The sequence below is a fragment of the Nostoc sp. genome, from assembly GCF_036916575.1.
Lineage (GTDB): Bacteria > Cyanobacteriota > Cyanobacteriia > Cyanobacteriales > Nostocaceae > Nostoc.
This window is the reverse complement of the sequence record NZ_JBALGC010000077.1, coordinates 1-57,671: the sequence shown is the minus strand read 5'-3', so window position 1 is coordinate 57,671 and position 57,671 is coordinate 1. Positions and strand designations below refer to the sequence as shown.

The 57,671-nt window shown below is 42.0% G+C and carries 56 protein-coding genes and 1 pseudogene; 29 read left to right on the top strand and 28 right to left on the bottom strand.

Annotated elements, in window-relative coordinates; genetic code table 11:
* Positions 1-178 precede the first annotated feature (178 nt).
* From V7L29_RS16180 to V7L29_RS16140, 9 genes are all read left to right on the top strand, one after another.
* Complete coding sequence (locus V7L29_RS16180; protein ID WP_334736121.1) at positions 179-433, top strand: Asr1405/Asl0597 family protein; 255 nt, start codon at positions 179-181, stop codon at positions 431-433.
* A gap of 293 nt (positions 434-726) precedes the next feature.
* A complete protein-coding gene (locus V7L29_RS16175) occupies positions 727-924 on the top strand; it encodes a DUF2949 domain-containing protein (protein ID WP_334690424.1) in 198 nt (65 codons plus the stop codon).
* Positions 925-1,291: 367 nt separating this feature from the next.
* Positions 1,292-2,425, top strand: coding sequence for a homocitrate synthase (nifV, locus tag V7L29_RS16170; RefSeq protein WP_334690425.1), 1,134 nt, complete (start codon positions 1,292-1,294; stop codon positions 2,423-2,425).
* Positions 2,412-2,699: a nitrogen fixation protein NifZ gene (locus V7L29_RS16165; RefSeq protein ID WP_094327372.1), complete on the top strand. Its 288-nt coding sequence runs from the start codon at positions 2,412-2,414 to the stop codon at positions 2,697-2,699. Before nifV ends, V7L29_RS16165 begins: the two co-directional genes overlap by 14 nt.
* On the top strand, positions 2,674-2,877 hold the full coding sequence (gene nifT, locus V7L29_RS16160; protein WP_334690426.1) for a putative nitrogen fixation protein NifT: 204 nt from the start codon (positions 2,674-2,676) through the stop codon (positions 2,875-2,877). The genes V7L29_RS16165 and nifT overlap by 26 nt, the downstream gene beginning before the upstream one ends.
* A 134-nt stretch (positions 2,878-3,011) precedes the next feature.
* Positions 3,012-3,557, top strand: a complete 546-nt coding sequence (locus V7L29_RS16155; protein WP_334690427.1) for a (2Fe-2S) ferredoxin domain-containing protein — start codon at positions 3,012-3,014, stop codon at positions 3,555-3,557.
* A 429-nt stretch (positions 3,558-3,986) separates the two neighbouring features.
* Complete coding sequence (locus V7L29_RS16150; protein ID WP_334736120.1) at positions 3,987-5,252, top strand: IS701 family transposase; 1,266 nt, start codon at positions 3,987-3,989, stop codon at positions 5,250-5,252.
* Positions 5,203-5,577: a PD-(D/E)XK nuclease family protein gene (locus tag V7L29_RS16145; protein WP_334736119.1), complete on the top strand. Its 375-nt coding sequence runs from the start codon at positions 5,203-5,205 to the stop codon at positions 5,575-5,577. The genes V7L29_RS16150 and V7L29_RS16145 overlap by 50 nt, the downstream gene beginning before the upstream one ends.
* A 33-nt stretch (positions 5,578-5,610) precedes the next feature.
* Positions 5,611-6,345 (top strand): hypothetical protein, encoded by a 735-nt coding sequence (locus V7L29_RS16140; RefSeq protein WP_334736118.1) that lies wholly within the window; start codon positions 5,611-5,613, stop codon positions 6,343-6,345.
* Positions 6,346-6,505: 160 nt separating this feature from the next.
* On the opposite strand, the gene V7L29_RS16135 is transcribed toward V7L29_RS16140, so the two are convergent.
* The 5 genes and pseudogenes from V7L29_RS16135 to V7L29_RS16115 form a co-directional block, all read right to left on the bottom strand.
* Positions 6,506-6,799: a protochlorophyllide oxidoreductase gene (locus tag V7L29_RS16135; protein WP_334736117.1), complete on the bottom strand. Its 294-nt coding sequence runs from the start codon at positions 6,797-6,799 to the stop codon at positions 6,506-6,508.
* Positions 6,789-7,358, bottom strand: a complete 570-nt coding sequence (locus V7L29_RS16130; protein WP_334736116.1) for a hypothetical protein — start codon at positions 7,356-7,358, stop codon at positions 6,789-6,791. Before V7L29_RS16130 ends, V7L29_RS16135 begins: the two co-directional genes overlap by 11 nt.
* Before the next feature lie 219 nt (positions 7,359-7,577).
* Positions 7,578-7,742 (bottom strand): annotated as a pseudogene (locus tag V7L29_RS16125) (1-acyl-sn-glycerol-3-phosphate acyltransferase); the annotation flags it as partial.
* A gap of 517 nt (positions 7,743-8,259) precedes the next feature.
* Positions 8,260-9,201: an XDD3 family exosortase-dependent surface protein gene (locus V7L29_RS16120; protein ID WP_334690430.1), complete on the bottom strand. Its 942-nt coding sequence runs from the start codon at positions 9,199-9,201 to the stop codon at positions 8,260-8,262.
* Between the two features lie 528 nt (positions 9,202-9,729).
* Entirely contained in the window at positions 9,730-11,121 is a 1,392-nt protein-coding gene (locus tag V7L29_RS16115; RefSeq protein ID WP_334736115.1) for a 1-acyl-sn-glycerol-3-phosphate acyltransferase, read from the bottom strand.
* A gap of 304 nt (positions 11,122-11,425) precedes the next feature.
* Between V7L29_RS16115 and V7L29_RS16110 the strand changes: the two genes are divergently transcribed.
* From V7L29_RS16110 to V7L29_RS16100, 3 genes are all read left to right on the top strand, one after another.
* A complete protein-coding gene (locus V7L29_RS16110) occupies positions 11,426-11,596 on the top strand; it encodes a hypothetical protein (protein WP_334736114.1) in 171 nt (56 codons plus the stop codon).
* 360 nt (positions 11,597-11,956) lie between these two features.
* Positions 11,957-13,771: a proline--tRNA ligase gene (locus V7L29_RS16105; RefSeq protein WP_334736113.1), complete on the top strand. Its 1,815-nt coding sequence runs from the start codon at positions 11,957-11,959 to the stop codon at positions 13,769-13,771.
* Positions 13,772-14,101: 330 nt separating this feature from the next.
* A complete protein-coding gene (locus V7L29_RS16100; protein WP_334736112.1) occupies positions 14,102-14,716 on the top strand; it encodes a GerMN domain-containing protein in 615 nt (204 codons plus the stop codon).
* An 82-nt stretch (positions 14,717-14,798) separates the two neighbouring features.
* Here the strand turns inward: V7L29_RS16100 and V7L29_RS16095 are convergent, their stop codons facing one another.
* From V7L29_RS16095 to efp, 3 genes are all read right to left on the bottom strand, one after another.
* On the bottom strand, positions 14,799-15,146 hold the full coding sequence (locus V7L29_RS16095) for an ArsR/SmtB family transcription factor (RefSeq protein ID WP_334692053.1): 348 nt from the start codon (positions 15,144-15,146) through the stop codon (positions 14,799-14,801).
* 76 nt (positions 15,147-15,222) lie between these two features.
* The gene (accB, locus tag V7L29_RS16090; RefSeq protein ID WP_334692052.1) at positions 15,223-15,780 is read right to left on the bottom strand and encodes an acetyl-CoA carboxylase biotin carboxyl carrier protein; all 558 of its coding nucleotides are present in this window, start codon (positions 15,778-15,780) and stop codon (positions 15,223-15,225) included.
* 109 nt (positions 15,781-15,889) lie between these two features.
* Positions 15,890-16,447, bottom strand: coding sequence for an elongation factor P (efp, locus tag V7L29_RS16085; protein ID WP_334692051.1), 558 nt, complete (start codon positions 16,445-16,447; stop codon positions 15,890-15,892).
* Positions 16,448-16,634: 187 nt separating this feature from the next.
* On the opposite strand from efp, the gene V7L29_RS16080 reads away from it, so the two are divergent.
* Positions 16,635-17,741, top strand: coding sequence for a peptidylprolyl isomerase (locus tag V7L29_RS16080; protein ID WP_334736111.1), 1,107 nt, complete (start codon positions 16,635-16,637; stop codon positions 17,739-17,741).
* A gap of 87 nt (positions 17,742-17,828) precedes the next feature.
* On the opposite strand, the gene V7L29_RS16075 is transcribed toward V7L29_RS16080, so the two are convergent.
* Positions 17,829-18,416, bottom strand: a complete 588-nt coding sequence (locus V7L29_RS16075) for a Uma2 family endonuclease (RefSeq protein ID WP_334692049.1) — start codon at positions 18,414-18,416, stop codon at positions 17,829-17,831.
* 85 nt (positions 18,417-18,501) lie between these two features.
* On the opposite strand from V7L29_RS16075, the gene V7L29_RS16070 reads away from it, so the two are divergent.
* Complete coding sequence (locus tag V7L29_RS16070; protein WP_334688914.1) at positions 18,502-18,954, top strand: AIR synthase related protein; 453 nt, start codon at positions 18,502-18,504, stop codon at positions 18,952-18,954.
* A 43-nt stretch (positions 18,955-18,997) separates the two neighbouring features.
* Here V7L29_RS16070 and V7L29_RS16065 read toward each other — a convergent pair whose 3' ends face one another.
* Positions 18,998-19,585 carry a Uma2 family endonuclease gene (locus V7L29_RS16065; RefSeq protein WP_334736110.1) on the bottom strand — a complete coding sequence of 196 codons (588 nt, stop codon included), beginning with the start codon at positions 19,583-19,585 and terminating at the stop codon, positions 18,998-19,000.
* An 89-nt stretch (positions 19,586-19,674) separates the two neighbouring features.
* On the opposite strand from V7L29_RS16065, the gene thiL reads away from it, so the two are divergent.
* A complete protein-coding gene (gene thiL, locus V7L29_RS16060) occupies positions 19,675-20,736 on the top strand; it encodes a thiamine-phosphate kinase (RefSeq protein WP_334736109.1) in 1,062 nt (353 codons plus the stop codon).
* 115 nt (positions 20,737-20,851) lie between these two features.
* Here thiL and V7L29_RS16055 read toward each other — a convergent pair whose 3' ends face one another.
* Both V7L29_RS16055 and nadD read right to left on the bottom strand, forming a co-directional pair.
* Entirely contained in the window at positions 20,852-21,865 is a 1,014-nt protein-coding gene (locus V7L29_RS16055) for a type I glyceraldehyde-3-phosphate dehydrogenase (RefSeq protein WP_334690747.1), read from the bottom strand.
* Between the two features lie 126 nt (positions 21,866-21,991).
* Entirely contained in the window at positions 21,992-22,609 is a 618-nt protein-coding gene (gene nadD / locus V7L29_RS16050; RefSeq protein WP_334736124.1) for a nicotinate (nicotinamide) nucleotide adenylyltransferase, read from the bottom strand.
* 403 nt (positions 22,610-23,012) lie between these two features.
* Here nadD and murC point away from each other — a divergent pair, with 403 nt between their 5' ends.
* The 4 genes from murC (at position 23,013) to V7L29_RS16030 (ending at position 26,841) form a co-directional block, all read left to right on the top strand.
* Complete coding sequence (murC, locus tag V7L29_RS16045) at positions 23,013-24,476, top strand: UDP-N-acetylmuramate--L-alanine ligase (protein WP_334690745.1); 1,464 nt, start codon at positions 23,013-23,015, stop codon at positions 24,474-24,476.
* Positions 24,477-24,598: 122 nt separating this feature from the next.
* Complete coding sequence (gene murB / locus V7L29_RS16040; RefSeq protein ID WP_334736108.1) at positions 24,599-25,600, top strand: UDP-N-acetylmuramate dehydrogenase; 1,002 nt, start codon at positions 24,599-24,601, stop codon at positions 25,598-25,600.
* A 204-nt stretch (positions 25,601-25,804) separates the two neighbouring features.
* Positions 25,805-26,152: a YbaB/EbfC family nucleoid-associated protein gene (locus tag V7L29_RS16035; RefSeq protein ID WP_334690743.1), complete on the top strand. Its 348-nt coding sequence runs from the start codon at positions 25,805-25,807 to the stop codon at positions 26,150-26,152.
* 179 nt (positions 26,153-26,331) lie between these two features.
* Entirely contained in the window at positions 26,332-26,841 is a 510-nt protein-coding gene (locus tag V7L29_RS16030; protein WP_334690742.1) for a low molecular weight protein-tyrosine-phosphatase, read from the top strand.
* 75 nt (positions 26,842-26,916) lie between these two features.
* Here V7L29_RS16030 and V7L29_RS16025 read toward each other — a convergent pair whose 3' ends face one another.
* Entirely contained in the window at positions 26,917-27,600 is a 684-nt protein-coding gene (locus tag V7L29_RS16025; RefSeq protein ID WP_334690741.1) for a response regulator transcription factor, read from the bottom strand.
* Positions 27,601-28,620: 1,020 nt separating this feature from the next.
* Here V7L29_RS16025 and smpB point away from each other — a divergent pair.
* Both smpB and V7L29_RS16015 read left to right on the top strand, forming a co-directional pair.
* Complete coding sequence (gene smpB / locus V7L29_RS16020; protein ID WP_334690740.1) at positions 28,621-29,088, top strand: SsrA-binding protein SmpB; 468 nt, start codon at positions 28,621-28,623, stop codon at positions 29,086-29,088.
* A gap of 179 nt (positions 29,089-29,267) precedes the next feature.
* Complete coding sequence (locus V7L29_RS16015; RefSeq protein ID WP_334736107.1) at positions 29,268-29,549, top strand: WGxxGxxG family protein; 282 nt, start codon at positions 29,268-29,270, stop codon at positions 29,547-29,549.
* 268 nt (positions 29,550-29,817) lie between these two features.
* On the opposite strand, the gene V7L29_RS16010 is transcribed toward V7L29_RS16015, so the two are convergent.
* Both V7L29_RS16010 and V7L29_RS16005 read right to left on the bottom strand, forming a co-directional pair.
* The gene (locus V7L29_RS16010) at positions 29,818-31,236 is read right to left on the bottom strand and encodes an IctB family putative bicarbonate transporter (protein WP_334736106.1); all 1,419 of its coding nucleotides are present in this window, start codon (positions 31,234-31,236) and stop codon (positions 29,818-29,820) included.
* 271 nt (positions 31,237-31,507) lie between these two features.
* On the bottom strand, positions 31,508-33,061 hold the full coding sequence (locus tag V7L29_RS16005) for a GAF domain-containing sensor histidine kinase (RefSeq protein WP_334690750.1): 1,554 nt from the start codon (positions 33,059-33,061) through the stop codon (positions 31,508-31,510).
* 555 nt (positions 33,062-33,616) lie between these two features.
* Between V7L29_RS16005 and V7L29_RS16000 the strand changes: the two genes are divergently transcribed.
* From V7L29_RS16000 to V7L29_RS15980, 5 genes are all read left to right on the top strand, one after another.
* The gene (locus V7L29_RS16000; RefSeq protein WP_334690737.1) at positions 33,617-34,810 is read left to right on the top strand and encodes a DegT/DnrJ/EryC1/StrS family aminotransferase; all 1,194 of its coding nucleotides are present in this window, start codon (positions 33,617-33,619) and stop codon (positions 34,808-34,810) included.
* Between the two features lie 128 nt (positions 34,811-34,938).
* Positions 34,939-35,832: a cyanoexosortase B gene (gene crtB, locus V7L29_RS15995; protein WP_334736123.1), complete on the top strand. Its 894-nt coding sequence runs from the start codon at positions 34,939-34,941 to the stop codon at positions 35,830-35,832.
* A gap of 200 nt (positions 35,833-36,032) precedes the next feature.
* Positions 36,033-36,752: a cyanoexosortase B system-associated protein gene (locus V7L29_RS15990; RefSeq protein WP_334690056.1), complete on the top strand. Its 720-nt coding sequence runs from the start codon at positions 36,033-36,035 to the stop codon at positions 36,750-36,752.
* A 229-nt stretch (positions 36,753-36,981) separates the two neighbouring features.
* Entirely contained in the window at positions 36,982-38,334 is a 1,353-nt protein-coding gene (locus V7L29_RS15985) for a polysaccharide biosynthesis/export family protein (protein WP_334736105.1), read from the top strand.
* Between the two features lie 251 nt (positions 38,335-38,585).
* Positions 38,586-40,760 carry a GumC family protein gene (locus V7L29_RS15980; RefSeq protein ID WP_334690054.1) on the top strand — a complete coding sequence of 725 codons (2,175 nt, stop codon included), beginning with the start codon at positions 38,586-38,588 and terminating at the stop codon, positions 40,758-40,760.
* 86 nt (positions 40,761-40,846) lie between these two features.
* Here V7L29_RS15980 and V7L29_RS15975 read toward each other — a convergent pair whose 3' ends face one another.
* The 3 genes from V7L29_RS15975 to V7L29_RS15965 all read right to left on the bottom strand — a co-directional run bounded on the left by V7L29_RS15975 (position 40,847) and on the right by V7L29_RS15965 (position 42,841).
* Complete coding sequence (locus tag V7L29_RS15975; RefSeq protein ID WP_334736104.1) at positions 40,847-41,518, bottom strand: rhomboid family intramembrane serine protease; 672 nt, start codon at positions 41,516-41,518, stop codon at positions 40,847-40,849.
* Between the two features lie 126 nt (positions 41,519-41,644).
* Complete coding sequence (locus tag V7L29_RS15970; RefSeq protein ID WP_334690052.1) at positions 41,645-42,364, bottom strand: rhomboid family intramembrane serine protease; 720 nt, start codon at positions 42,362-42,364, stop codon at positions 41,645-41,647.
* A 207-nt stretch (positions 42,365-42,571) separates the two neighbouring features.
* Positions 42,572-42,841: a hypothetical protein gene (locus V7L29_RS15965; RefSeq protein WP_334736103.1), complete on the bottom strand. Its 270-nt coding sequence runs from the start codon at positions 42,839-42,841 to the stop codon at positions 42,572-42,574.
* A 175-nt stretch (positions 42,842-43,016) separates the two neighbouring features.
* On the opposite strand from V7L29_RS15965, the gene V7L29_RS15960 reads away from it, so the two are divergent.
* Positions 43,017-43,637 (top strand): tetratricopeptide repeat protein, encoded by a 621-nt coding sequence (locus V7L29_RS15960; RefSeq protein ID WP_334690050.1) that lies wholly within the window; start codon positions 43,017-43,019, stop codon positions 43,635-43,637.
* A 503-nt stretch (positions 43,638-44,140) separates the two neighbouring features.
* On the opposite strand, the gene V7L29_RS15955 is transcribed toward V7L29_RS15960, so the two are convergent.
* The 5 genes from V7L29_RS15955 to V7L29_RS15935 form a co-directional block, all read right to left on the bottom strand.
* Positions 44,141-44,488 (bottom strand): DUF5615 family PIN-like protein, encoded by a 348-nt coding sequence (locus V7L29_RS15955; protein ID WP_334736102.1) that lies wholly within the window; start codon positions 44,486-44,488, stop codon positions 44,141-44,143.
* Entirely contained in the window at positions 44,478-44,660 is a 183-nt protein-coding gene (locus tag V7L29_RS15950; protein WP_334736101.1) for a hypothetical protein, read from the bottom strand. Before V7L29_RS15950 ends, V7L29_RS15955 begins: the two co-directional genes overlap by 11 nt.
* Positions 44,657-44,860: a hypothetical protein gene (locus V7L29_RS15945; protein WP_334736100.1), complete on the bottom strand. Its 204-nt coding sequence runs from the start codon at positions 44,858-44,860 to the stop codon at positions 44,657-44,659. Before V7L29_RS15945 ends, V7L29_RS15950 begins: the two co-directional genes overlap by 4 nt.
* A 219-nt stretch (positions 44,861-45,079) precedes the next feature.
* The gene (locus V7L29_RS15940) at positions 45,080-49,582 is read right to left on the bottom strand and encodes a translation initiation factor IF-2 N-terminal domain-containing protein (protein ID WP_334736099.1); all 4,503 of its coding nucleotides are present in this window, start codon (positions 49,580-49,582) and stop codon (positions 45,080-45,082) included.
* 71 nt (positions 49,583-49,653) lie between these two features.
* Complete coding sequence (locus tag V7L29_RS15935) at positions 49,654-50,571, bottom strand: histone deacetylase family protein (RefSeq protein WP_334690046.1); 918 nt, start codon at positions 50,569-50,571, stop codon at positions 49,654-49,656.
* A 111-nt stretch (positions 50,572-50,682) separates the two neighbouring features.
* Between V7L29_RS15935 and V7L29_RS15930 the strand changes: the two genes are divergently transcribed.
* Complete coding sequence (locus V7L29_RS15930) at positions 50,683-51,720, top strand: mechanosensitive ion channel family protein (protein WP_334736098.1); 1,038 nt, start codon at positions 50,683-50,685, stop codon at positions 51,718-51,720.
* A gap of 217 nt (positions 51,721-51,937) precedes the next feature.
* Here the strand turns inward: V7L29_RS15930 and V7L29_RS15925 are convergent, their stop codons facing one another.
* The 4 genes from V7L29_RS15925 to V7L29_RS15910 all read right to left on the bottom strand — a co-directional run bounded on the left by V7L29_RS15925 (position 51,938) and on the right by V7L29_RS15910 (position 55,909).
* Positions 51,938-52,792 carry a metal ABC transporter permease gene (locus V7L29_RS15925; protein WP_334736097.1) on the bottom strand — a complete coding sequence of 285 codons (855 nt, stop codon included), beginning with the start codon at positions 52,790-52,792 and terminating at the stop codon, positions 51,938-51,940.
* 160 nt (positions 52,793-52,952) lie between these two features.
* Positions 52,953-53,723, bottom strand: a complete 771-nt coding sequence (locus V7L29_RS15920; RefSeq protein ID WP_334736096.1) for an SDR family oxidoreductase — start codon at positions 53,721-53,723, stop codon at positions 52,953-52,955.
* A gap of 329 nt (positions 53,724-54,052) precedes the next feature.
* Entirely contained in the window at positions 54,053-54,802 is a 750-nt protein-coding gene (locus tag V7L29_RS15915) for an SDR family NAD(P)-dependent oxidoreductase (RefSeq protein ID WP_334690042.1), read from the bottom strand.
* 288 nt (positions 54,803-55,090) lie between these two features.
* The gene (locus tag V7L29_RS15910; RefSeq protein WP_334690041.1) at positions 55,091-55,909 is read right to left on the bottom strand and encodes a metal ABC transporter ATP-binding protein; all 819 of its coding nucleotides are present in this window, start codon (positions 55,907-55,909) and stop codon (positions 55,091-55,093) included.
* Between the two features lie 42 nt (positions 55,910-55,951).
* Between V7L29_RS15910 and V7L29_RS15905 the strand changes: the two genes are divergently transcribed.
* Positions 55,952-56,155, top strand: a complete 204-nt coding sequence (locus V7L29_RS15905) for a hypothetical protein (protein ID WP_334736095.1) — start codon at positions 55,952-55,954, stop codon at positions 56,153-56,155.
* A gap of 64 nt (positions 56,156-56,219) precedes the next feature.
* Here V7L29_RS15905 and V7L29_RS15900 read toward each other — a convergent pair whose 3' ends face one another.
* Positions 56,220-57,275: a metal ABC transporter substrate-binding protein gene (locus V7L29_RS15900; protein WP_334690039.1), complete on the bottom strand. Its 1,056-nt coding sequence runs from the start codon at positions 57,273-57,275 to the stop codon at positions 56,220-56,222.
* Between the last annotated feature and the right edge of the window lie 396 nt (positions 57,276-57,671).

Here is a 57,671-nt window from a genome sequence, read left to right as displayed (position 1 = left end):
ACATAGACGCGCCAGCGGTGAAGCAGCGCGGTCTTGGGGGTTTCCCCCATGAGCGACTGCTGTTAGCGCAGCGTTAGCGTTCGCGCAGCGTCTCGTAGAGAGGACCGAGCGTCACCCGAAGGGCTTCCCGCAGGGTAGGACAAAGCACAACCGACAAATGACAAAGGATAAAGGACAAATGACAAATCACACTTTAAGCGATCAAGTTTTGCAAATTCCTTTGAGCGATCGCTGGCGAATCTATTACCGTTTGCAAGAGTTAAAAATTAACAGTTCTTGTCCCCCCGATGGTTCTTTACGAGTGCAAGTGAACAATTTGCTAGAAGCAATTTTAATTCGCAGTACAGTTATGCAATTTCTTGCTTCTCGTCACGAATTACTGGAGTGGCTAGAGCGTTGCTGGAATTACAGTGAGCGGTACAGACACGATTAATCGCGTCTGTTCAAGACACTATTAATCTTGAATTCATGACGCAAGCACTACACTTCATACTTTTTGTTCATAGATGCACAAAGCTCGAATAGGTTTAGAAGTTGAAGTTACTGTACGCTAGCAGATTTTGTTGCAGACTGAGATAGATTAGCCGAGTTTTAGATTTTGTTTAATCTACTAAATCTGAAGTTTTCCTGACATCTAGCGACAATTAAGAAGACGAAATTACCAAATAAAAATTGGAATTTCTGATTTTTAATTATTTCCCAAATTAAGAAATTGAAAGTTCGATTATGGCGACTCGTAACAGAGATATAAAATTCCTCAATTTTTTGCACAATGAACTTGAACTTTCAAATGCCGATATTGCTGTAGCTCTGCGACACCGTGAATTAGAAAATGGTCCACTACCGATGCTCCTCTGGCAGTATGGTTTAGTTGACTTGGAGCAGCTAGAAAAGATTTTTGACTGGCTAGCAGAACAAAGTTAGCTAATTTCCATTACTTTTGAGTAGCATTACCAACCTAAATTATACCCGAATGCTCTAGAAAATCTGAGGTAACCAAGATGATTACATCCTTAATTGCTGGATTTTGTGTATTACTTTGTTCCGGATTTGCTAATAGTTATATTAGTTCATTGCTACTCGAAGAAAATTCAACTGACATCGGTAAAAACGGTTAGTAAATTATACCTGGTTTTAGTTCCCTGCCATACAGATGTAATGCTACTAATAGGGCAATAATTAAGGATCATATATCCTGCATTATGAATTGTGATATTTTTAGCATTTACTGTAACTAGGGATTGTAGAGAGAAGGGATATTAAGAATACTTCCAAGAGAGGGATATTTGCAATGAATCAAATCATAATTAATGACACTACATTACGTGATGGCGAACAAGCAGCAGGTGTTGCCTTTAATCTAGAAGAAAAAGTAGCGATCGCTAAATTTCTCGATGCCATTAATATTCCTGAATTAGAAGTCGGTATACCGGCAATGGGTGACGAAGAAACACGAGCGATCGCAGCAATTTCTAACTTAGGTTTGCAAGCAAAACTCCTGGGCTGGAACCGCGCTGTCATGTCAGATATTAAGGCTTCTATCGCCTGCGGTCTGAACAGGGTGCATATTGCCATTCCCGTCTCTGGTATCCAAATCGCTGCCAAATTTCACGGTCAATGGCGGGTAAGTTTGCAAAAACTCAAAGACTGTATCAGCTTCGCAGTCGATCAAGGTCTTTGGGTAGCAGTCGGCGGAGAAGATTCTTCCAGAGCCGATGAAAACTTCCTATTAGATGTAGCGCTTTATGCTCAAGAATGGGGTGCATCCCGCTTCCGATTCTGCGACACCGTAGGAGTTCTCGACCCTTTCAGCACTTATACAAAGGTCAAAAGGCTGGTTTCAGCTTTGATGATTCCCCTAGAAATCCACACCCACAATGATTTTGGTCTAGCAACTGCCAACGCCCTTGCTGGTATCAAAGCCGGAGCATCATCAGTGAATACCACAGTTAATGGATTGGGTGAAAGGGCAGGAAATGCAGCTCTAGAAGAAGTTGTCATGGCTATCAAACGCATCTACGGCGTTGATTTGGGCATTGACACACCGAGTTTGCTGGAACTGTCTCAACTAGTTGCAGCTGCATCAGGTGCCGATGTACCACCCTGGAAAGCGATCGTCGGCGAAAATACCTTTGCTCACGAATCTGGCATTCATGCTCACGGAGTACTGCAAAACCCCATTACCTACGAACCATTTGCTCCCGAAGAAGTTGGTTGGGAACGGCGTTTAGTAATTGGCAAACATTCTGGACGACATTTAGTTTCAAACTTGCTACAGCAGCATGGCATTTTCTTAAACTCACAAGAAACCCAGTCTGTTTTAGACGCAGTGCGCCATCAATCAGTACAGAAAAAACGTAGCCTGACGACAGAAGAACTATTGAATTTGGTCAGAGAACAGAGGTACTCTCATGCAACGCGATGAATTAGAGCTAAACTTGCCACCTGCTTTTGAAATTGGTGAAAAAGTCAGAGTTCGGAAACTGCTCAAAAACGATGGTACTTTTCCTGGTAAGGAAGTCGGCCAAGTTTTAGTAAACAAAGGAGATATCGGCTACATAGCAAGTATAGGCACATATTTGCAGACTTCCTATATTTATGCTGTGCATTTCTTAGAAACAGGGTTCGTCGTCGGCTGTATGAAAAAAGAACTAGAATCTGTTGAGGAATCTCATGAAAGTAATGCTACGCATGAATGACGCCGGCACCTTAGTAGTCTACGTTGCTAAAAAAGACCTTGAAGAAGAAGTCGTCAAACAAACCGATGGAAATGATGGCAAGATTCTCACCCTAGCAAATGGTTGGGAATTGGAATTTCATGATTTGCCAGACATAGCAAATTTACCTCAAACTGTAGAAGCTAAACGCCTCGCGTAAGGGGACTGGGTACTGAGTACTGGGGACTAGGGACTAGGAAATAAATAATATTTAGGAATACTTTCTCAGTACCCAATCCCCAATCCCCAATCCCCAATCCCCAATCTCCAATCCCCAATAACTTTTTATCAATCATGGGTAACAAGTATTTGACGTTATCAGAATTAAACCTTGAGGGACAGTTACTAGGTTTTGTTGGTGGTGAACCAGGAAAATATAAATACTTGCAATTGGCAGTTCCATCTGGAAATGTGGAAATTAAATTGCCTAAAGAGTTACGCCGTTCTCTAAGTTTATCCTTAGTTCCTGGCCAGCAAATTCGCGTTTGTGGTCATAGTAAGGTAGACTCACGCACAAGTAAAATTAAAATCAAAGCCTATCGGGTGACACCAATTGATGCGTGTCCAAATCAAGATTTACCGCCTGAAACCAAAGCGAGGATTATGGTATGTCAAAAGTCAGGTTGTCTCAAACGTGGTGGTAAAGGGTTTTTATCAGAATTAGAAAAAACTTTGGGCGATCGCGATTTATTAGACAAAGTTACCATTGAACATACTAGTTGCCAAAAATGCTGTAGCAGCGCCCCCAACTGTGTTTTAGAACTTGGTAAAAAGAAATACAAGAATATTCAACCTGAAGCGATCGCATCTTTGCTAGAAAGTCACTTAACTCAAGAGTAATAAACTTCTCTAGCGATTCTTAAAAGAATACACAACTTTGTAGGGGTAAAATTTTACCCCTATTTTTTGTTGGTATCGTCTGTGTAGCACTCTTGTCAAACTGCGATCAACTAAGTTATAACTGCTGCACTGCTAGTAATACTCAATACAAGCAGCACGTATAAAAATTTTCTGTAGTCTTGTTCAAGCTGGACTACAAGCTTAGTCATTGTGTATAACTTTTTTGGAATTACCTTAAATACTTAAAAATAAATGTCTTTGTTTAGCAATTTACTCAATCTGCATTCAGCAACCAAACCACGTGAAGATTTTTTTACTGAGATTATTGCCTATTTTTTATCTCTGAATAATGGGACTTAAACAAAAAAGTGAACAAAAAGACAGTATAATGCTTTACTAGTATAGCTTTCACGTTAAAGTAACTTTAACATGAAACAGACAACCCCCGCAGCCATGCCTCCGTGTTTTGAAAAATGGTGTAAACGGTTTGATGACGTGTTTACTCATAAAGCTCAAAAAAGAGAGTTTAGACATTATTTAGGGGGATTATTGGGAGAAAGTGAGAGAAAAAACCTCTTTCAAATGGCAGAGGATGCTATAGGGGTGACTTACCATCGTTTACACCACTTTTTAACCGAAGCACCTTGGTCTGGGTTAAAGATCAATGAACGTCGCTTAGAGATCATGGACAGGTGTAGTCAAACCAAAATCAGTAGAGGCTTTAGTTTAATAATTGATGATTCGGGTCATAGGAAAAGTGGTAATTTTACTGCTGGGGTAGGAAGGCAATATATTGGAGAAATTGGCAAGACGGATAATGGGATAGTAGTGGTAACAACTCATTTATATGATGGGAGGAAAAGCTTACCACTAGATATAGAGTTATATCAGCACTCCAGTTCTTTAAGAGAAGGTAAACAAGACTCAGAATTTGAAAAAAAACCGGAATTAGCGCTCAAGTTAATAGACAAAACTATAGAGAGAAAATATCAACCAGGGATAGTAATTGTAGATGCGGGATATGGCAACAATACATCTTTTTTATTAGAGTTAGAGAATCGGCGATTAAAATACTTAGGAGGATTAGCGAAAAACCGAAAAGTAACTATTACTTATAAAGATAATATTCAGCAAACAATTAGGTTGGATGAGCTAGCACAGTCTTTACCCCAAGAAGATTTTAGCGAAGTTGAACTACACTTAGATAAGCCGAAACAACTATGGGTAGTAGCTAAAGAAATAGAGATATCACAACTTGTTGGAAAGCGTATGATTGCTATCGTTATGAATGCTGCAACTTTCTCTCAAGCCACTGATATTGACTATTTTATCACCAATGTTCCCTCATCAATTACCACACCAAAATGGATAGTTGATACTTATGGCTCAAGAAATTGGGTAGAAGTTTTTTATAGAGAAGCCAAGGGGTGGTTAGGGCTAAAAGAATATCAAGTCCGAGATAAAAGAAGTCTAATTCGGCATTTTATCTTGGTTTTTTGTGCCTATACTTTTATTCTTTGGCATCAGATGACTGGGGGGTTAAGACGAAGGTGGGCAAATAAAACTTTGAACACTTTTCCTGAAGCGTTAGAAGCTTTTAGAACAGCTATATCTTTTCGATTTTTCGATTGGTTGACCTTCAATCGTGACGTATTTGCTGCCTATAAAGCCAGTTTGGGCTTTATTTGGGCTTAATTTTTGTCTAAGTCCCGATAATCATATTTTAATTAATTGGTTAAAATATCACTCAATTCTTACTGATGAGAATTATTCCAGCATCAATATTTCAATCCAACAAGAACACAAACGACTTGAAACCCATACTGAAGATAGTAGATTGGACATTGTAGTTGAACTGTCGAATGGTTTAAATACAGATGTAATATTTATTGAATCAAAAATTGGCTCTACAGAAAGATGGCGACAATTAGAAAAATATGCTGAGATTCTGAGTAAATTACCAAATGTTAGACATCGAATTTTCATTTACATCACCCGTGATTATGACCCAAAAGAATAAATCAAAACTCCAGGATTTAATCTAGAGCCAAAGGTGAATTTTTATCAATTGAGGTGGCATCAATTTTATGCTCACTTACAACAACATGCGACTGATATATTAGCTCAAGAAATATTAATTTTCATGAGGAAAAATGGAATGTCTACCATAAATCAATTTTCATCAGTTGACTTATTGACAATGGTTAATTTTAACAAAACTCTCAATCTTATGGAATCGACTCTCAGCGAAGAAGTACAGGAAAAATTTAAGTTAGCTTTTGGAGGTGTTATTAAAGGCGCAGCAAGTAGGACTCAATGGAAATGGTATGAAAGATATATTATCTACACCCACCTTTCTTCTTCCACATGGGACTTCTGGTGTGGTCTTGGATACTTCAATTTAAATCCAAGTAATGTAACTGATTATCCATATTTAGGTATACTTTTGCACGTTTCTCCTGGTTTTAGAGAACGTCCAAAAATTATTGAATCTATGCAGAAAGTAATTAACGATAAACCTAATATTTGGACTCATGTTAATTTAAAAGTTTTGCCAGCCTGGTCAGGTATATTTTATCGAAAAAGCTTACAAGAGTTTTTATCTCAAGAAAACCAGCTATCTGCTATTAAAAATTTCTTTTTGGAATCTATTCATGAACTCAAAAATATTCGGACAGAGTTTAACTTCCCTTGGAAGGGTGTAAGTATAGAAGAAGCTACAAAAATAGAGAACGAAGAAGACATAGATAACTTATCATCTTCATCGTGTGAGTTAAATCACTCATAACTCAATTAAAATAAAAATAACCTTGCAATCCTGTAGCCGTTATGAGTCTCGCCACTCCTAAATAATTGATAGCAGTTTTATGAATATAGCACCAAATTACATATCATCCTGGAAATCTTCTAACGCTTTTAAAGGTATTTCCAGGATGAAGCACCAAGGACTATTGAGCTAAATTTCCTTTGAGAGGCCAAATCAAGGCGTAGTAAAATTTACCGAAATAGGAATGGGAGATTTTAAGAACATTTTGTAGAAATGTTTTTTCACTAACTGATAATATAATCTCTACTTTTGCATTAGTTCCCTGAGCACACTCTATGTTTGTAGCTTCTTCGACTTTAGGGAGTAAATGTGCAACACCAAATAGTTTTCCTAAAAGAGATGTTTTTAGAAAAGCTTGCCTTTGAGCGTGAGTCATCATCTCACTTGACCCTACTTTTATTTCATCACTGCTCATATAGCTTTGCTTCTCCCCATTGACTTTCGTGTAGCTGACAGAATTCTGCTGCTGCTGTTCGTGAAAATCTGAAACCATATAAATCTTTTCCAGGAGTGCTACGTGCGAACCCAAGATACTCCATCTGTACTTTATCTCTATAGTATGACACAGCTGTATCTAGAGCTTGCAGAATAACTAGCGGCTCGTCTGCTTGTGTTTGACAAAATTCTAGACCCACCTTGGTTGCATACCAGATTAACCATTTGCCGATTGGTTCAATTAACCGTTCAGCTACATCTCCTCGACTTGTACGATGAGCTTCTATATGTTCTATTTCTAGAAAACTGGGATATCCAGGATGGGGATAAAGACGATATTGCACTAATCCCCAAACTTTGCCACCATAAACGAGTTTGACTATGTTTTGACACTCAAAACTGGTATTTTTCCAGAAATTTAACCAGTTACAAGACCAATCGTTTGGCATATCATTTTCTCTAGCTGGGGAAAGACAAGCTATTTCCTCAGCCGTAGATTGGATTTGGACTTTTACCTGATAGGAGCCAATGCTAGTCAATTAAGTTTTACAACCTTTTAAGGGGAAGATTTCACGTCCAAGCATTATAAAACAACGTAAGGAATATAAGCTAATAAGCATTTAAATTGCCCAAAAAGACGGCTAGAGTCGCTTACTACAAACGAACTATTTTGAAAAATTAATGACGATTAGCTGAGCAATTAATAGGTAAAGCTAATTTTTACACCCTAATGGTGAGGTTTACCCTGATCTTCCTTTTCAAATCAATCCTTCCAACGCGTGTTGCAAATCATTCGTCACATTAGCAACAGCTTGCCTAGCACCCAAACGATTTTCTTTATACGCTGGGTAAGGCTCAGAAATAGATATGGGTTTACACATAGTAATTTTGACTTTTTGTTTACCCAATTGTAGACGCTGTAACGACAGTAACGACAATTAGCCGAAAACTTTTGCAGCGTTATCGGAAACTTTTTGGTGAATTACCCGATTGATGCTTTGTCGGATAAAAAGTTAAAGTAAATTAATTATGTATTATCCAGAACCCTTGTATAAACGTAGCACTGCTACGTTTATACATTCTTTTTCGGATATGTCTATAGTTTGACAGAAGTGTATCTAGAGCTTGCAGAATAACTAGTGGCTCGTCTGCTTGTGTTTAACGAATATTATGAGCTTTACCAAGATTGTTTGGAAAATTGCCTGAGTAATTTTTGTATTTGATAACTATCTTAGAGAGAAAATGCCCTTACTTTCTAGTAAGAGCATTGAAATTTACTTATTTAATGTTTAGTAGGAAAATCTATACAGCTTAGGATACTTTTCGCTTAAACTTTATCCAAAGTTCCATTACTCCAGCTATTATTTTATTGAGGAGAATGTAGTCTTTTCTCGTGTCCATAATCACTGAAGATAAATCAAGCTGTATTGCGAATAGTCCCTACCCAATTGCTACAATAGACCTCTTGCGCCGTTTGCTGCCAGCTAAGGCCAGACCAACGATTCCTAAACCAGTGAGACTAGCAGGCTCAGGAGTAGATTTGACAATAGCAGATTTCTTGAATTCAAATGCAATGGTTTGTGTGCCGTTGAATTTGTTGGCATCATAGCCAGTGGTTAGCAACTGCTGCGTTACATCACCCTGTGCTAGAAACGAGATCCCACTAAGATATTTTCCAGAGTCAATCACATTGAGATTAAATGTTTTGTCCTTGCCGTTATTGGTAAAATAACTACTGGTCAAATCACCATAACTGACAACACCACCACCTTGTTTTACCTGAGTTTCGTAAGAAATCCATCCATCTCCTGCCAAACCACCATATCCAACACTGTAGCCTTCTTTGCTATCAGTAACTGTCTTTGCCTGAACACCACTATAAACACCTAGTTGTTGTACCCCGGAAGCATTCACTGAGGAAAAATGAATACCAAACAAATCTCCGCCGCTCATAGCATCTTCAAAGGTCTTACCTGCCATGTTGAAGAACAAATCACCATATCCAATCTGACCACCTGCTGCACCCCCTTCAGCCTCTCCTGTCAACTTCATATTGCCATTGATTGCCACAATGACGCTGGTAGCAGTCTCTTTGATAGCCATACCAGAGATATCGTAAGGATTTACTTTCCCTGGCTCGGCCCCAATCCAATAGTTCCCGTTCATTCCATCTGTGTTTGAATCAAATGCATACTGCCAGCCGCTAGCATCAGTGGAGTTTTTACCCATAAAAAGACCAGTAGTGTCGTTCAGACACTCCAAAGATATGTTAAATGCTGTTCCCTTTAAGTCGGAGGCATATGCTCCTTGACCAGCCACAAAGAAGATTCCAAAAGTGGTAATGCCAATCTTCAGTAAATTGAGTAAGCTATGAGTTTTCATTATTTATAACTTGATTGATTTAGGGAATCACAATTTCCTGGACTTCTCTATTTGTAAGTGGAATTACAAAAACAAAAAAGCGTGATTCTGCTGAAAATATAATTTGGATAACTTAACGGTAATTTTATAAAACTCAAATAACCAATTACATATTTAGTTGAAATTATTTTTATTTTACCTAATTGTCTTCAATGTAAAATAGGAGTAAAGCCAAGTAGGCCTAGTAGCCTAAGGTTTTTTGCACCCTTTTACTTAGATAGTTTTGAAAAATTTTTGGGTTTGTATAAGTTTAATAAACCATATCCCGCTAGCATCTCCGTACAGGGCATCTAAACCTGCGATCGCTGGAAGTTTTTTGTCTGCATTGATCTACTTTAGAAAGTAATATCCGATTCGGATGAACACTTGGGCATTTACATTGCACTCTTGCTAGTTAAGGGAGCCAGGAGCCAAGGGGTCGAAATCAATAAGCCTCCTGACGACTGACACCTTTCTTCTGCTTTTTAGCTAAAGATGCGACCCTCCTAATCAAATCAATCCTTCCAACGCGTGTTGTAAATCATTCGTTACTTCAGCAACAGCTTGCCTAGCACCCAAACGATTTTCTTTATACGCTGGGTAGCGCTCAGAAACAGATATCGGTTCACCCACAGTAATTTTGACTTTTTGCTTACCCAATTGTGGACGCTGTACAGCTTTGTTGCCTTTGATTTTGGCAATCATCTGCCATAAAATTAAAGTTGTCTCAGCAAACCTTTCTACTGTTGGATTTTCACGAATATAATTACCAGAAACTGCTACAAAACTTTCTACTAAACGCATATGCCACATCCGTGCATTGGCTTCTTCAGCAACGCGATCGCCTAAAGCTTTTTCGACAGCAGACACTCCTTTAACATCTTTAAATTCTTCTCTAAATATATAATTCCAGCCAGCTTGTTCTACTCGCCGACAGCGGTCAGTTAAATTACCTTTTGGCTGCAAGTCAAAATACTGTTCTGATATTTGTAGCGCTGCATTTAATAAAGCTTGCAAACGAACTGCTAACGCTTCATTTCTATCTTTGATTTCTCCTGCTACTATTTTGGCATCCGGCAGCTTTTGATGATAAAACCGCGTGTAAAATTGTTCCATCAGCGAAAGTAAATGCTCTGCCAAAGTTAACAACCGGGGATAAAGCGAATCCACAGAAGCATGATTACCTTGTTCTGATGGATTCACAGGTAAACCACTAGCCGCTTCCAATTCAGTTAAAAGATTGGTGATCGCATCCCAAGGAGCATCAACGTAACTATATTTAATCCCAACTGGTACAATTAGAACCTGTTGGTCGCGTCCAGCTTTGTGCAAATCTTCAGCACACCAAAAGCCTAATTGGGCGATACCAGGTTCTAGGGGGCTGATATTCTCTGATAAACCATTGGTAGCACCTTCTGGCGCAGCAGCCATCGGGAATTTACCATTGGCAAACAACTCACGCGCCGAACGTAACCCCGTCCAGTCAGCTTTACCCCGCTGAATCGGAGTACCACCTAAATGAGAAGCAATCCAACCTACATAGGAACCTGCCCATAGAGGAATACCGCGATCGTAGATAAAATGAGCGTGAATTGGAAATTGTAGCGTTGTGCCTTGCGATCGCGCTACCTTTGGCACGAGTTGAGACAGCAAGTAACCTAAACAAAGTGGATCATCTGTTTTAGGATGGCGAAATGCCAGCATAAAACGAATTTTACCCTCCTGAAACTGGCGATAGAGATCCACCAGAGCCTTTACGTTGTCTGCTTCAATTTGGGTAATAGCTGTTTGCCAGTTTATCCAACTGGGTAGCAACAGATGGACAACTCGTAGAAATAAGGGGTTAAACGCTGGAGGAATAAATTCTAAGGGCGCCTGTGCTTGATAAATTACATCTGCCAAGGTAGTTTCTCCTAAAAATGCCGCGATTTCTAATCACCCGGTAGTTATTTCTTTTAAGATATCTTAACGGCTGTAAAATGCCCTGACGCCTGAAGTCGCGGCGACACACAAAACCTGCTTACAGTTATTTTCAGGTAAATAGACCACGCTCTACGGAACATTGCTGTGCCCCTACGACAGATGTGGTTTTAATACATGAAAACTGCTGTAAGCAGCTTATTTTAATGAAGTGTACCTACGCAGACTTACTAATGAAGAGATAAAAAACTTAGTACAGCATTTCATTAATTCGTAGCGATTAATTTTGGCAATACCCAGCAATGCCAATACGTCGGCTTACAATACTAATGCGTCGGCTCACAATGCCAATGCGTCGGCTTACAATGGCAATGCGTCGGCTTACAATGCCAATGCGTTCCCCTGCATTAAAAACGCTACGCTTTTATGCAAAACTGTACTTAGTTTTGGTAATTAAAAATGAAAAATTTGCTTAACATGACAATTTAAGCATTTATGCAAGAAGTCTATTACACAATACGGTTCAGTTAAGGATTTTTGGTAAGCTAAACCACATCTAGTTTGCATAATCTGAAATTGTACATTTCTTGTGGGGTGGGCGTCTCACCCGCCCAATATATACAAGGTTATTGGAACAGCTTACTGGTTTTTGACCTGTAGAAACGCGAAATTGAACTTCGTACAGAAGAATATAGGGCAATGTTCTCTGTTGAAGAGCTTTTCTTAGTCCGCCTGGGCGGACTTTGTTTGCGTGGCCGCGATTTCTAGTCGTCTGTGGTTTATAAACAAATTAGAGATTCTGGAAAGGAAATAAACGATGCGACTTTCACAAATGTTATTTGTTACACTGCGGGATGATCCGGCTGATGCTGAGATTCCTAGCCATAAATTATTACTGCGTGCAGGCTACATTCGTCGCATCGGTAGTGGTATCTATGCTTATCTCCCGCTGATGTGGCGGGTACTGCAAAAAGTTTCCCAGATTGTGCGGGAAGAAATGAACGCTACAGGCGCACAAGAATGTCTTTTACCACAATTACAACCTGCGGATTTATGGAAGGAATCGGGACGCTGGGACACTTACACCAAAGCTGAAGGGATTATGTTTTCCCTAATCGATCGCCGTGAGCAACAATTAGGATTAGGCCCAACTCATGAGGAAGTAATCACGATGATCGCTCGTGATATGATTCGCTCATATCGCCAACTACCACTGCACCTCTACCAAATTCAAACCAAGTTCCGTGATGAAATTCGTCCCCGCTTTGGTTTGATGCGCGGACGGGAGTTTATCATGAAAGATGGCTATTCATTCCATGCCGATGAAGCCAGCCTCAAAGAAACTTACCAAGATATGTATAAAGCCTACAGCAATATCCTGCGGCGTTCTGGTTTAGCTTTTCGGGCAGTAGAGGCTGATTCTGGTGCAATTGGTGGTTCTGGTTCCACAGAATTTATGGTGCTGGCAGAAGCTGGTGAAGACGAAGTTCTCTACACTGAAGATGGCAAATACGCTGCTAACGTAGAAAAGGCTGTTTCTTTACCAATTGATGCCGAAACCTCACGGTTTACAACCTATGAGAAACGCGATACACCTGGAACAGAAACGATTGAAAAGGTGTGTCAACTTCTCAACTGTTCTCCCACTCAATTAGTGAAAAACGTCCTTTATCAGACAGTTTATGATAATGGTATAACGGTGTTGGTTCTGGTGAACATCCGAGGCGATCAGGAAGTTAATGAAGTCAAGTTGCAAAATGAATTGACCAAATTAGCTCCTGAATATGGTGCTAAAACTATTATTAGTTTGAATGTACCAAATGTTGAAGCGCAGCAAACATGGACAGCGAAATCTCTACCTTTAGGTTACATTGCACCAGACATCGCAGATGAGTATATTACCGCTAATAAACAGATTCATCCCAAGTTTTTACGCTTGGTGGATCAAACAGCCGTTGATTTAAAAAACTTTGTTACAGGTGCGAATGAATCTGGTTATCACGTAGTTGGTGCTAATTGGGGTGAGCAATTTAAGTTACCAGAACTAGTAGTAGATATCCGTAAGGCAAGACCAGGCGATCGCGCCATCCACAACCCGGAACAAGTCTTACAAAGCACCCGTGGAGTTGAAGCAGGTCACATCTTCCAATTAGGTACTAAATATTCCCAAGTCATGGGAGCAACTTATACCAATGAACAGGGTGAAGAAAAGCCACTAATTATGGGTTGTTTTGGTGTTGGTGTGTCACGACTAGCACAAGCTGCCGTAGAGCAATCTTACGATAAAGATGGGATTATTTGGCCAGTTGCGATCGCACCTTATCACGCGATTGTCACAATTCCTAACATTAAGGATGCTCAACAAATCGAAATCGCCCAAAAACTCTACACAGAACTTAATCAAGCGGGAATTGAAACTTTACTAGATGACCGCGATGAACGGGCGGGAGTGAAATTTAAAGATGCTGACTTGATTGGCATCCCTTATCGGATTGTAACCGGGCGAGCGATCGCTAATGGCAAAGTCGAAGTTGTAGAAAGAGCCACCCGTAAATCTCAAGAAATCGTCATTGATGAAGTTACAACAACACTTCATAAGTGGATTACCGCCGCAATAGAGGGTAAAGATTAAACGCTCCAAGGGCGCAAAGGTAAGCGTAGAGATTCGCAGAGGGTTCTTCACTCAGGACTTTTGTGAGGAATACTCAGCGTTCCTCTGCGTTGTAAATTTAATTTTCAATCATCTCTAAAAACAATGAGATTTACATAATTTGGTAGGTGACGGACTAGAAGTAAAAATTCTAAAATTGAATTACGGACTTGCAGAATTAAAAATAATCGCATTTTGAGGGATAAAGTCTTCTCCAGGTTGTGGGAAACTCTCCACTTGTAAGTATCGTCTTTAACCAGGCTGCTCCTCACATAACTACCATATCAGCCCTCAGTTAGGAAGGTTTTGAACATGAAAGACCAACAAGGATCTAATCGTATTTCTTCAAGCGTAATTGCAGCCGTCTCAGCAGCGGTTGTGGCGGTGGGTGGCGGTGTGGCTTGGTTTACTTCACACTCCAGCAATACTCCCACACCCTCAAACCCCTCTGCACGCATCGCTCAACCACCACAGCCATCAACTAGGCAGCCAGGTAATGAGAAAACGCCTAATGTTTATTGGCTAAAACCAAAGGAGAAAAATGTTGCTTTGGTTCCCCAGCCTGTTAAAGTAGCTTCTGTACAACCCAACCAGGCTTTAGAAGCAGCTTTCCAAAATTTGTTAGCAGGCCCACCAAAAGAAGGGACAAATTCGACAACTATCCCCAAAGGAACCAAGCTGTTGGGGCTGAAGGCGGAAAATGATGAGGTTCACGTTAATTTATCCAAAGATTTTACCAGTGGTGGTGGTAGCACCTCAATGATGGGCCGTGTAGGACAAGTTGTTTATACTGCGACAACTTTAAATCCTAAAGCCAAGGTGTACATTGACGTTAACGGCAAACCATTGGATGTTTTAGGCGGTGAGGGTTTAGAGTTACAACAGCCATTAACTCGTGAAAGCTTTCAACAAAATTATCCGCTTTAGAAAAGTTAGGAGTAGAGACGCGATTAATCGCGTCTGTGCAGGAGTGAAGAGTTTTAACTCATAACTCATAACTCTCTTAAACTTACCGTTTGCTATTTAACACACGAAAGTTACGGGCTTGCTGTTCTAACCTTGTGGCGAGGCGATCGCAAACCCGATTACACAAATCAAAAATCATTTGATCTTCCACCTGGTAATAGGCGCAAGTTCCTTCACTGCGGCGGCTAAGGATACCTGCTTGCCACATTACCTTCAGGTGTTTTGACACATTTGCCTGAGAAGTCTGTGTTGCCTCTACCAACTCTTGCACGCATTTTTCTTCATCCCGTAGTAAGTGTAGTAGCTGAAGGCGCATTGGCTCACTTAACAGGCTGAAGTATTCAGCTACTTGTTGCACCACTTCTGGTGGTAAAGGCAACGTTTGTTTCATCAGGATTAACCCGCAAGGACTGAAAGTTTTAACGATGACTCATTTGCGATGACTCATTTCATATATAGATTAATACTTAATCAGGGTTAATTCGCATCAAAGGTTGACCATATTCTACGGCGTCACCATTTTGGAGAAGAATTTCCATCACCTGTCCGGAGACTTCGGCTTCGATTTCATTCATCAGCTTCATGGCTTCAATGATACAGACTGTTTGACCCTTACGGATGCGATCGCCCACTTCCACAAATGCCGCTTCACCCGGCGCAGAAGCGCGATAAAACGTTCCCACCATTGGGGAAGGCACCTCTACTAATCTTTGGTCAATGGTTGAGGGAGGATTTATTGACAACTGCAATTGTGTGCCAGTCCCAGTATTCTCAAACACGCGACCTGTGGACACATCCGTTACCTGACTTACGGCCACCTGGTTTCCCAAAGATGAACCCGATGTCAAGCCCGAACCTACCACACCGCCTAAGGTCGCTTGACCTCCCGACAACACCTGATTGCTGATGCTCACAGCCTTACGGACTGTTAGTTCAAAGTCATCGCTTTTGAGCGTAACTTCTGCAATATCTGTTTGTGCGATAGTTGCCAGTAGTTGGCGGATTTCATTAAAGTCCAATGGCACAGTTTTTATTACCTCGACCTATCCGTAAATTAGCATCTTAAGTGTGGCAGGGATTTAATCCCTATGTAGGGATTTCAATCGGGAGCAAGCATCTCCGGAGATATGAAAGTTATTCCCTGCTGATATATTTATCTTCCTGAGTATCAACTCGGATGCGTTCTCCTTGGGAAATAAACAAAGGAACCATTACAATTGCACCAGTTTCCAGAGTTGCTGGTTTTGAGCCACCTGTGGCAGTATCACCTTTTAAACCTGGATCTGTTTGGATAATTTCCAGAACCACAGATTTAGGCAATTCTACTCCCAGCACCTGGTCGCCCCACCGGATCACTTCCGCTTCCATACCTTCCTTGAGGTATTTGACGCGATCGCCAATTTGTGCTCGTGTCAATCTGCCTTCTTCGTAGGTTTCCATATCCATAAAGACGAACTCATCGCCCTCTTTATAGGTATGCTGCATCGTGCTTTTTTCTAGGGTAGCTTGCGGCACTGTTTCTCCGGCTCGGAACGTTTTTTCCATCACGCTCCCACTCTGGACATTTTTTAACTTAGTTCGTACAAAGGCGGAACCTTTGCCTGGCTTGACGTGCAAGAATTCGAGCACTCGCCATACAGACCCATCTAATACAATTGAAACACCGGGTCGAAAGTCGTTACTGGAGATCATGAAACTTTCAAATTTTGGAAGACAATCGGCATTTATTGTACCCTTCTAGGGTCGTCATTGGGCATTTGTCATTAGTCATTAGTCATTTGTCATTAGTCATTAGTCATTTATCCTCCGCCCTTAACGTGGGAAGATTATTGATGGGTTACGTCCAGTCAACAATTTAATGCTGCATTTGAGTTATCCCATGCTTAACTTATTAAAATCCTGGCTGAAGAACAGCCTAATGGCAATATTGCTGGTAACAATATTTTTAGGCATAACTACAGCTGGGTGGACTCCCTCCAGTAGCGCCGCACTGCCAGCCGGCAACGCAATTACCGACGGCAACGCTCTGTTGCGGTATGCACTCCCGATTGATAACAAACCTGTGCGTCAACTACAAGCCAGTTTAGAGGACATCTCTGCCCAACTGCGGGCGAATCGGCGGTGGGGTGCTATTTCCAAAGACATCAGCCAAGCATCCCGCATTCTCGATAAACCTTCCCAAATCTTAACAAGCGTTCCCAAAGAACGCCAACCCCAAGCTGAAGCTTGGATTACCGAGTTAAAATCGGGGGTGGGTAAACTGCAAGAATTGTCAAACAGCAAAGATAAAGAACAAATTCTGCAAGAGAGAACTAAACTGCTGAATCTCGTCACTCAGCTAGAAGAGTCAATGGTGAAGAAATTCCCCTTTGAAGTGCCTGCCCAGTACAGTAACCTGCCACAACTTAAAGGTCGTGCCACTGTAGAATTCAAAACTAATAAAGGCGATTTGACCCTGGTAGTAGACGGTTACAGCGCCCCTGTCACTGCTGGTAATTTTGTAGATTTGGTACAGAGGGGTTTTTATAATGGTTTAGAATTTACCCGTTCTGAAGAATCTTACTTTCTGCAAACTGGAGATCCCGCTGGAAAAGAGGTGGGTTTCATTGACCCAACAACGGGCAAATATCGCGCCATACCTTTAGAAATCTTAGTTCAGGGCGATAAAGCACCTACTTATGGCATTACTCTCGAAGAAGCTGGTCGTTACGTTGATATGCCAGTTCTGCCTTTCTCTGCCTTTGGTGCAGTGGTGATGGCTCGTCCCGAAAGTGAAGTGAATGGAGGTTCTTCGCAATTTTTCTTCTTCCTCTTTGAACCAGAACTCACCCCCGCCGGACGCAACCTCTTGGATGGTCGTTATACCGTTTTTGGCTATCTCAGCGAAGGCAGAGAAGTTTTGGATAAACTGAAGGCGGGTGACAAAATTGAATCGGCAACTGTGGTTCAGGGAATAGAAAATCTAGTTGAGCCGCAAGCAGCATAAAAAGAGAGCAGGGGGAGCAGGGGAAGCAGGGGGAGATGAGGAAGAATAATTAGTAACTCCTAACTCCTAACTCCTGTACAGACGCGATTAATCGCGTCTCCCCTGACTCAAATTTCCGGCAGTGAACACTTGATCAACGGCAATTACTAATTCGGGAAAAGTCCGTGATATAATTTGCTGAGTAGCTGTAAAAACTGTTTCTTCGTAAAATCCATCTTCCAGTAATAACACCGAAATTTTTGCTTTCAATGGGTCTACAATCCAATATTCAGGAACCTCTAAAGCTGCATATTCAGATCGCTTATAGCGATAGTCCCGTTTCACCGATTCTGGACTGACCACCTCGACAATTAGTAACGGCGGGGACTCAAATACTGCTGAAGCATTCAATAATTCTCTGGCTTGCTCGAGTGTCACTACACACAAATCAGTCAACCTAGATTTATTTCTACCCGTTCTCACCCCACTTTCCCGAAAACACAGCCAAGTAGAGCTACAACGTTTGATTTCTGCTTTCAAGGCAGTATCCAAAAAATCGACAATTAGGAAATGTTCAATAGTAGGTGGGTTCATCAGCTCTAGCTTGCCATCCACCAGTTCATAATGGAAATCGCTACCATCATCATAGGTTAAGTACTCCTCAAACGTGATGCTGGTTACTGGTGTTGTTACCATTCCAACTGACTCCTAGACGATACCCTTATCTTAAACAGTAAAGTAAATCATCAGTTTTCTGATAATTTTGCAACACGGAAAACCGATTGTAAACAGTGAATTATCTTCTCTACAAGTAAAAGATATTGGAGAACAAGGTCTTTTAGAAAGATTACAGCGCTTCTGTCCTCCAGAAATTATCGGCGATGATGCAGCAGTGCTTGTAACTGTACCAGAGCAATCTTTGGTGGTGACTACAGATGTACTGGTTGATGGCGTACATTTTAGCAACCTCACCACTTCCCTAGAAGATGCTGGTTGGCGAGCTGCTGCTGCCAATTTATCAGATTTAGCAGCAATGAGCGCTTCCCCATTGGGAATCACTATCGGGTTGGGACTCCCCGGTGAAGTTAGGGTGAGTTGCGTAGAGCGACTATACCAGGGAGTGACAGAATGTCTGCAAAAATACAATACCCCAATTGTTGGGGGTGATATTGTGCGATCGCGCTCACGAGGTAACATATTCGTGTCAAAAGCGTTTTGTATCAAGTGCACCTAATGGTATATTTAACTCCTAACTCCTAACTCCTGTACAGACGCGATTAATCGCGTCTCCCCTGACTCAAATTTCCGGCAGTGAACACTTGATCAGCTGCAATCGCTAATTCTGGAAAAGTCCGTGATCCAATTTGCTGGTTCGCAGTAAAAACTGTTTCCTCATAAAATCCATCTTCCAGTAGTAACACTGAAATTTTTGCTGACAGTGGGTCTACAATCCAATATTCAGGAACTTCTAAGGCCGCATATTCGGAGCGCTTATGGCGATAGTCCCGTTTCACCGACTCAGGACTAACCACCTCGATAATTAGTAACGGCGGTGACTCAAATACTGCTGAGGCATTCAATAATTCTCTGGCTTGCTCCAGTGTGACTACACACAGATCAGTCAACCTAGATTTATTTCTACCCGTTCTCACCCCACTTTCCCGAAAACACAACCAAGGTGAGCTACAACGTTTGATTTCTGCATCTATTAATTGCTCAAGAAATTTGGCAATCAGGAAATGTTCAATAGTAGGTGGATTCATTAGCTCTAGTTTGCCATCCACCAGTTCATAATGGAAATCGCTACCATCATCATAGGTTAAATACTCTTCAAATGTAATGCTGGTTACTGGTGTTGTTACCATTCCAACTGACTCATAGACGATACCCTTATCTTAAACAGTAAAACAAATCATCAGTTTTCTTAGTAATTTTGCAACACGGAAAACCGATTGTGAACAGTGAGTTATCTTCTCAACAAATACAAGATATTGGAGAACAAGGTCTTTTAGAAAGATTGCAGCGCTTCTGTCCTCCAGAAATTATCGGCGATGATGCAGCAGTGCTTGTAACTGCATCAGAACAATCTTTGGTAGTGACAACAGATGTGCTAGTTGACGGCGTACATTTTAGCAACCTCACCACTTCCCCAGAAGATGCCGGTTGGCGGGCTGCTGCTGCAAATTTATCAGATTTAGCAGCAATGGGCGCTTCTCCATTAGGTATTACCGTCGGGTTGGGACTCCCCGGTGAAGTCAGGGTGAGTTGGGTTGAGCGACTATACCAGGGAATGACAGAATGCCTGCAAAAATACAATACCTCAATTGTCGGGGGTGATATTGTGCGATCGCCTGTGACTACTCTGGCAATTACCGCTTTTGGTCAAGTTCTGCCTAATCGAATTATCCGCCGTTCTGCTGCTGTTGTAGGGTATGCGATCGTTGTTACAGGTGTTCATGGAGCCTCAAAAGCTGGCTTAGAACTGCTCTTGCATCCCGAATTAAAGCAAGACCTCAAAGATGCAGAACGCACGGCTCTAATCCACGCACACCAGCGTCCACAGCCACGATTAGATGTCTTACCAATCCTCTGGAAAATCTTAACTCCTAACTCCTGTACAGACGCGATTAATCGCGTCTGTACTCCTAACTCTCAACTCTCCATTGCTGGTATGGATAGCAGCGATGGTTTAGCAGATGCTATTATCCAAATTTGCCGCGCCAGTGGCGTTGGCGCTGTCCTAGAACGCAGACAAATTCCCCTACCAAAAACTTTTAACCATTGGTTGCCACAAGAGCAAGCCCTGGAATATGCTCTATACGGTGGCGAAGACTTTGAATTAGTGCTGTGCCTACCACAAGAGTTAGCATTAGCCTTGGTACAACATCTTGGTGAAGGTGCTGCGATCATCGGCAACATTACATCGGGATCAACAGTACTATTACACGACGAACAAAAAAAATTCCCCAGCCAAGTTCTGAATCTTAGCCAGGGATTTCAACACTTCAACAGTTAGGAGCAAAGCCGGAGACTCCGAAGCTCCAGTTAGGAGTTAGGAATTAGGAGTTAAAAGTTTTTTAACTCCTCACTCTTGATTCCTAACTCTTCACTCCTCACTCCTAACTTTTTAGTTAAACCCACTTCTGGGCTACCAATTCTGCCAAATCCAAAACTCGTTGGCTGTAACCCCACTCGTTGTCATACCAGGCCATAACTTTCACTAGATCATTACCCAAGACAAAAGTCAAGTTGGCATCAACAATCGAAGAAGCATCAGTACCTTGATAATCAGACGATACCAGTTCTAGTACGCTATAGTCCAAAATGCCTTTAAGTGGGCCTTCGGCAGCATCTTTGAGAGCTTGGTTAACTTCTTCAGTAATAGTACGCTTCTCAACCTGAACTACGAAATCTACCATTGAGACGTTCGGGGTAGGTACGCGCAAGGCAACACCATTTAGCTTGCCTTTAAGCTCTGGGATAACCAGCGCCACTGCTTTTGCTGCACCAGTGGAAGTGGGTACAATATTGATCGCTGCTGCCCTCGCCCGTCGCAAATCCCGGTGAGAAGCGTCTAGCAAGCGCTGGTCACCTGTATAGCTGTGGGTGGTGGTCATCGTACCTTTGATGATGCCAAACTTATCATTCAACACCTTGGCGATTGGCGCTAAGCAGTTGGTAGTACAGCTAGCGTTACTGATAATGTTGTGTTTGTTGTGGTCATAGTCGTGATGATTGACACCAACCACAAAAGTGCCATCCTCGTTTTTACCAGGAGCGGTAATCAGAACTTTCTTAGCTCCAGCAGTCACATGCTTGAGCGCTCCTTCTTTGCTAGTAAATACCCCCGTTGCTTCGATAATTAGGTCAACTCCCCAATCTTTCCAAGGCAATTTTTCTGGGTTGCGATCGGATACGCACTTAATGGTCTTACCGTTAACGATGATAGAGTTATCATCGGCACTAATCTCAGCACCTTTGATCTTCCCTAGCATCGAGTCATACTTCAGCAGATGAGCATTGGTTCTAGGGTCTGATGTGTCATTAATAGCTACAAGATCGATTTTACTATTCTCTCTACCCACCCAGCAACGCGCAAAGTTACGCCCAATCCGCCCGAAACCGTTGATTGCAACTCTAATCACAGTGTCTTGCCCTCTGTATTTATGCTTATATGTTGATATCGTTGACCCCAATCATATCGCAAAGGGGGGGAATAATAATAACCATAAACTGTTAGATCAATAAAAAAACACATAATTTATTCAGATTTAATTCGAGTAGAGATTGTTGTTAGTGATATATGATCTGACCGATTCCGGCACTAAATAACGAATTGACTGGTGTTCGCGGCAAAGTTTGCGAATTAGACTTGACGAAACTCCTACTAAAGGTATATTTAAGAGTTGCCAGTGAATGGTAAAAGACTGCTCCCTGAGTTGTTGTTCCACTTGCTTGCAGATTAATTTGCTTTGAGTTATAGTCTCACCACCTAGCAGTCGGGGTGCGATTAACCAATCACACATTTGTGCTAGTTCGTGTCCACGGTACCAACGGGGTAAGGTTTGGAAAGTATCCAAGCCTACAATCCAGTACCAGTGAGTATTTAGGTAAGAAGCAGATAAGTCGATCAGGGTGTTAATGGCATAGGAAGTCCCAGAGCGATTTGCCTCCACTAGTGAGACAGTAAACGCTAGGTTGTCTTTTATGGCTAATTGCAGCATTTCCACACGATGCTCAAACAAAGCTGCTTCTTTATGAGGAGGATTTAGGGATGGCACCCAAATTACCTTTTCAACGGATACTTCTTGGATTGCTGTCTCAGCTACGAGCAGGTGTCCCCAATGAATTGGATCAAATGTGCCACCAAAAATTGCTAGTTGCTGCATCCAGTTATGCTTGGGTTTTATGCAATTGAAAAATAGTTTCATTACCAATGTACTATTGTAGTCAATTCATGCCTAAACTTGATGCAATTTAAAATCAGTTTCACTAAACAATGTATTATGTAGCCAATTCCAGTAAGGTAGCCAAAAATATGTATTTGACATTACAAGAATTTCTTTCCCGATGTGACCAAAACTTTGAGAATAATCTTAAGAACAATTTAGAAATAGCAAAAACCTCCAACCAAGGTAAAATCATTCTGAACCAGCAAAACCAGAGTGCAAAGGTCATCTGGGCATTAAACATGAACATGAGATAGGAGCAGTTACGGTAAAAATCAAATTCCTGTTATGATACGCGTGTCATTTGTGATTATGGTGTGGTGTGGTGTAAAAGGAGCAATAAATGACTAATTCTGTAGATTTTAGTGGTAGACCATTTCATTTCATTGGCATCGGCGGCATAGGTATGTCTGCTCTGGCATACGTTCTTGCCAAGCGTCAATTTCCAGTATCAGGTTCGGATCTTCGTCCCAATCACATTACGCACAAATTGGAATCTATTGGTGCTCATATTTTTGGTAGACAAGAGGCAAGCAATCTGGAATTCTTTCGCCCTCAGGTATTGGCGAATGCAGTAGTATTAAATTCACAAGAACAATTACCTACTGCCACTAAGTCAAAACTACCTCAAGTCATTTGTTCAACAGCAATTAACACGAATAATTTAGAATACAAAGCAGCGCTGGAATTAGGTTGTCCAATTTTACATCGTTCAGATGTACTAGCCGCCTTAATTTCCGATTACTACAGTATTGCAGTGGCAGGAACACACGGCAAAACTACAACCAGTAGCATGATTGGCTATATGCTTCTGGAAGCAGGTCTAGATCCAACAATTTTAGTGGGTGGTGAAGTCAATGCTTGGGAAGGTAATGCTCGATTGGGACAAAGCCAATATTTAGTGGCCGAAGCAGATGAATCTGATGGTTCTTTGGTAAAACACGCTCCCGAAATTGGGATCATCACCAATATTGAACTCGATCATCCTGACCATTACGATACATTAGAAGAAGTCATTGACATCTTCCAGACATTTGCTGAGGGTTGTAAAACGTTAATAGGTAGCATTGACTGTGCTACAGTGCGCGATCGCTTGCAACCCAACCTGAGTTACAGCTTACACTCAGATACCGACGCTGACTACACCGTCACTAATATTGATTATCGTGCTGATGGCACCACGGCTCTAGTTTGGGAAAGAGGCAAAGCTTTGGGTGTGTTGAAGTTGCGGCTCCTAAGTCGGCACAATCTCAGCAATGCTCTAGCAGCGGTGGCTGTTGGTCGGACGTTAGGCTTAGAATTTGGAGCAATTGCCAAAGGCATCGCCACCTTTGAAGGAGCAAGACGACGCTTTGAGTTCCGAGGTGAAGTTGATGGTATTACCTTTATCGATGACTATGCTCATCACCCCAGCGAGATTCGTGCTACTCTGGCTGCAGCACGCTTACAGGCAAGACCAGGGCAAAGAGTGGTTGCCATCTTCCAACCCCATCGCTATAGCCGGACACTGACCTTTTTAGAAGAATTTGCCGAGTCCTTTACCCATGCTGATTTGGTTGTGCTGACTGATATTTACAGTGCAGGCGAACCCAATTTAGGGCAAATTAGTGGTGAACATCTAGCAGCGCAAATCGCTAAACAGCATTCGCAGGTAGTTTATCAACCAACTTTACCCGCAGTGTATGGGTACTTGCTGCAAACATTACGCCCAGGAGACTTGGCGCTGTTTTTGGGGGCTGGGAACTTGAACCAGGTGATTCCTGAAGTAATTACAACACTTTGTGAGCCTGCTAAAGCCACATCTTAAGTGGAAACTTTGCGAAGTTTTATTTCTGAGCAAAGCGCCCCTTAGCAACGGTTTCATAGGTTAACTCTATTACCGTATCTTTGCGGTAAATAAATGTAAAAATTTTACCAAAAAAAGTAAAGATGACCATTTCCCAGGCAGCTGGAAACGTCTGCACAGTTTCTGCTTTGAATACAAAGAAACACCAAACAATTAATTCGGTGGAGAGTGAAGTAATTTACTTACCCAGTACTGATTGTGTAATTAAGTCCCAGGCTTCCTTATCAGCGTTTACTTCCTATAGGGTTGGGGGAGCTGCTGATTTGTACGTTGCCCCCCGAAACTTAGAAGCACTGCAAGCAAGTCTTAAATACGCAAAAGAACGTGATTTAAAGGTGACAACACTGGGAGCAGGTTCTAACTTGCTAGTGAGCGATCGCGGTATATCAGGCTTAGTCATTGCTACTCGTCATCTCCGCTTCAGCAACTTTGACCCAGATACAGGTCAATTAACCGTTGCTGCTGGAGAATCAATTCCTAGCTTGGCATGGGCGGCAGCAGAATTAGGGTGGCAAGGATTGGAGTGGGCTGTTGGTATCCCTGGAACAGCAGGAGGTGCCGTGGTAATGAATGCAGGGGCACATAATAGCTGTATCGCAGATATGTTAGTTAGCGCTCAGGTACTTTCACCCGATGGTACGCTGGAAACTCTTACCCCGGAACAGTTAGGTTATAGTTATCGGACTTCATTATTGCAAGGTGGCGATCGCATAGTCACCCAAGCCACCTTACAACTTGCACCAGGTGCAGACCCAGCAAGAGTTGTGGCAATCACTAAACAACACAAAAAGCATAGGTTGAGCACCCAACCATACAATTTCCCCAGTTGTGGTAGTGTGTTCCGCAATCCTAAACCTTACAGTGCTGGCTGGTTAATTGAACAAACTGGGCTGAAAGGCTACCAAATTGGTGGGGCACAAGTAGCACTACTTCATGCTAATTTTATCGTTAACCGTGGTGGGGCAAAAGCTAATGACATCTTCTGTCTCATTCGTCACATCCAACATCAGGTACAAGAACGTTGGTCTATTCGGTTAGAACCAGAAGTCAAAATGCTCGGAGAGTTTCAAGGTGCTTGTGGATAGGGAGTGGGGAGTGGAGGATCAAGGAGCAGGGAAGGCAGGGGGAGAAATAACCGATGCCCAATGCCCAATGCTTAATGCCCAATACCCTACTCTCTACTCCCCATTCTATGATGCATTAATTATTGGTAAAAAAAGAGGCAAATTACTTACCGCATCTATAATTGAATTTGATTTGTTATTCAACGCGGACGCGTACAAATAATTATGACAGGAAAAGGACAGGGATTTGGCTTTGGCTTAGGAAAAATGAAGGAACTGGCCGAAGCTTTTAAGAAAGCGCAGCAAGTTCAAGAAGGCGCAAAGCGACTCCAAGAAGAATTGGAGCAAATGGAGATTCAAGGAGAATCTGGCGGTGGTCTGGTAAAGGTGATTGTCAGTGGTAACCAAGAACCCAAGCGGGTGGAAATTTCTCCAGATGCTTTAACCGAAGGTGCAGAAGTACTTTCCGATCTTGTGACAGTGGCAATGAAAGAAGCCTACACCAAGTCCACTGCAACAATGCGGGAACGTATGGAAGAATTAACCAGTGGGTTGGAGTTACCTGGATTTTAGTGAACAGTGGCTAGTGGGGTGGGCGGGTGATGCCCATACTTGTACTCTTACTCTTAAAGCTTGCTAGCAAGAGCCTCTTTGAACAGGAGAAGCACCTGATGTTCAAAAGTCAAGAGTCAAAAAATCAATTACTCTAGATTATTGACTTTGGGCTATGGACTCCGTGAAACGGAATATTTATGCCTTACAAGTTACTGTTTGTCTGCTTAGGTAACATCTGCCGATCGCCATCGGCAGAAAACATTATGAATCATCTAATTGAGCAGGCTGGCTTGAGCAATGGCTGTGCCGACGCCAAAGGTGTACATATCCTCTGTGACTCTGCTGGTACATCTAGTTATCACATTGGTAGCGCACCTGACAAACGCATGAGTGCTGCGGCTGCTACAAAGTTGGGAATTAAACTGCGTGGTCGAGCACGTCAGTTTCAAAAGTCAGATTTTCAAGACTTTGATTTGATTTTGGCGATGGATCAAGAAAATTATGAGAACATCCTCAGTCTTGATCAAACTAAGCACTATCAGCAGAAAGTGCGTTTGATCTGCGAGTTTTGCTCTCGACACACTCTAAAGGAAGTTCCAGATCCCTATTACGGTGGTCAACAGGGATTTAATCGGGTTATTGATTTACTGATCGATGCTTGTGAAGGTCTGCTCACATACGTTACCAGCCAAAAACCAATAAGCTAAAGTTAAGAGTTAGGAGTTAGGAGTTACTTTTTCTCTTATTAACTCATCACTCTTGACTCTTAACTCCTCACTTATTTATTCCACCAGACCATGCTTAATCGCAAAACGCACTAATTCCGCTCGGTTGCTAGTTGAGGTTTTTCTCAATAAACTGCTAACGTACTTTTCCACTGTTCGAGGACTCAGGTGTAGCTGATGACCCATTTCGGCATTAGAAAGACCATGAGTCAATAACTCTAGGACTTCCTGTTCTCTATGAGTTAAGGATGAGTGCAAGTGGGATTTCTGAGTTTGAGTGGACAGAGAATTATAGGTGTCCATCGCTTTTGTCGAGGCGGAAATGCCCAAATTTTCTTTATGAGAAAAGCGGTACTCCGATTGAATGATTTGCGATCGCTCCAAAAGATTGCGGATTGCTGCTGCTAACTCTTCTAGTTCAAAAGGCTTGGGTAAGTATAAATCGCACCCTGACTGGTAACCCATAATTCTTTCTTGCGTCTTAGTTCGGGCTGTTAATAAAATTACAGGCAATAACCGAAATACTGGTTGTTGACGCACCCGGCGCACCAGTTCATAGCCATTCATCTGTGGCATGACGATATCCGTGACAATTAAATCAGGATGATACTCATCCACCATAACCAAAGCCTCTTGACCGTCATTAGCCGTGATCACAGAGTAGCCAGACAGTTCAAGATAGTCGCTAACAGACAGACGAGTGCCCAAATCATCATCCACTACAAGGATCGTCAAGGGCATGAACAATACACCCCTAGCATTTTTTTACTCAGAAATGTGCTTCTACGCGCTTCATCAGTGAACACAGGCAAAAATAGTATTCTTATGTTTCATACTATGACAGGATTACCAGCTAAGAAATGGCTTCAGGGTTGATTTACAAAGAAAATCTTAAATCCTTAGGAAGGGTTTACGAAGTTAAACTCACCTTTGACTCTCTGTGCTTGGCAGGCACAGAGAGCTTTGTAATTTGTAACAACTGATCAATCTGGCAGAATAAATGCTCACTAGAGTGTAAATTAATATTGACACAATTAATAATTTCCCAAAAGCTAATTGAGATGTGAAAACTGGCGACTCTGGGCGTTGTCCTTGTTCTGTGGTCGCCGCGCAAGGGATGGGTTACGTTACGCACAGTCATTAACGCTACGTTAACACCATTCACCTAGATAGGGAAACCCGCCTACAGCGCTACTTCACCCTTCGGGTTCGGAAGTGACGCTTCTAACGTCGCTGTGCGCTAACGGACTCGACAGAAATTGCCAGACACTCTAGTGCCAGAGGCTGCGCGTAGCTTGCTTCCCTGTAAGGGTACGCGGACTCGTTGGCGCAGCCTCTCCAAGAATTGAGACTGCGCTATTGCTCTTAACGTCTCAGACCACTTGGGAGAAGACTCCGACTTCCTCACCACGTCGCTACTCTTTGCGTCTTCTTTGGTAAGTATCAATATCTTTTATTCTTTGCCTCTGTTCGTCGCGTAGCGTCTTTGTTCGCGCAGCGTCTTTGACAGGAGAAGGAGAAGTTCTGATGGTCGGAAGCCTGCGCTCAGATTTCTCTGTTTTTCACTAGTACTTAGCCAATCACTAATGATTATTGACTCTAAGTAACTTAATGTTGCCAGAAAAGTTTTAATTATGAACTTAGAAAAGTTAAATTAGTGATATACAGTTCAGCATTTATGGCGATTATAAGATAGACCTGATAATTTACAAGGCAATCTAAATAATTTTTTAGGTACATTTAAAGCACACAAAATTATCAATGAGCGACAAGAACGAAGGTTACAAAGTTATTAGCGACAACCGTCAAGCCCGTTATTTGTATGAAATTCTGGAAACTTACGAAGCTGGAATTGAATTGACAGGAACCGAGGTTAAGTCGATTCGTGCGGGTAAAGTTAATCTCCAAGATGGCTATGCTTTGCTTCGCAATGGCGAAGCATGGTTGATCAATATACATATCTCGCCTTATAACGCTAGTGGACAATATTTCAATCATGAACCACGGCGTACACGCAAGCTGCTGTTGCATCGCCAAGAACTCCGCAAGTTAATTGGCAAAGTAGAGCAGCAGGGTTTAACTTTAATCCCTTTGAAAATGTATCTTAAACGAGGCTGGGTAAAAGTGAGTATAGCTCTTGGCAAAGGTAAAAAGCTCCACGATAAGCGAGAAGACCTGAAACGACGCCAAGACCAGCGTGACATTCAACGGGCAATGAAAAACTATTAAGGGTCAGTGTCGCCAAACTACCACACTAGAGTGAGAAATAGATTTCTGTAAAAGCATGTTGTATATCCACAGCGCGAGTTATGAAAATGCCTAATTTATAGCCGCAGATTGATTTTGCTCAGGTTGAGACTCGATACAGTGGTGAGTAACTTCGGATGGCATCAGGAATTATCAGACTTATGAAAAGTAATTTCATTAAAGCTGTTGGCGCTGGCGTTCTTACCTTGAGTATGGGAATTTTACCCTTAACTCTATCCGCACAAGCTCAAACGACTACTGACTCCGGAGCCAATACTGCTCCAAGAACTACCACTTACGACGATCGCAACGGTTTTGATTGGGGTTGGTTAGGATTAATTGGTCTAGCTGGTTTGGCTGGTTTGGCTGGCAAAAAACGTAATGACGAACCGACCGCTTATCGCGACTCTAACGCTCCAAGCAGCACTACCTACAGAGACTAATACCATTTTGGATTTTGGACTTCGGCTTCTCTACCAGACGCTACGCGTAGCTTGCTTAAGAGTAGGGGTACGCTTAGTCGAAGATTTGGGATTTTGGATTGGGAATTATCTTCTACGTCTAGGTTTTGTAAATCCATCTGTCGGAATAATTTTTTAAATCGGTATAAGCAACTCAAAATACCCTTTGGCAAGTTGCTATCCGTCTACAGAATTCAAAAAATCTCAGTTGTCAGTTGTCATGGCGAAAACAACTGACAACTTACTCATGTTAATTTACTGCTGGTTCTGAGTTAGATGAATTTGTCTGGTTTTGAGCTAAAGGTGTCCAGTAGCTGGCAATTAAAGCAACGATCAGCCACCAGAGGGTATTGACCTCAGGACGATACCAGACAGTATCTACGGTGCCATGAGCTAGCATACCCAACAAAATAGCGATCGCTCCAATTAACCAAAATCCCTCTACACTTCTAATTTGTCGCAATCGTCGCACTTGCAAAAACGCCGTATTAAATGCGACAATTATTAACCAGAGAAAGCAGGCTAAACCAACAAAGCCAGTTTCTACAGTCACTTCAAATAAAATCGAATAGGCACTCAAAGCAGTATAACGAGGGTGTTGGTAAAGGGGATAAACTTTATTAAAAGAGTTGTGACCGGGGCCAATGCCAAAAATCGGGCGATCGCGAATCATCTCAAAGACAGCATCCCACACATTTCGGCGAAAATTATTACTGCTATCTTTGCGGTCAGCAAAAATACTGAACACCCGCAGGCGGACTGGCTCTACAAATATTACTGCTAGCACCAATACGCCGATCAAACCTCCCAATACAATCGGTAGCGACCAAGTACGCCAAAAAGGAGGCATTTCCACACTTTTCCAATAAACTAGCAATGCCATCACAGCCAAAGCTGCCACCACTAGTCCAATCCAACCGCCACGACTAAAAGTCAGGATCAGGCAGGCAGTATTGACAATCAACATTGTTAATGCTAGAGCTTTTTTGAGCCAACTTTGCCATGCAAAAATTGCGACTAAGCTAAAAATTACTGCTGGTAGGAGGTATCCAGCCAATAAGTTGGGATTTCCTAAATAACTGTAGACTCTTGTAGTCTTAGACAAAGGAGATTCTGGATCAACCCAAGTTGCCAGTGCTGTGGCTCCAAAAAACCATTGCCGCAATCCATATACACTGACAATTAACGATACGTGCAGGTAAAGGATGATAATCCAAGACCGGAGGCGAGGCGACCTCAGTACCCTGGCACAAAGGGCAAATAGTAGCAAATACAAGGTCAACGTTGCCAAGTCGTTAACTGCCGCCTTTTTCACTGGTGATAATGCTGTTGCAACTGCGGCAATTCCCCAGTAGAGCAATACCAGCAGGTGAATGGGAGTGACTGACGAGACATTTGCTGGTGTTACTTGATCAGATAAAGTCAACAATAGCCAAAATATCACACAAGCCACCAGTAACAAGCCCACCAATGTACTCGAAGCAAAAGGTGCAAGCGCATATACTAAGCTAAGTAAAGCCGCTGCGATCGCATCTCCCCACTGGAGTAAGACACTTGTTTGCCGCCAAGAACTTAACAGTCCGACCAGAGAACGATGTACGTAACTGGTAGCAAGATATTCTTTGAGCGGTAAAGATGATAAAGTAAATCGTTGCCAGACTAAATTCATAAAAAACATTGCGATCAATTAGCCTGCCGACGCAGAACTTGGAATTGATCATAATGCCTATGGCTATAAAAAGGTAATAACAGAAATTACACATCGCGTGATGGCGCTCTTATTCCAGCCATCAACCACTACCTTTAATCCGAAACCACTTCAGCCAATATTAAGTTAAGATAGCTCTTTATGTACTTAGTACACAACAAATAGATAGAAAATACCTCTTTCCCAGTTCCAATCCACTATCACCTGTTATCTGTTCTCTATAGATTGTGACTCAGACATCGCTAATTGCTTGTGAGGGAGTCGCCAATTGCAGTGGCAAAGAAAGCACATAACGATATCCTGATTCTGGTGAACCTTGAATCAAAATTTGTCCACCGTGCAACTCTGCCAGTTGACAACTTAGCAATAGACCCAAGCTTTCACGAGAAAGACTTCCATGTGATTTAGCTAAATTTATACTTGAATTAGCAGCAAAGAATTTTGATTGGGAATCATTCAAGTTTTTTGAATTATCCACTGCTACTGATGAAGTATCGGGCTGCTGCTGGCTTTCTGCACGAGTATTGTAAGTTGCTACCTCACCTGTCAACTCTAGCAGCGATAAAGAATTGAGGCGGAAGTACGGATCAACCTCAGTTATGCCGTCCCCTAGCCAAGGATGGGAAACCCAAATAGTAATGTTGAGCGTATCTTCCTTGTAAGAAACATGAATGCGAACAACACTACCTGTAGCCGAAAGTTGAATCACACTAAAAACCAGGTGATAGAGGATTTGCCGCACCTTATCTTTATCTAAAGGCAAAATACGATTGCGTCCTGGTTCTATAGAGAGGCGAATATCTTGCTCACGGCGATTAGCCACTTCTTCTAGGGTATTGATAGCTTGTTGGCATAGCATTTCGATATCCACAGGAGCTAGATTCAGCACAGTTGAGTTTTCATCCATAGCTCCTAACTCGGTAATTTCGTTTACTAAGGAAAGTAAGTACCGACCACTGTGTTGGATAATTTCCAAATATTCTCTTTGCTTAGTCGTCAAAGGCCCATAAATCTCACGTCCTAAAACACTAGCCATACCGAGTACAGATGTTAAGGGCGTACGTAACTCCTGAGTTAGCTGACCCAAAAGTTCCAGTTTCAGTTGCTTGGTTGAAACAGAGTCGCTATCTTTAGTGGGTGGGGTGATTTTAATCTCAGTGTTACGTTGGTCATTGAGTGAAAATATAGGAGCGCTCTTGAGAGTGCTTGATTCGAGTTTCCGTTGCAGGAGTCGGTTACGCTCAAATTCACTCATGCTCCAACGAGCTATGATTTGTAAAAACTCAATGTCTCGGTTTGTAAAATTGCGCGGCACTAAATCCATCACCGCCAATGCACCCAAACAATGTCCCTCAGCATCAATCAGTGGCGCTCCTAAGTAAGCACGAATACCATAATCCTGCACCAACTTGCTGCTAGCAAGGACTGGATCTGTAAGTTTATGTGTATCATTAATTTCAAATATTTGGGAACTTTCTACTACCTGAGTGCAAAAGGATTCCCGGCGTGACAGTTGGCGGCTTTGTGCTAAATGATTCATTAGTCCCAACCTAGATAAGCCCACCGCCGACTTGAACCAGTGGCGTTCTTGATCCACAAATCCCAATATGGAAATTGGTGCTTCCAAAAAGTGGGCAGCAGTCTGTGTGGCTTCTTCAAAAACCGGAATCGTTTCTGGTTGCCGCAAACCTAAATCTGACAAAGCTTTGAGGCGTTGTTGTTCTCTTGTTTCAGGAGAATCCCAACCATCCTTTAGGGCAAATAATTTATTTTCAGGCTCTACCATTGCCACTGCTACCTTAATAATTTCTCGATACTGTAATTGATACAAGTCTATTTCTAGGTTATCAATTGCTATTTTTAAGCATTCCCTAATTTTGCCTCTGACAAACAAGTTTGGGGCAAAAATTTTTTACCCCTTCCATTAAGTTGGCAACGTAGTCTTTACCAGTTACTAGTTACTGGTGCTGAATGTTCTCTGTTTAGGACTGGTGTGTCTCACATTGCTTGAGATTTTGCAATCAGACTGCGTTAGATTTGGATTCAGTCAGGGTAACCTAACGCTAAGGATACAATACCAAAGGTCTGTCATTCTTTATCTACAAAAAGGAAAATTCCTATGACAATTTTTAACGTAAATTTACTGGCTATTGAAGTCTATTTAATGTTATATATATAACAGTTGATACTGATAATAGCTAGCATTGAGAGCTGACAATTCTAGATAGTTTATGTAACTCTCCATCCGATAGATTGAACCTATTACAATTTCACGCCGAAAATTGTGTAGGCTTTTCTATTTTTTCCATACGAGGAAATATTTTTTTGAGGACAACTGGTAATGAATAAAATGACTATTAGAGTTCCTTTTGTAGACCTGAAGTTACAACACGAACCAATTCAAATGCAATTGCAAGATGCAATCCAATCTGTATTGGAGCAGGGAGATTTTATTTTAGGGCAAGCACTCTCAGATTTTGAAGCAGCATTTGCGGCAGTGTCTGGAGCAGAATATGGAGTTGGTGTTGCATCAGGAACAGATGCGATCGCTCTCGGATTGCAAGCGTGTAATATTGGTGCTGGCGACGAAGTGATTTTACCAGCAAACACATTTATCGCAACCTTAATTGGAGTGCAACGCGCTGGCGCCAAGCCAATTCTGGTAGATTGCGATCGCCAAACAGCTTTAATTGACTTAAGAGAAGCAGCAAAGGCAATTACGCCTCATACCAAAGCAATTATCCCTGTGCATCTCTATGGTCAGATGGTATCACCATGTGAACTATTGAACTTTGCCGATACCTACAAACTACTAATTTTTGAAGATGCAGCACAAGCACACCTCGCTCAAAGAGAAGGATATCACGCTGGTTCAGTAGGAATAGCAGCAGCTTTTAGTTTCTATCCTAGCAAAAATTTGGGAGCATTTGGGGATGGAGGAATGTTACTGACACGAGATTCAGATGTAGCCCAGAAGATGGGGCGCTTGCGAAATTATGGTGCATCGCAAAAGTATTTTCATACTGAAGCAGGTACGAATAGCCGCTTGGATACTTTACAAGCAGCAGTTTTGCACCAGAAACTACCATATTTGCCACAGTGGAATCGCGATCGCTTGACTATTGCCCAACAGTATGATCAAGAACTGGCACCCTTAGTAACTGCTGGCATTATCCCTATAGAAAACCAAAGTGGTACAGGACATGTGTATCATCTTTATGTGATTAAAGTAGATGATTCTTGCCCAATAGAACGCCAGCAACTTCAGGAAAAACTAACAACAGTGGGAATTCAAACTGGCATTCACTATCCAATTCCTTGTCATCTCCAGCCAGCATTCACCAACTTAGGTTATCAACCTGGAGATTTTCCCCAAGCAGAGAAGTTGTCAAAGCAAATATTATCATTACCGATGTATCCTGGTTTGAGCAGTAGCCAAATCAAAGAAATTGTAGCAGCGATCGCTCATGCAGTCTCAACAATTTCTAAGGCAGATAACCTATCTCCTGCTGACCTTGGCAGCATAGTAGCCTAAAGTTAATTCATGCTTAATGTGCGTCTAAGATTACACATTTTTCGTTAAGAGTGTCATTTGTTCTTTATTCTTTACTAATGACTAATGACCAATGACCAATGACCAAAGTTTTAGAATTACTGAAAATCATGGCACTCCGGCAACAGGTTAAAAACAGAAACGCCTCTGGCTTATTAAATCTGGCTATTTTAGGCGTTTTGCTACTGCTTTATGCTCCTATATTGCTACACTGGTTGGATGGTTGGCTACACAAAAATATCAGTACAGAACACGAATATTTCAGCCACGGAATTATTGGTTTACCATTTGCTGCTTATCTAGGCTGGATGAACCGGAAAAAGTGGACGGGTTTACCAGATACCAGCCATCCTTTGGGCGCTGTTTTCTTGTTACTAGGAGCAGTTTTTTATCTTAGCGGTGTTACAGAGTGGGTTAACCTTTCCTTGCCCGTTATACTGGCAGGATTATGCTTGTGGTTTAAGGGAATATCAGGTTTGCGATTGCAAGGATTCCCCCTCCTACTAGTATTTCTGGCAACCCCAACGGCATTACCCTATATCATTGCTCCCTATACCTTGCCTCTCCAAAGCTTCATTGCTGGCACAGCAGGCTTCATACTGAATCAATTTGGTATGGAAGTAACCGTGGATGAGATAAATCTCTACGTGGGAGGACGGATTGTGGAAGTTGCCCCCTATTGTGCGGGGCTGAAAATGTTGTTTACTACTTTTTACGTCGGCTTGATGCTGCTTTATTGGACAGATGGTTTGTCTTCACGCCGCACAACTATATCGTTTTTATCTATTGCTGCGATCGTTAGTACTAGTGCCAATATTATTCGTAATACTTTACTGACTTTCTTTCACGGCACAGGTCAAGAAGCAGCTTTTAAATGGCTGCATGAGGGTTGGGGTGGTGACCTCTACTCTGCTTGTATGCTGGTGTCATTAGTGCCCTTACTGAATTGGATTAATAGCTATTTCTCGGCATCTCCAGAAACTCAGCAAGAAGGAGAAAGTTGAACTGGAGACTGGGGGAGATGAGGGGGATGAGGGAGCGGGGGAGCAGGCGGGAAATACCAATGCTCAATGCCTATATATCAAGGTTTTCACGGATAAATAGCCTTTATAATTGAAAAGTATTGGGTAGATTGTCAATATTACTGAACTCACGATGTTCTTTTATAAAGTAAAATTTTGCCTAAGTATTGCAAATTTTACTGATGATTTCCTTCTCTAAGTTTTTCAAGGAAAACCAATTAAGTCAGGTAGCAGCACTTTTGTTATTGCTACTGCTGCTAGCAATGGCAGGGGTTCCTGGATACCTGACAGGACACTGGCAATGGAAACAGCCGCCACCTGTTACTACCCTCAACGAATTAAAACATATCCGCAAGACTGGGTTAGCCCTTGCTGGTTGGCAAACTATTGAACAAGCAGAACAGCAAATTGGCGAACATAAGTGGTCTTTGCAGGTAATTAAAAAAGAAGGTTCCGAATCCCAGGCAATTTTACTTTTGCTGCCGCAAAATGGGCCTATGGATCAACCAGAAGTAGAGTGGACAGACGTTAACGGCTGGGGAAGGTCACGCTGGGGAAAGTGGGATGTAGCTCAATATCGCCCTGCTGAATTTACTGTGAAACCGCCTGCAAAGACATCTAATGTCGAAACTAAAGTAGAAGCTAGGTTCTTTCGCGCCTCCACACCACAGCAAACCTTCGCTGTCTTGCAATGGTATGCTATGCCAGACGGCGGAAATCCATCACCTTTACACTGGTTCTTGGCAGATCAATTGGCACAGTGGCGTAAGCAACGCACTCCTTGGGTAGGCGTGAGCATTCTAATTCCAATGGAACCTTTGGGGCAGGTAGAAACATCTTGGTCTTTAGCACAGTCTATCGGAGAAACAGTGCAAGCTGTATTAATGGCAGGCCCTTTATAGAGTCTGTTACAGATAGGTTTGTGCAGAGATTCATCAACAGGATCTCTATAATTGCGTCAGGCTGAAACTCAGCTAAAAGATGTTAACAATATGAAGTTAGAAATTATATTTAGCAAAATTTTTCTCTTTTTTTTGGTAACTACTTGCAGACAAAAGAGACATTGAGGACATTTTTAGAGTAGAATAACCCCTCGGCGCGACTAATTCTTATATCAATTTTCCTGCACTGATGTTCATAGATCCCAGTTCTTATATGCGTGCATTCGGCGCCCTGTGTTTTGTCAGTCTTCAAGTAGGAGTTTTCTTAACAACACCTATCCAACTTGTTGTTGCCCAGCCTTTTCCACTGCAAGGACAATCACCAAGGCAACCCCCCTCACCTGTGCCAGGTACTGAGGTTGTACCTCCAGGTGCAAATGATCAAATTTCCCCCCAACTCAGCCGCTATCTCTTAGGGCCAGGAGATACAATTGGCGTTGTGCTTCAGCGTCCTCCTGGCCCATACCGCTTAGGCATAGGAGATGGAATTAGCGTTTCGGTTCAGCGCTTTCCAGATTTGAGCTTTCAAGCTTTAATCAACCCAGAAGGTAATATTGCAGTGCCGTTACTGGGAACAGTTTCGTTACAAGGTTTAACTTTGGAAGAAGCTCAAGAAAAAATTCGCTTGGGTTTAAACCGTTATGTGGTTGATCCAGTAATAGTTTTAGCCTTAGTAACGCCGCGTCAAGACATCAGTTTTCAAGCTGTAATTAGTCCAGAAGGTAACATTATAGTGCCGCAAGTGGGAACGGTGTCATTACAAGGTTTAACCTTGGAAGAAGCTCAAGAAAAAATTCGTTTGGGTTTGAGTCGCATTTTACCAGATCCAATCGTGGTAGTATCCTTGGCAGGGACGCGACCAGTTCAAGTTACTATTAGCGGGGAAATATTTCGACCAGGAATTTATCCGATTAATTCATCAACACCCCGCGTTGCTGATGCCTTACTAATATCTGGTGGTTCAACGTCGAATGCAGACCTGCGACAAGTGCAAGTACGCCGGAAGTTAATTGATGGTTCTGTGATTTCACAAACTATTGACTTATATGTAACACTGCAAAATGGGGGTTCAATTCCTAATTTACGCTTACAAGACGGAGATGCGATACTCGTGCCCCGTCGTGAAGTTGGTAATGATGACGGTTATGACCGCAATTTGGTAGCACGTTCATCCTTGGCTGTACCACAGATTAAAGTCCGGGTTTTAAACTATGCAGCAGGAGGTATTTTCACTCAAGCTTTGCCTAATGGCAGTACATTTGTAGATGCTTTGGGAGGAGTAAATCTCGACACTGCTAACCTTCGAGATATCGCTCTGGTTCGCTTTGATCCTGAACAAGGTAAAGCTGTTACCCAAAAACTTGATGCTAAAAAAGCTCTAGGCGGTGATGCGTCTCAAAATGTGGCGCTTCAAGATAATGATGTTATTGTTGTTGGTCGGAATCTCATTGGTAAGATTACTAATTTACTGACTACTATTACCCAACCTTTCTTCAATGTCCAATCCTTTCTTCGGTTTTTTGACGACTTCGGCAATCGCTAAAATTAGTAACTTTAGAAGAAGGATGCAAACTGGAAATAGTTGGGAGTGGAGGAAGCCATATCTCCAACTTATCTTTGAATTCATTAATGGAAAAATCTTAAAGATATCAACCGATATATACAATAGGAAGTTGATAGCGTTCTTGTATCAAAGCCACTATCTTTAATTTGGTGCTTCCTAATTTTGAATTTTGTTAGCGCAGCGTCTCGTAGAGAGCGTCATTTTAAATTTTGAATTGGAGCGAAGCGACCATGACCCCACCAATTGTTAAGCGTTATCTTATTGCCTTTGATAAGTACAAGTGGATTGGACTAGCTAGTTTTGCTTTAGTTGTAGCAGGGTCAACTGTGGTGGCTATGCAACCAGAGCCACCTACTAGCTATATAGCATCTGCCGCACTTACCTATAGTGGCCCACCAGTTTCTTTCTCCGCAACTGGTAGTGAAATCCAACAGCAAGGAAAGGAACTGAGTGAGGAAGTTTTACTATCAAACCAGATAATTACAACAGTGGCAGAAAAAGTCGGTGTCAAACCGAATAAGCTCGGTAGCAGTGTCGTCCTTTCTGTACCTAAAAAAAACCCTAGAAGTGGAGAATTGGAATCTAGTATCTTGGAATTGAAATATGTAGATACTGACGCCAAACGAGGTATACAGGTATTGACAGAATTGATGCAAGCAATGATCAAGTTGAGCAGTGATATAAATACTGGGCGATTACAAGCAATTATTGAAAAGATTAATGATCGCACACCACAAGCTAAACGGGAACTGCAAATTGCTGAAAAGAAGCTGGAACAGTACGATCGCGTAGAGCGAACTGCAATATTGGCAGCAGAAAATGGCAGTTTGTTAAGTGCTATTACTGCCAGCCAAAATCTACAACGGCAAATTCAGTTAACTATTTCTGGGGTTGATGGTCAAGTTCGCAGTTTACAAAATAAGTTAGGCTTAACAGTCGGACAGGCTTATATTTCTTCTGCTTTGAGTGCCGATCCAATTATTGGTAACTTGCGATCGCAAATTTATCAAAGTGAGTCACAAATCGCCGTACTCAGAAAAGATTTGCGACCGGAACACCCAACAATGATTCAGTTGCTGCGTCAGAAACAAGCTGCTGAGGAATTGCTGCAACAACGTGCTGCGGAGGTGTTAGGTGGTGAGGGAACGGCGGCTCCGCTTCAGGGTAACATTACAGGTATTCGCACCCAAAGTAGCTTAGATCCAGCACGCCAGCAGTTGGCAAACCAAATGGTGGCTTTGCAAACCCAACGCGAGACACTGCAACAACAACTAGCTCAAGAAATCCAACAAGAAGCGCAACTACGGCGAGAATATTCTCTGATACCCAATAAGCAATTAGAGCGATCGCGTTTAGAACAGGAGGTGGGACTCAAAAAAGCCATCTATGATCAAATGCAGGTGAAGCTAACCGATGCTAAAACCGCAGAAGCAGAAACTACCAGCAGCCTTAGCATTGCCAGACGCCCCACATATGCGATCGATCCTAAACCTCCCAAGAGTGTGCCTATTACCCTTGCTGTGGGTGGTTTCTTAGGTGTGTTGATTGGTGGTGGGGTGATATTTTTGTTGGGAGCGTTGGAAGGTACTTTCAAAACCAGGGAAGATATCCGCCAGAGCCTCAAGCAACGGGAAGTGGCACTGTTGGGAGAATTGCCTTTAATGCCAGTTGATGATTTGGATCTTGAAGCAGTGCCGGTGTTACTTTCTGCGGATTCTCCTTATTTAGAATTTTATGAGAAATTCCGCAGTAATTTGCGCCGGATTGGTGGCAAAAACTTAAAGGTGGTGTTGATTACTAGCACCAGTAGCCAAGAGGGTAAAACGGCAAGTGCATATAATTTGGGTATAGCTTCAGCCCGTGCTGGTAAAAGAACCTTGATTATCGAAACAGATTTGCGATCGTCTTCCCGTTGTACATCCCTGAAAGTAATTCCTGATCCCGACGGCACTATTGAACCCTTGCGTTATTACGCTAATTTAAGTGAATGTATTCGTTTAGTTCCTGATGTACAAAACTTGTACATTCTTCCCAGCCCTGGCCCTGTACGGCAATCTGCTGCTATTCTTGAATCTAGCGAAATGCGACGGCTAATGGAGGATGTCCGTGAACGTTTTGATTTAGTTATCTTAGACACTAGTTCACTCAGCATATCCAATGACCCTTTGTTAATCCAACCCTACAGCGATGGTATCGTACTAGTGGCGCGACCACACTATACACAAGAGAACATGCTAGGTGAGGCTATTGATCAATTGGTTGAATCGGAACTGGGGTTATTGGGAGCAATTATCAATGGCGCTGATATCATTGTTTCTGTACCTGAAGAAGTTACACAATCATCAAGATTTACATCTAAGGTAGAAGAATCTGAAGAAGTTTCAGCGGGTGCCAGGAAAAACTAATAATTTCTCAAATATTGCAAAGGTAGATGGTGAATTGGTAATTGTTTTGCCGACGTTGCAGAGTGAAAATTTGAATTTTGAATTGCTTAGTCGTGTCTAAATAACCCAAATAGGGGAGCAAGAATTACCCCAAAAATAAAACCACCAATGTGGGCCCAGTAAGCAACTCCACCAGTTTGCATAGTCATGTTAGCGCTTGTTTGCAGGGTAGCAAGACCAGATATCACATTTTGCACAATGAAAAGTCCAATTATTACTAATGCTGGGACTCTGATTGTGGTGATGAAAATCCCCAAAAATACTAAGGTCATCACTCTAGCGTGGGGAAAGCGGATAATATACGCACCTAAAACACCAGAAATTGCACCACTTGCTCCTAAGGAAGGAATCTGAGAATTCATGCCAATAAACCATTGGCATAAGGCAGCTAGAACACCACACATCAAATAAAAAATCAGATATTTGAAATGACCTAACCGCTCTTCAATATTGTTGCCAAAAATCCAGAGAAACAGCATATTCGAGATTAAGTGCCACCAACCGCCGTGTAAGAATTGTGACGTAAATAACGTTATCCACTCTCCACCCCAGTTGGTGGTTAACTCTTGAGGTATTACTGCATACTGATTTAAAAACTGATTCAATTGTGCATGTGACAGGCTCACCTCGTGAATAAAAACTAAAATATTCATGCCAATTAACCCGTAGGTGAAATACGGGGTAATTCGCGTTGGATTTTCATCGTACAGGGGAAACACAGGTGTTTTTCCTAAATTATTGACTAACTGCAATATAGCCTGTAAGGCTGACAGTTGCGAAGTTTAGGCAATTTAACCTATTAAATCAATTAGTCTGATTAAAAGTCCCAATCATACATTGAGTAATTACTTATACCAATATTCTTCCTGTGATTTATCACTAAATAAACCTAATAGTGGGCCAAGAATTGCCCCAAAGATAAACCCGCCTGCATGAGCCCAGTAAGCAATACCGCCATTTTCCATACCGATGTTAGTACGTGTTTCGAGACTAGCAAATCCGTAGAAAGCTTGTTCGAGAAACCAGAATCCCAAAAAGAAATATGCCGGGACACGGAAAGTTGGGAAGAAAAACCCTAAAGGCACTATTCCGAGAACTTCGGCGTTGGGAAAGCGGAGAATGTAAGCTCCCATGACACCTGCGATCGCACCACTTGCACCCAAAGAAGGAATGCTAGAATCTTGAGCGAAGTACCACTGGGTCAAGGATGCCAAAACACCACAAGATAAATAAAACAGCAAATATTTGGCATGACCTAACTTATCTTCAACATTGTTGCCAAAAATCCAAAGAAACAACATATTGCCGGCTAAATGCAAAAAACCACCGTGCAAAAATTGCGAGGTAATCAAAGTTGCCCACTCTGGCACTGGTTGATGTAGAGAAGTACCAGCAAAGCTTAAAGTGAGTTCTCGTGGAACTACAGCCGCAAGGTGTAAAAACCCATTTAATGCTTGCGGGGGAAGATTTGCTTCATAAAGAAAAACGAGGACGTTGGTAGCAATCAGTCCATAAGTCACATAAGGTGTGATTTTTGTAGGAATACTATCTTTAATGGGAACCACGGGCGTTTTTCCTGATTTTAAGACACAAACTCTACAATACTGAATTATGCAAGTAGTTTCTTCTACCTCGTGGATAAATCTCGCTTTCAGACTTACAGAATTTACGTAAAATAATGAAAAAACGTAGACGCTGACTCGGCTTGCCGCAGCGAAAAGTGTATCGCGTCGTTTGCCGCCGATAGCGCAGCGTAAAGCCTTCTTTTCTCCCTACAGCCCTTTTGGGCATCCGACGGCAGGCGTTAGCCTCTCACGGATGGGAGAAGGGGAGCCACTGCGTTGCGGTGAGTCCAGCGCTGTAGGCGACTGGCGAACCCGGAGGGGGGTTCTAAGAGTAGTAGCAAGTGGCGTAAGACGCTGTTCGCGTCCCTTGGGCTTGTCTGCGACACGCTGTTCGCATTTGTGAACGGCATGGCAACTCCAAAAGACGCTGTTGGGTTCGCTTAGAGCGAGTCCTTTGGCGTAGCCCGCCGTAGGCATCGCTCATTTGTAATTCTGCGGATTTTTTTATTTTAAAGCTATCAATAACTTAAGAGTTTATCTTGCAGGTGCTAAATGCGATCGCCTTTTGTCGTAATCTAGATGATCGCAATCCCTAAACCATTCACCACATCTGATTCCAATTCAATAGCTGACCAAACCCACTTACAAACTCATGTTTTTTTCAAATTCCCTGGAAAATCAACTCCAGCGCTGGAACGAAACCATTCGCAATCAACCAAAAAATCCCACTGCTTACATTCGCCGGGGCATGGTTAACTTTCAGCTAGCCAAGATTGATGAATCTATTCAAGATTTTGATATGGCAGAGCAATTGGATGCTCGTATCAAAGCTTACCTCTGGCAACGTGGATTATCGTACTATTATGCAGAAAGATTTGCTGAGGGCGCTCAACAATTTGAAATAGACTTGACAGTGAATGCTCAAGATGTAGAAGAAACAGTATGGCGATATCTCTGCATAGCTCGTTTGTTAGGTGTTGAAGAGGCACGTAGTTCTTTACTAACTGTAAAAAATGACCCTCGACGTGTTATGCAGCGCGTATATGATTTCTATGCGGGAGATTGTACACCAGATGATGTTTTAACTGTTGGTCAATCAGAAGCAGAAAGCGGAAAATTTTACAGTCATCTTTACTTGGGATTATATTACGAAGCTCAAAATAATCTTGATTTAGCTCAGGAATATATAGTTAAAGCTGCTGATAACTACAAAATTGATGATTACATGTGGTATTTGGCACAAGTACATAAAAAATTGCGAGGCTGGATATAGTCGAGTATTAATGTCCTAAAGAATGCCTTTTTAAGCTTGGGGTATTATTTATATAAATTATTCACAATTATAGAGAATAAAAACCATTTGGAGTTGCCTTGCTGTTATTTACCAAGGGAGCATCCCAAATGTGCAAGTTTATTTTAATAAGATATTTTGACTTAGACGAAGAATGAAATAACGAACCGCAAAGGACGCATACTCCTACGTCCAAGCAAGCTACGCGTAGCGTCTCGTAAAGAAAAACACAAACCAAAGAGGTTTGTACAGGGTTTTTGTACTAGTCCTGTGTCTTTTGGCTTGCATTGGGATGCTCCCTTGATTATAGTGTTGTTCCGGGTATTCAGGTCTTTACAAGCAACAACTATGTCATTCAGAAAGCTGCTTCACAGAATAAGTTAGTGTGCGCTAATTAGGTTTAGCGTCCCAGCATTTTATCTCGTAGATGCTTAATGCGATCGCCGAAGCAAGTCCAGCTCATTGTATCTTGCTGAACTGATAGGCTAATAACTCCACTGATTGAGAATGATAAACTGATTTTCAAGTGGATATTTTGCTGTCTCTAAATTTGCAATCGCCTTAACAATTGCTTGATAGCTCATATTTTTAGCAGCGTCAAAATCCTGATAAACCGCCAAAATTCCTGAATGTGCGGGGTTCACTTGATGCAACTCATGAAAGTCATTGCAATTACGTGTGAGTAATACTCGCTGATTAAGTCTTGGGTAATCTAGCACAACTGAATCCAAACGATTCATTAAACCTGCCAAATTAACTGTGACTACATCATGCCCTGCTACTTGAAGAAGATTGACCAGATATTTTGCTTGAGAGTCCTCGTCAAGCAGCATTCGTAGACTCAAATGGGACTCCTTTCTCTTCCAAGCGATAGCGTTCCTCGTGTGCTTCTAATTTCAGCAGTTCTTGGTGACTCTGACAGTAACAAATCACTTCGTTTATTGTAGATAGCGGCAAGTCCCAATTTTCGGCTGCTTGCTCTGGCGACATCTGATTAACAATCATGTCTTGCCTAACAGTTGAGGCAAGTAGCTTACGCCCTTTAATGTAGAGTTGTTTACGCCAAGGATGAGGACGGCAACCAGATATTGCCAGTTTTCCAGTTGGGGCGTATCTTGCAGAGATTCAATAACAGCACTGACAAGGGCGAGGCGATCGCTCACACAGAGCTTATAGGCTTGTTCTTTCAACTCTTGCAAAGACATAGACTAACCCTCCAACAGAGGCTAACATCTCAATTTTAGTACAAAGGTTATTTCTCTAATCGAAAGCTTGTTTTTAATGTGTCCAAATCTACTGGTTTATATGAAGAAACAAACCCCGCCCAATTAAACAACCTGGAAAGCATCGAAAAAACCGTGCGATCGCATCCTATTGAATCTACTATTATCGCTATCAACTTTTTGAAGTTGTCATCAATCGGTTTAGCTAAAAAGGCAAGAAACATCAACAAAACCTCCATGAAGACTTACAATATTTGAAACTTCCGAATACATACTTCCAACTTTGCCTGATTGATGTGTAAATAAATTATGACAACCCACAATTATTAAAAGTTCTTGAGCGCGAGAAAATGCAACATTTACCCGTTCTGGCTTCTTGGCAAATCCCACATCACCTTTACTATTGTTGCGAACCATACTCACAATCACAACAGCTCGTTCCATACCTTGAAATCTGTCTACCGTACCAGTGCGAATTTCCAATGAAGGGAAAAGTTCAGATTGTAGGCGCTCATCAATTTTTCTTAATTGAGCGCCATAAAATGTAATTACGGCAATTTCTTTTTTTGGTTCACTATTAGCAACTTTAGAAGCCCAAGCACTCTCGAATTGCTCACATAGACGTTCAATCGCATCAATTTCTGGAATATTAAAGTAAGAAGTTCCATTTCGTTGCTCTAAAAACTGATTCTCTATAGGCGTTTTTACCCAGAGAAGATGATGAGATTCTTGGATGATTTCGCCTGCTAGATGATGTGCACGTTTTCTGTCAGGCTCTAAAATACCAGATTCTAGTTTCCCGTCATAAAACTGATTGATTGCTCCCATAATAAATGGGTGCATTCGATACTGTGTAGTTAGCATTTGCTTGATACTTTCATCAGCAAATTCAAACTGACCTTTAAACAGTGATTCTTCTAAAAACTGTAGTTCGTTTCGTGTATTGCCAATTGTTTGAGCAACTTCTTCTAAAGTGCTAGTATCAAGCATGGGTGGTAATTGCCGATGATCACCTACCATGACTAATTTTTTGCCTTTCAAAGCTGGGATTAGTAACTCTGGGGGAGTACACTTACTAACTTCGTCAATGATCACGACATCAAAGGATTTAAATTCTTCAGAAAAACCTTTATTTGCAGCTTGAACACAGGTGATACCGACGACGTTGGCATTATCTAAATATATGCGCCTTAAATCGTCGCGTGATCGTAGCCCGCCGCCGCAGGCATCGCCTTCAGTTGGTTGTCTTAATTTTCCGATCCAATCTTGTACAAAATTCTGATATTTATTGAGATAATTTTCTTCTTTTTGGAGTTGCTGTTGCCAAAATTCAAACTGAGTATTGATGCTGCGTAAAAACTCTAAATTAAAAAAGTCAGCAGGAGAATTTTCTAGTTTAAATTTATCAGGTATTGTTTGCCATTCTCTCAACCACCAGTTTCTTTCTACAATTAAATTTTCTGATGGCTGTGGTTGTGATTTCTGTTCTATTTCGCGGAGGTTAATTTGTAAATTTTGAAGCTGCTGTAAAGAAATTTCAGTTTCTTGTTTTAGTTTTGATAAGTGCTCATCTAGAGAGTTTTTGATCATCTCCAGTACAGCAAAAGGTTCTAATAATGAAATTAAAGTTTCAAGCTGATTGATGCAAGTTACCCAAGTATGCACTTGCTTTGAGAATTCTTCGGGTTGTTCCCAAATATTTGATTGTGTTGCGAGATATTTGTCAGCTAGAATACGTAATTGAGCAGATAGATTTTGTTGATGAAGTTCTTGTAAAATATTTATAACTCGTCCAAGTTGCAAATTAGCATCTTGCTGTGCTTTTTCTACCTCAGCTTGAGTAATGGATATTTGCTGTTGGCTGATTTCATTTTTTTGAAGTTCATTTAATTGTCGTTGTAGATGCTGAAGCTGTTGTTCAGTTTCAGTTTTGACTTTTAAAACGCATTGACGTGCATTTGCAAGGATAGTATCTAGCAATTCTTGTGTAATGCGGGTGAGAGTAGAATCAATATTATTCCATTCCCATGATGCACCATAAGTCCGTTGCATTCTAATTAAAAAAACCTGGGTATTCTCAACCAATAATTTTCGCTGTTTTGCAGTAAGTAATTGATAATTGTTAAACTGTTGGTAAGTTTCTTGCCATTGGGTGCGATCGCTCTTTGATAACACCATTGGAATCTGACTAAAATTTTGTTGTAAAAAATAGCTAAAATTATGTTGTTTCCCACGCCTGTCAGTAAAATATCCGTCTATTTCATAGGCGATCGCTTTTGCCAATAGCTGCCAATCTGGCAGGTGAATTTTGTAAATATTTGGTAATATTGGTAATTTTAATGTATTGGCAAACATCAATAAACCTAGTGGTAAATCTACTAAATTGTCTGTTAGTGGTAAACCTGATTGATGACAATCTTTCAAAGTTTGATACAGATGTGAAGATGCTGTAGACTTCCATTCCTTAACTGCTGAAATAATATAATCAATTTCCCGTTTGCGGTTTTGCCAAATTTGGATTGTTTGTTGTAGGTTTTGCAGCTTAGTAAGATATTGCTGATAATCTGGTTGTAGCTGATTTAACGAGGCAAAATTTTGTTTGACAACCTGCACTAACGCCGCGACTTTTGACATGGCTTGACTTGCATCTTGAGCATGAGTAAAAGCAGTTTTAAATTCAGAAATTTCTGTTGCTACGGTTTGACGCAACCAAACTGCTAAACCAAATGCACCAAGCGCCGGGCGCACAATGCCAAGTTCATCAGTATATTTGATGGCTTGACGAACATTTGCTAAAAATTCTTCTACTAAACTGTTACCTTCTGTGTAGGGTTTAATAAGTGGCAAAAAATCTGTAACTTCTGGAGCTTCCCAGTTGACATTTTTTGCAGCATTTAGTATATTTTTTAGACCCGCAATTAGGGATTCAACCTCGTTATGTTTTTCTACAGTTTCGCTGTAAGATTTTTCTTGATTTTTAAAGTTTGCCTCTAATTTTACCTTGTTTTTATTGAATTTATTTTGTTGCTGATTGAATTCTTCCTCTGCTTGGAAGTAGGCTGTAAATCTTTGTGATGATGCGAGTAATTGACTGAAAGTTTGGATATTTTCGAGGCGTTGAGTAAGATTGCTTTCGCAGTCATTCGCTGTATTTTCTAGCCATCTGCCAATCACTTGGTCTTCGAGAAATGGCTGTCCTTCTTCCCCAACTTTCTCGGCTCTTCCCTTTCGTACAGCCCGAATCACTGGGTTATGAACTAATCGACTCAAGGCGTTATCTACTGCTAAATTGGCTTGAGATGCAATTAGAGTGCGTCCACCGCGAAGCGCAATTTGATAGCAAATCTCGGCAATTACAGTAGTTTTACCAGTACCTGGTGGCCCTTGGATGAGAACAAGATCCTTAGCGGCAAGTACCTTTTCTACTGCTGCTTTCTGACCAGGATTAGCAGAAGATAACAACAAATCTTGTGGTTGAAGTTCGATAGTTGTTTTGATTTGTCTAGCCTGGGAAGCATCGAATAAAAAGTTGCCTAAATAAGGATTTTGGGTGTAACCATTATTCAAATCGTCCAAAGCTTTTTTCTTACGCTGAATCTGCTGAATATCACCAACTGCCTCGAAACATAAGAATCCAGTAGCAGGTAATTTGTAACGCTCTGCTGCCATATATTCAGCTAAGTCGCGCTCTAGTCTGATGCTGATAATACAACGGTTGGGATCAACTTCTTCAACAGTCCCTAGTTGGCGACCATTAAGCCAATTTTTTCCGATGGGAGCAGTTTCAAACAGTTTCAAATCTTCGTTTTTTGCCTGTTTTGCTCGTTCCCAGAAGTTTTCCACGTCGAGGGAATTTTGATAAAAGCCGTCAAGGGTAGCTGAGGCTACATCTATTTCAAAACTGATCCGCCTTTTGAAGTTATAGTTGTGACTTACGTAACGCACGCAAAATTGACGTGCTTTAGCGATTTTTTCCTCAATTTGCAAAAACGCTTTCCAAGCTTTAAGCTGATCTTCTGTAGGCACATGGTCGCCACAAACTGGCGCGGCTGCGATGCGTTTCAATGTTGCAGGGGGAATGTCAAGATGATGTTGATGATTAGGCAATAAACGCAAGCTACAAGGTATAGCATAGCTATCGGCGTGTCCTCGTGAAGGTTGTAACAACTGAGCCGATAGTATTTTTAAACCGCCGTGTCCATCTTTTTGTACAGCCGTTCTGAATCCTAAAGTTTTTCTTAGTTTCTCAAGTCTTGCAGGTAACTGAAAATCATCACTATCTGTTGCTATTGTCAAATCCCAAATTTCTTCTCTTGCTTCTTTCCCCGCACCTTTGCGACGCACATAAAATAAAGAAGGCTTTTGACCGACACATTCATAGATTAACTTATTGGCGCGATCGCGCCGCTCCCTAAATTCGGGATATGATTGAAGAGCAGTTTCACCTTCAAGATGGCGGATAAAACTATCAATTGCTGAAGTTATAAACATATAGCCCCAATCTTCAAAGTATGTTTTAGTTTTTGAGGATTTTGCTGTTAGTTTATTTACCGCTACACGAATGCGTTCTGCCTCTGATTCTGAAATGGTGCTGGTATGGCCTTTGACTGCAATGTTGAGTTTGTCGCAAATTGCTAATAGCTTCTTGCTATCCAAATTCAATTCTTTTGCTAGTTCGTAAATTCTGAGTTTGCCGTTGTTCATCCAGTACTGCCTTTGCCGACAAAATAGTGTTTAAAACTCTACGATTTTGGGTAGTATTGCCCACTAAATGACTATAATTTGTACTGCTGATAAACTTCACTAGCTGCCCGATGCAGCAGGGAATGCCGCCAGACAAGAGATTTCATATCATCAGCATAACCGCCGCCAATGACGCAGGCGACAGGATAACCGCTACTCATACAGGTACTCAAAACCTGCATTTCTCGGCGAAAAATGCCAACATCGGTTAAGGCTAATTTTCCCAACCGATCGCCTATATGAGGATCAACACCTGCATCATAAAATACTAAATCTGGCTTGACTTTAGATAATAAATCTGCTAAGTAATTCGCCAAAGTTTGTAAATAAGCCTCATCCTCCATTCCCACCGGCAAAGGAACATCCAAATCGCTGTTTTGTTTAGTACCGGGGAAATTAACTTCGCAGTGCATGGAGAAAGTAAAAACGCTGTCGTCGTCTTGGAAAATAAAAGCAGTGCCGTCTCCTTGATGAACATCCAAATCCACAATTAGGATTTTCTGCACAAGTCCAAGTTTTTGTAAGACGCGGCAAGCGATCGCTAAATCGTTGAAAATACAAAAACCAGATCCATAACTGGGAAAGGCATGATGAGTGCCACCAGCCGTATTACAAGCTAAACCCTGACTTAGTGCCAGTTTTGCAGTGAGTATTGTACCACCTACAGCTACACAGGTACGATTCGCCAATGCTGGACTCCAAGGCAAACCAATGCGTCGCTGTGCTTTGGCATCTAGGGTTCCTTCACAGTAAGCTTGAACGTAGTTTGGAGTGTGGACTAACTCTATCAACTCTAGCGGCGGACGTTCGGGGGTATGAAATTGTTCTTGATTAGCTACACCATCAGCTAACAGCAATTCGTAGAGTTGTCGAAACTTAGACATCGGGAAGCGATGTCCTTCAGGCAGGGGAGCAATGTAATCTGGGTGGTAAATAATTGGCAAGTCCATAGTCCAGAAAATCTCAAGCAGGTAATCCGGCAAATAACAAGGTAAAATTTAGCCATAATCGCAGCAACAGTGCTGTTATCCTAAATGTAAAACTCCAAATTTAAAATTTATATGATGGAATGGATTACGCCGATATGGTTTATTCTAGCTGGCTTCTTAGCTGGAATAATTGGTGAAAAAGTTATCTTTAAAAAACTGGAAACATTCGTTACTAATAAACGAATAGCTGGAAGTAAAATTATATTTCGCTCTTTGCACCGGATGACTTTTATTTGGTTTGTCATCGCCGGTTTTTTTTGGGCAGTTCTGAGTTCTCCTCTCAAGCCAGATGTTGCGATCATACTGCAAAAAATTCTGACGATCGCATTACTGTATTCAGTAACCCTAGTCTTAGCCAGATTAACTGCTGGTTTTGTTAATTTATTTATCCGCAAAACAGAAGGGGTTCCTACATCATTAATTTCTAACTTTGCTAAAGCTACTGTTTTCGTTTTGGGAACATTAATTATATTGCAAACAGTGGGTGTTCAAATTACACCGATTATCACAACTTTAGGTGTTGGTGGTATAGCAGTTGGTTTGGCACTTCAAGACACACTTGCAAATTTATTTTCTGGTTTTTACTTAATCATTTCTAAGCAAGTTAGAACTGGAGACTATGTTAAATTAGATGCTGGACATGAGGGATATGTTACAGATATTTCTTGGCGGAATACAACAATTAAAGAAATTTCTAATAATGTAGTTATTGTTCCCAATTCTAAGTTATCTACTGCGATTTTTACAAACTATCATTTACCCGCAAAGGAAATTACTTTAACAATGGATGTGGGTGTCAGTTATAATAGCGATTTGGAAGAAGTTGAAAGGGTGACTGTAGAAGTTGCTAAAGAAGTCATGCAAGAAATTGCACCGGAATTAAAACAAAATGAACCATATATCAGATTTCATACTTTTAATGATTTTAGTATAGATTTTACGCTTTATATGCGCGTAAGTGAATACTTTGATCAACGTATTGGTAAACATTTATTTGTCAAGAAATTACACAAACGCTATCAGCAAGCAGGGATTACAATTCCCTTTCCTATTAGAGAGGTTTATGTGCCAAATGATAAAAATAAAAGTTCGCCATTAAATCCAAACTAACTCTTGCTAAATACAGCATTTCATTAATTTGTAGCGAATTAAATTTGGCAATACCTTGCAATGTCAATGCATCTCGATACAATCTTAATGCGTCCCGATACAATCTTAATGCGTCCTGATACAATCTTAATGCATCCCGATACAATGCCGATGCATCGGGCGTATTGTTAATGTGTCGCCCTGCATTAAAAAAGCTACGCTTTTACGCAAAACTGTACTAAGGGAGGTGTTTTGTCTGGAGGGGAGGGAGATGGCGTTTATATCGCCCTTGCAGGTTCTTGGTGAGCAACACGCAGGCAAATATAGCAGTTGACAGTAGCACTACACTAGCTCCAGAGGCAATGTCGAGGTAGTAGCTAAGGTAGATACCCACAAATGAAATCGCAGCTCCTAAAATCCCGGAAATAATCATCAGATAACCAAAGCGATCGCTCACTAATCGGGCAATTGATGCTGGAATCACCACGGCTGAAATAATCAAAGTTACCCCCAAAACGTTCAGTGTCGCCACCAGTAAAGTCGCTAACATTAAAGCAAATAAAGTATCCATTGCAAAAACGGGTACGCCATGAACCTGAGCAACTTCTCGGTCAAAACACCAAAATAGCAACGGGCGATAAAACAAGAAAACCAGGCTGAGTAAGACAATCGTCACACCCGTCACCACCCACAAATCATTAGGGGAAACGCCCAACACATTGCCAAACAAAGCGGCTTCAAAGTTTTGGCTAAACTTGCGATGGCTACTGATCACAGCTACTCCTAAAGCAAAGCTAGCAGTTGTCACAATTCCAATAGCTGCATCCGAGTAGACTTTGCGTCCGGTCAAATATTGAATCAGCAGGGCGGCTGCAAAACCCCAAATCCCAGAGCCAATATAGAAATTCAAACCCAGCACATAACTCAGCACGGCTCCCCCCAAAATCGCATGAGATAAACCGTGGGCAATGTAACTCATTCTCCGAGTTGTAATATAAACTCCCATAATGCCGCATAATAGCCCCGCCATCATGCCTACTAAAATGGCACGGCTAAAAAAGTCATAGCGAAAGGGAGCTAGTAAAAAATCCATATTTTTATCAAGAAAGGCAAAAGACAGAGGGCGCAGAGAAGCCAGTGCGTTGGGCGGGTTCCCCGACTTGTTCGCTCTTAGCGTTCCCGCTCTTTAGCAACTGGCGCGACACGGAGGAATAAGAGTTTGAGAGGTTTTTTGCGTAAGTCCTAATAAAGTATCAAGTAGCTACATAACCGCCATCTACAACCAAAGACTGACCAGTTATGTACGAAGCTGCTTCTGAACATAAGAAAACAACAGTTGAAGCAATTTCTTCAGCTTTCCCCATTCGTCCCATTGGAACCATTGTTGTCAATTGTTGACTTGCGGTTTTAGCATCACCCATTTTCTCTGTCAGACGGGTTATCAAATCTGTATCGATGATGCCTGGATTGACAGCATTAATACGGATACCTGATTGGGCATAATCAAGGGCTGCTGACTTTGTTAGCCCCATAACAGCGTGTTTGCTTGCATTGTAAGACCCAAAATTCGGGAAGGCGATTAGTCCACCCATTGAGGAGTTGTTGACAATTACGCCCTCACCTTGACGGAGCATTTGGATAATTTCATACTTCATGCACAGGAATAATCCTCTGACATTAATTGACATAAGTTGATCGAACTGTTCAATCGATTGTTCGTGGAGAGGAGCGTTTCCACCGTTAATTCCAGCATTGTTAAATGCATAATCTAAACGACCGTAAGTTTCTACCGTCTTGCTGACAAGTGCTTCTACGTCTGATTCTTGGGCGACATCTGTTTTGACAAACACAGCTTCACTTCCAGCTTGTTTAATCTGACTCACGGTTTCTTCGCCTTCGGAGTCACGACGAGCCGCAACGACAACTTTTGCGCCTGCTTTACCAAAGGCGATCGCCGTCGCCCGACCGATTCCAGAACTTCCACCTGTAACAATTGCAACTTTGCCTTCAAATTCACCTGCCATAATTTATCCTGATCAGCTAATAATCATTTAAAATGCGTCCCCGGTCACATTCAGCAGAGGGCTTGGTGGTCGAACTGAAGCGTTCGATACCTGCGTACAGAAGACAAGAGACATACTCAGCAGAAATTTGTGCTTTTGTCAACGCGTAAGTCCTATTCCTAGCCCTTTCAAGGTGACTAGTAAAATCTCTTTTTTTCTCTGTGCGCCTTCCGCGTCTGTGCGGTTCAAAAGCATTTTATTTAACCACTCCAGACATAGAAAACACAGAGTTAAGAGCTTAAAGAGTAGTTTATTGAGCAAAATTTTTACCCACCTTGAAAGGGCTAGTCCTATTCCTGTTGCGTTGGTCGGATCAAAATTTCATTCACGTTGACGTGAAGCGGTTGGGTAACGGCATAGGCGATTGCCCGTGCAATATCTTCCGGTTGCAGCGGAGTGACGGATTTGAACCGGGCTTCGAGCGCCTGTTTCGCAGCGGGATCGGTGATATTGTCGATAAATTCGGTGGCAACCATACCGGGTTCAATAATGGTGACACGAATATTGTCTTTATGAACTTCCTGCCGCAGAGCTTCTGAAATCGCATTCACGCCCCATTTGGTGGCGCTGTACACACCCATGCCTGCCCGCGTAATCCGTCCGGCAACGGATGAAAGATTGACCACATGCCCAACGCCCTGCGCTTTGAAGATAGGCAAAACCGCATGAGTTGCATACAGCAATCCCAAAACGTTCAGGTCAAACTGTCGCCGCCACTCCGCTGGATCGCTATCCTCAATCGTTCCCAATCCTCCAATGCCTGCATTATTCACAAGAATATCGATTCGTCCCAAAGTTGTGTTGACCTTTTGCACCAGTGAGTTCACTTGGGTTTCATCGCTGACATCCGTGACAATCGGTAAAGCTTTTCCACCAACCGCTTCAATTTTTTGTGCAACTTCGTTCAATCGCTCGATTCGACGAGCCGCGATCGCCACCTGTGCGCCTTCTTCTGCAAGAGCGATCGCCGTCGCCGCCCCTATTCCCGAAGATGCACCTGTAATAATTGCCACCTTGGTGTCTAATTTGCCTGCCATCATTTGCTCCTGATAATTTTCTGATACTTGATGATTGAACTCACACTCTAGTAACTGTAGCTGATCACTACCAGCTTCAGCCGCGCACCACTGACCGAAGAAGCAGGGGGGAAGGGAGCAGGGGGCAGGGGGAGCAAGCCCTTCTCACTCTTCTGTGAAGCTTGATCGGAACATAGGGGCCCCGTCCTTCTAGGACGATTGATAAGCGGGCGGAGTACAAGCTCTGTCCTAATCTCTGCCCTGCTCCCCTGCCTTTCTTTGTAAAAGCAAGCTGATATGGCTCAGTGATAACTATCTTGCACGCAATACTTCCGGCAAGTTGTGTTGCATTTGATGACGCAGGGAAGTACCACCGCTAGCGATTAAGATTCGGTCTTGTTGGTGGAAAACCACCATTTCTCCACCAAAAGTCTGCTCAAGATTTGCGGGACTGAAGACATCGATAGGTTGACCTTGACAAATTAAACCGTGGTTGAAACATACCACCCAAGGTAGATGAGTCGCTACTGAGTTGAGGTCATGGGTGGAGAGGATAATCGTCAAGCCTTGCTGGTTCAAATCAGCCAATAGGTGCAATAGTTCGTGTTGAACGTGCAAGTCTGAACTGCTGGTGGGTTCATCTAGAAGAACTATTTCTGGTTCTCCTACTAAAGCACGGGCAATGAAAACCCTTTGCTGTTGCCCACCAGATAGATTACCGATTGGTTGATGGGCAACATGGGCAACCCCAACGCGCTCCAGGAGTTCGCTAGCAACAAGGCGATCGCGCCGCGAAGACCAAGGCAATATCTTCTGCTTTTGGTAACGCCCCATCATCACCACTTCCAGAGCTGTAACCGGGAAAGTCCAATCCACTGTTTCTACCTGTGGCACATAGCCCACCGCCTTTGGTGAGACTCCTGGCTTTAAGCGCTTTCCTCGAAACCAAATCTCTCCAGCCCAAGGATGAACTAGCCCTAAAATCGCTCTGATTAAAGTGCTTTTACCACTCCCAGAAGGGCCTACCAAGCCAGTAAGTTGACCAGGGTAAAGCGTCAAATTAACATCCCTAAACACTGGCTGGGTTATATAACCACAGGTTAAACTTCTAACTTCAAGTATTGGTTGCATATACAGCAGATTTTAGTTAGTGAGGTATATAAACTAAGTACATTGCGTAAAAACATAGTGTTTTTAATGCAAGGGGATGCATTGGCATTGCAAGAGAACGCATTGGCATTGCAAGGGGATGCATTGGCATTACAAGAGGATGCATTGGCATTGCAAGGGGATGCATTGGCATCGCAAGAGGACGCATTGGCATTGCAAGGTATTGCCAAATTTAATTTGCGACAAATTAATAAAATGCTGTACTAAGTCTGTTGCACTAGATATCAAGCGTGTTTTATTCCTGAGTTCTACTGCATTTATTTTGTGTAGCCTACTTGGTTGCTGTTGGCCCAACAACATTTCCAGTGTTCAAGTTCTTCACTAAATCAGGATTTCCTCCCAAATTAGAGGCGATAATTCGCATGTTGTTAGCCATCATGCCAATATAAGTATGCTCAGGATTAGTGTTTTCAATTGCATTGGCTGAACCCTTGCCTGGTAACTCATCATCAGCAGTGTTGGCTGTTTTTACCTTCGCTTCGCGGGCAATTTGTTCTTCTACCTTACTGGGGTAGACTTCAGAACCAAAAATTGCTGGGACGTCTGTTTTCCGAATTTGGTCAATTAGCTTTGCGACATCTTGAGCGGATGGTTCTTTGAAATCTGAAGGTTGAATCGCACCAATTACTTGAAAACCATACTGTCTGGCCCAATACGCCCAAGAATCGTGGTAGGTCAAAAGTTTACGATTTTTGGCAGGAATACTAGCAACAATTTCTTGTGTTGCTTTGTCTAAGGCATCAAGACGTTGTAAGTAATTTTTGAGATTAGTAGCGTAGTAGTCTTTGCCAGCAGGATCTAAGGTGGTTAACTGTTGGGCAGCTAGTTTGGCGTAATTCTCAGCATACTTGGGGTTTACCCACAGATGAGGATTGGGATCACCCTTTTCTTTCGGAAAGCTGAAGTCAAAAAGCCATTGCTCTTTGGTAATAGTATTACTGCCTAGTTCAAAGATTTTAGTTTCTTTGGGCTTTGAGGCTTTAGCTAGTTTTTCTGTCGGGGATTCCAAATGTAACCCATTGGCGATAATCAGATTAGCTTTGGATAACAAATCAGCATCGCTAGGACGAGGTTCAAAGGTATGGGAGTCGGTTCCTTCTGGAATAATACCTTTAACTTCTAAGCGATCGCCTGCAATGTTACTCACAATATTGGTTAAAGGAGCAACTGTCGTTACAACTAAAGGCTTATTTTGTGTCTTTTGCTCTTTTACTTGAACTGGAGCGGTTGTGACTTCAGGGTTGGAAGACACCGTTTTATCTGGGGACGGACTGCAAGCTACTACCATGAAGCTAAGTACAAATACCAATCCGGGGAGGGTCTTCATTACACTCAAGCCTTATAAATTAAAAGATCAACCTTTAATTAGACCTTTTTGCGATATTAAGATGCAATGCCCCCTCAGGGTATTTTCGGTTGATTTTTAGGTTTTTTTTACCTAACATCCTACTTAACCTGAATTGGAGAAATCCAGGGTTAGCATGTTTTGCAAAGAAATAAATGCCTAGCCGTATACAGTTCTCGTGAACTTCACGAGTAATCATCGGAACGCCAACCTCTAAAAGGGATTGGCGACGGCTGGGCATTTATTTTTAGGACTTACGCAACGCTGATATTGTCATTGCGACCGAAACGGAGTGTAGGGAAGCAATAAGAGCGTCAGGGCGGATTACTTCTCTATCGCTCGTAATGACGAAATTACGTTATTTTTGCGTAAGTCCTG

Bases quoted from the DNA above. Each gene is read 5' to 3' on its own strand.
- V7L29_RS16180 (WP_334736121.1), top strand. From the start codon at position 179: ATGACAAATCACACTTTAAGCGATCAAGTTTTGCAAATTCCTTTGAGC.
- V7L29_RS15930 (WP_334736098.1), top strand. From the start codon at position 50,683: ATGATGGAATGGATTACGCCGATATGGTTTATTCTAGCTGGCTTCTTA.
- crtB (WP_334736123.1), top strand. From the start codon at position 34,939: ATGGCACTCCGGCAACAGGTTAAAAACAGAAACGCCTCTGGCTTATTA.
- V7L29_RS16000 (WP_334690737.1), top strand. From the start codon at position 33,617: ATGAATAAAATGACTATTAGAGTTCCTTTTGTAGACCTGAAGTTACAA.
- V7L29_RS16175 (WP_334690424.1), top strand. From the start codon at position 727: ATGGCGACTCGTAACAGAGATATAAAATTCCTCAATTTTTTGCACAAT.
- V7L29_RS15955 (WP_334736102.1), bottom strand. From the start codon at position 44,488: ATGCTGCTTGACGAGGACTCTCAAGCAAAATATCTGGTCAATCTTCTT.
- V7L29_RS16015 (WP_334736107.1), top strand. From the start codon at position 29,268: ATGAAAAGTAATTTCATTAAAGCTGTTGGCGCTGGCGTTCTTACCTTG.
- V7L29_RS16120 (WP_334690430.1), bottom strand. From the start codon at position 9,201: ATGAAAACTCATAGCTTACTCAATTTACTGAAGATTGGCATTACCACT.
- V7L29_RS16135 (WP_334736117.1), bottom strand. From the start codon at position 6,799: ATGAGCAGTGATGAAATAAAAGTAGGGTCAAGTGAGATGATGACTCAC.
- V7L29_RS15940 (WP_334736099.1), bottom strand. From the start codon at position 49,582: ATGAACAACGGCAAACTCAGAATTTACGAACTAGCAAAAGAATTGAAT.
- V7L29_RS16095 (WP_334692053.1), bottom strand. From the start codon at position 15,146: ATGAAACAAACGTTGCCTTTACCACCAGAAGTGGTGCAACAAGTAGCT.
- V7L29_RS15910 (WP_334690041.1), bottom strand. From the start codon at position 55,909: ATGCAACCAATACTTGAAGTTAGAAGTTTAACCTGTGGTTATATAACC.
- nifV (WP_334690425.1), top strand. From the start codon at position 1,292: ATGAATCAAATCATAATTAATGACACTACATTACGTGATGGCGAACAA.
- V7L29_RS15990 (WP_334690056.1), top strand. From the start codon at position 36,033: ATGATTTCCTTCTCTAAGTTTTTCAAGGAAAACCAATTAAGTCAGGTA.
- V7L29_RS16150 (WP_334736120.1), top strand. From the start codon at position 3,987: ATGAAACAGACAACCCCCGCAGCCATGCCTCCGTGTTTTGAAAAATGG.
- V7L29_RS16165 (WP_094327372.1), top strand. From the start codon at position 2,412: ATGCAACGCGATGAATTAGAGCTAAACTTGCCACCTGCTTTTGAAATT.
- V7L29_RS16035 (WP_334690743.1), top strand. From the start codon at position 25,805: ATGACAGGAAAAGGACAGGGATTTGGCTTTGGCTTAGGAAAAATGAAG.
- V7L29_RS15900 (WP_334690039.1), bottom strand. From the start codon at position 57,275: ATGAAGACCCTCCCCGGATTGGTATTTGTACTTAGCTTCATGGTAGTA.
- V7L29_RS16025 (WP_334690741.1), bottom strand. From the start codon at position 27,600: ATGCCCTTGACGATCCTTGTAGTGGATGATGATTTGGGCACTCGTCTG.
- nifT (WP_334690426.1), top strand. From the start codon at position 2,674: ATGAAAGTAATGCTACGCATGAATGACGCCGGCACCTTAGTAGTCTAC.
- V7L29_RS16105 (WP_334736113.1), top strand. From the start codon at position 11,957: ATGCGACTTTCACAAATGTTATTTGTTACACTGCGGGATGATCCGGCT.
- V7L29_RS15965 (WP_334736103.1), bottom strand. From the start codon at position 42,841: ATGCCTACGGCGGGCTACGCCAAAGGACTCGCTCTAAGCGAACCCAAC.
- V7L29_RS15935 (WP_334690046.1), bottom strand. From the start codon at position 50,571: ATGGACTTGCCAATTATTTACCACCCAGATTACATTGCTCCCCTGCCT.
- V7L29_RS15950 (WP_334736101.1), bottom strand. From the start codon at position 44,660: ATGATTGTTAATCAGATGTCGCCAGAGCAAGCAGCCGAAAATTGGGAC.
- efp (WP_334692051.1), bottom strand. From the start codon at position 16,447: ATGATCTCCAGTAACGACTTTCGACCCGGTGTTTCAATTGTATTAGAT.
- V7L29_RS16005 (WP_334690750.1), bottom strand. From the start codon at position 33,061: ATGGTAGAGCCTGAAAATAAATTATTTGCCCTAAAGGATGGTTGGGAT.
- nadD (WP_334736124.1), bottom strand. From the start codon at position 22,609: ATGCAGCAACTAGCAATTTTTGGTGGCACATTTGATCCAATTCATTGG.
- V7L29_RS16075 (WP_334692049.1), bottom strand. From the start codon at position 18,416: ATGGTAACAACACCAGTAACCAGCATCACGTTTGAGGAGTACTTAACC.
- V7L29_RS16155 (WP_334690427.1), top strand. From the start codon at position 3,012: ATGGGTAACAAGTATTTGACGTTATCAGAATTAAACCTTGAGGGACAG.
- V7L29_RS16065 (WP_334736110.1), bottom strand. From the start codon at position 19,585: ATGGTAACAACACCAGTAACCAGCATTACATTTGAAGAGTATTTAACC.
- murB (WP_334736108.1), top strand. From the start codon at position 24,599: ATGACCATTTCCCAGGCAGCTGGAAACGTCTGCACAGTTTCTGCTTTG.
- V7L29_RS15960 (WP_334690050.1), top strand. From the start codon at position 43,017: ATGTTTTTTTCAAATTCCCTGGAAAATCAACTCCAGCGCTGGAACGAA.
- V7L29_RS15920 (WP_334736096.1), bottom strand. From the start codon at position 53,723: ATGGCAGGTGAATTTGAAGGCAAAGTTGCAATTGTTACAGGTGGAAGT.
- V7L29_RS16080 (WP_334736111.1), top strand. From the start codon at position 16,635: ATGCTTAACTTATTAAAATCCTGGCTGAAGAACAGCCTAATGGCAATA.
- V7L29_RS15985 (WP_334736105.1), top strand. From the start codon at position 36,982: ATGTTCATAGATCCCAGTTCTTATATGCGTGCATTCGGCGCCCTGTGT.
- V7L29_RS15915 (WP_334690042.1), bottom strand. From the start codon at position 54,802: ATGATGGCAGGCAAATTAGACACCAAGGTGGCAATTATTACAGGTGCA.
- smpB (WP_334690740.1), top strand. From the start codon at position 28,621: ATGAGCGACAAGAACGAAGGTTACAAAGTTATTAGCGACAACCGTCAA.
- V7L29_RS15980 (WP_334690054.1), top strand. From the start codon at position 38,586: ATGACCCCACCAATTGTTAAGCGTTATCTTATTGCCTTTGATAAGTAC.
- V7L29_RS16010 (WP_334736106.1), bottom strand. From the start codon at position 31,236: ATGAATTTAGTCTGGCAACGATTTACTTTATCATCTTTACCGCTCAAA.
- V7L29_RS16030 (WP_334690742.1), top strand. From the start codon at position 26,332: ATGCCTTACAAGTTACTGTTTGTCTGCTTAGGTAACATCTGCCGATCG.
- V7L29_RS15945 (WP_334736100.1), bottom strand. From the start codon at position 44,860: ATGTCTTTGCAAGAGTTGAAAGAACAAGCCTATAAGCTCTGTGTGAGC.
- V7L29_RS15925 (WP_334736097.1), bottom strand. From the start codon at position 52,792: ATGGATTTTTTACTAGCTCCCTTTCGCTATGACTTTTTTAGCCGTGCC.
- murC (WP_334690745.1), top strand. From the start codon at position 23,013: ATGACTAATTCTGTAGATTTTAGTGGTAGACCATTTCATTTCATTGGC.
- V7L29_RS16100 (WP_334736112.1), top strand. From the start codon at position 14,102: ATGAAAGACCAACAAGGATCTAATCGTATTTCTTCAAGCGTAATTGCA.